We start from the raw sequence: 57671 nt of genomic DNA, 5'->3' as shown, positions 1-57671 counted from the left end.
TGGTTTTCGACCCGTCTCGAATCCGGCGATCTTCGCCAGCGCGGGTGAGGCCAGACATATCAACCCGAGTACAATCAACTCATAGTACATCGTTTTTCACCTCCCCTCTCCCACCGGTCCGAACATGGAACCAGCAAAAGAAAAGGAATCACTATTGTTACCTGAATAAAACCTACGCCTGCCCAGGTCGATTTGCAACTGGACCGTAGAAGTCCTTTACCCGCAATGGAATAGGCTTATCGAGTTGTAGCTCACCGCCTGACCGCTGTCAGCTCTTTCCAAGGGCCAAACCAGCCACGATCATGCCGGCGCGGCGAATCGCCGCTGAGACAGTAAAGACCATTCTCCGGCGGGCCCGTCCCGACAAACACCTCCGGCGCGCCTTTCGCGTTTGCGCCACGAACCAGCGCTGGCACGCAGTAACGAATCTGCGAGCCAACCTCGTAACTCCAAAGTTGCCGATCTCCCTTGCCTGAGATGCAGTGCACCCGCCGCCCCATCGTACCAACCAGAACATCAGGTACACCATCACCGTTCATGTCGGCAATCGCCGGCGCCGACATGACCAGCTCACCCAGGATGCCATTCCACTTCGGCTTACCCGTTTTCAAATCGAGACAGACAATGTCTCCTTTCGGGTTCACCACAACTCCCTCAGGAAATCCATCGCCGTCCACGTCTGCCAGCGCAATCCCATTGTGTGTGCGCGAGCGCGTCGCGGAAAATTGGTAGTCCCACAACTCCTTGCCTGTCTTCCCGTCGATGGCATACACGAAGCCGTTGTCAGACACCGCCACAACATCGTTCCGCCCGTCACCGTTGATGTCCACCAATGCGGGTGCTGACGGAAACGGATCGGAAACGGGAAACTGCCAAAGTTCCTTGCCGTCGGCGAGGGACAGGCAATGCAGCGCTCCCTTCCCATCCCCGACAAAAGCAAAGTCCTTATCCACCGCGGCTGGTGCCACCACCTCCGCCACAGCCGTGGCCCACCGCTGGGTGCCGGTTGCCAATGAAAAGGCATGGAATCCCGTCGCACCGTCGCCGACCACTACCACGCCTTGTCCTATTATCGGCGCGCCAATCGCTGCGTCCGCGTCCCCCGGTAATCGCGCCTGCCACAATACGCCGCCATCACTTGCGCGGTACGCCGAAAGCCATCGCGTCTTCGCATCGGCATCGACCACCACCCCCTGTCCCGCGGTAACGCCGACATAAGGCGACGGTTGGGCCGATGTCTGGACCTTCCAAATCGGGTCGTTGCGCTCGGGATCGTACGCCGCAATCTCGCCTCCGATCGACTTCGTGAAGACCCGCCCATTCTCAACCGCAAAGGGCGCGTCAAAATATGTGGCCGCGTTGTTGGCCCAGCGCTTCCGCCCTCCAACCCAGGAGAAACAGTTGATCTTTCGTCCCGCGCCTACAACCAGATCGGGCGTGCCGTCGCGGTCGATGTCATCCAGTGCGTAGCCGCGACCCGTCGCCGCGTCGAGTTTGATGCGACCGATCTCCGAGCCGTCGTGTCCCGAGAGACAAACGAGCTGGTCCGGTCCGTAATTGAAAATCAGGTCCAGCACACCGTCGCCGTTTACATCGGCCATGTGTGGCGTAACGACAAGGTAGTCTGTCTTCCACAATTGCGTCACGCCATCATGCGCAAAACAAGTTGTCGATTTCTCACCCACCACGATTTTTTCGGGCTTCCCGTCGCCGCTGAGATCGACCCAGAGCGGGAACTCGGCGCTCGTCCCGACAACCTTGCGGTCCGCCAGGGAGACCGCCGTATACGTGCGCACGTCGCCGACGGCCTGTGGAGTCGGCAGCAAGGCGGCCATTTTGCCGTTCTGTTCGAGGTCTTCGATGCGGGCCGGGTAATACAACGGTGCCCCGACATCGACTTTCCAGAGCAACTCTCCCGTCTTCGGCTGGAGGCAGTACAAGTTATGGTCGAGGCTGCCAACCAACAGTACATCCTCACCTGCGTCACGCGCCCACGCCACCGAACTATTGATCCGTCCAACCGCGCGAAACTTCCAGAGCAACGCGCCATCCGCCCCGCTGATGGCATATAGATTCCCGTCATCCGAGCCAACAAACGCGTCCGGCACGCCGTCCCCATTCACGTCATTTAGTAGCGCGGGGCCGTAAATAGCCCCATGCGTTTCGAACGTCCACAAGGCGCGACCGGTTTTGCCGTCGATGCAATAGACGTTGTGATCGGTCGAACCGACGATGATGTCGGGGGTGCCGTCATGATTCACGTCAGCCATCGACAAAGGAGCCTGCACCGCATCGTGCGCCCGAAACACCCACAGAGGAATGCCGTTGCGACCCGAAAGACAGTAGATGCGGCCATCATCATCACCCGCGATAACATCACCGATACCGTCTCCATCAAGATCGGCGACCACCGGCACGGACATGACATTGCCGCTGGTCTGCGCCGCCCACAAGGTGATCGACGGCAACGAGAACAGCAGCGTCTGTGTCTGATGCGCGGCGACGTTTACCTCCAGTTCCTGCGCCAGGAAGTTGTCCTTGTGGGCAAACAGAGTGTATCGCCCCGTCGGCAGTTCTTGCTGGATCGTCGGGCCTTGGAACGTCGCGTGGAATCCGTCTCCACCCGCTACGGTCACACCAATATCTGGCGGGTCCGTGGTGATTGCCAACGAACCCTTGCGCCGCGGCAAAGCAACGCTCATCGTGCGACTCTCGCCCGGTTTGGTACTAATGCTGATTTGCTTCGGGTCGTACAACGGCTCGTTCTCGATGAGGATTTCGTGCGCACCAGCCTTCAGGCTCAGTCCCGATTGGATTTCGGAATCGGACAACGCGGAATGATCGACCGCCACCAGCGCGCCCGGTGTCTCCACGCTCAAGTGTAGCGCGCTGGGGCGACTGTTCAGGTACAGAATGACCCCGTGAATCGTCGCGTAGAGCACGACCGCATACAGTGCGAGGGCTTTCCAGTGTTTCCGCAGTCGCCGACCGGCATAGTAAAGAAGGCTTGCGGGCTTCGCTTCAATCGGTTCGCCGCCCAGGAATCGATCGATGTCGTCGGTCATTTCCAGCGCCGTTTGATAACGACGATCCGGCACCTTCTCCATGGCCTTCAGGCAGATCGTCTCAATGTCCCGGTGGACTTTGCGATTGAGCTTGTGCGGGCGCGGCGGGTCCTCCGCGATGACTTGCTGCAACATCTGTATGACGTTGTCACTACCGAACGCCGGCCGCCCCGTGAGCATTTCATACAGCGTAACGCCCATCGAAAAGATGTCCGAACGCGCATCAGCCTGCGACGTTCTCCCGGTCGCCTGCTCCGGTGACATGTACCGCGGCGTACCCATCACCTGGCCTTCCATCGTCAGGTGCATGTCCTCACGCGAAATCTCTTTCGCGAGGCCAAAGTCAGTAATCTTGACGCGGCCTTCCTTGTCGAGAAGGATGTTGCCCGGCTTGATGTCACGATGGACGATGCCCTGCTCGTGCGCGTAGTGCAGCGCCGCGGTTGTCTGCTTCACGATCTCCAGCGCCTCACGCGGCTGCAACGGCCCACTGGCCATCAAGTCGGCCAGCGATTGGCCTTCGATGAAGTCCATCGTGAAGTAGTGCAGGCCCTCATGGGTGCCAAACTCGTGGATGGGGACGATATTGGGGTGCTGCAGCTTTGCCGCGGACTGCGCCTCATAGAAGAAACGCTGGACCTGATCCGCGCGCGCCGAGGTTCCCCCTTGCAGCACTTTCAACGCGACGATGCGGTTGAGACCCTTCTGTCGTGCCCGGTAAACAATCCCCACACCGCCACGCGACAGCTCATCAATGATTTCGTAATTGCCGAACCGCGCCATCATCTGGTCGTCAGGCAGCGACGCCCCATCGCCGTCGGAAATCGTTCCGTCCTGCTTGGATTTGCTGGTGGGTCGGTCGGTATGGGTCGGGTCAGAACGAGCGCTTACGTCAGCGATGGTCTGATTCGAGCAGTCAGGACAAACGTAACGAGCGGCCGAGGGTGGATTCTCGACCGCCTTGCTCTTCCCACAGATAGTGCACTGTACCTGGCTCGCCACGCAACCGCGCTCCTCACCGCCCGACAGCGCGGATTATAGCGACGCAAGAAGGCGGCGCAATAGGATTCAACCCCGCAGCCGCCAGTTTTTGACTTGATGCCATCTGCGCGCTGGCGCACAATAAGTATAGGAGTCAACGCGATGCCTTATCTTGTTCGGAAAAAATTCGATGGTTCAGCGGCGGATCGCTGGGAGCTTACGGACAAGGCCCTCACCTTTGGCCGGGGCGAAGACGCGGACGTGCTGATCAAGGATGAGCGGATGTCCCGCCAGCATTTCGCAGTCACTCCCCGCGACGGCAAGTATTACGTGCGAGACCTTGATTCCACCAACGGTACGTACGTGAACAACGAGCGCATCACTGAGAAAGAATTGCAGCCCAACGACAAAATCCGTGGTGGCCAGACCGTGATGGTCTTCGAGTTGGAAAAGCCGAAGGGCGTCGCCACGGTGATCGGCGAGATGTCTGCCGGAGGCAAAGGCTACAAGACGTTGCTCGGAGAAATTACGAAGGAAGCGAAGTAATTCGTTCCCGCAGCTCCCGAAGGCCTCCTCCAATCAGTTGTCCAACCTTCTATTTCACACGCTTCGCGTCGCCCCAGAGGTCTTCGAGGCTGTACCGCTGGCGAAGCTCGGGATGGAAGATGTGCACGAGAACGTCGTTGTAATCCATGACGATCCAACGGCTGGGCGGGTACCCGTCACGATGCCGCGGGCGCATCCCCTCATCGCGGAGACGGCGCGCAATTTCGTCGGCAATGGCTTTGAGATGGGGTTCGGAAGTACCGGTGCAAATTAGAAAGAAGTCGGCAACACTGGAAACATTGCGGACATCCAGAATCATCGCGTCTTCCGCCTTCTTCCCCAAGGCGATTTCGCGGCAGAGCTTGACCAATTTTTCGGAGGTTAGCCGGCTATTGCCCTTCACTGATAAAGCCGTCGCCTCCGAATATATGCATGTACCGCATCAGGCACAAGATAGCGTATGGATCGCCCGCTGGCAACTCTCGCGCGAATTTCGCTCGAAGCGATGTCGCAGGCGTGGCCGCGTAAGACGTGCTGGCGCAACCGTCGCCGCGTGGCCGCATCCAGCCGCCGATCGATGACTGGTTTCGGGTCGAACCCCGGTCGCGGCACCGTGACAAACGTGCAGAGTGTAACCAGGCGCTGTGCCTCCCGCCAGAGGTGCAACTCACGCAGCGAGTCCCCGCCGATGATAAAATAAAAATCTGCGCGAGGTTCGCGCCGTCGCAATTCCGTCAACGTGTCCACCGAATACGATTTGCCGCCGCGCTCGATTTCGATATCGTCAACTTCAAAGTGAGGGTTGTTTCGGATCGCGAGGGTGATCATGCGCAACCGGTCCCGTTCGCTGACCAACTTGTCGACCGTCTTGTGCGGCGGCGCGGCCGACGGGATGAACCTCACCCGGTCGAGTCCCACCTGTTCCATGGCGTCCTGGGCGATGAGGAGATGTCCGAGGTGAATCGGGTTGAACGTCCCCCCCAGAATACCGATACGTTGGCGCCGCTTCACAAGCGGTCCTCATAGCATCCCTGGCATGTGGAAGTCTGCATCCGCAGGAATCATATATTCCGCACCCCGCGAAACGCAACGCATTTGAGTTTTGGTTGGACAAACTCGCAGTCGCCACGGAATACTTTCATCCAGTGGATGCACGAACCTGAATACATCTCCCTTGATGACGGCAAACTGACTGTCGCCTCCGAATTTCTGCCAGCATTACAGGCTGCAGGACTTGACTCGTTCGACAAAATCATGGCGTTGCCGGCGAAAGCCGTCGTCCGCGCCGTACCGGGCCGCGCGACAGTGCGCGTCGAGTTGCCGTTACCAAGCGGAGGTACGCTCGTCGGCTACCTCAAGCGATATGGAGAGGAATATTTATCACCGCTCGACAAATTGCTTCGCCTTATCCATTGGCCGGGCCGTGACGACGAGGCCAGCCGCGAATGGCGCAAGTTGCACCTGCTCCGCACCCATAAGTTCCTTACCGCCCTCCCCATCGCCACCGGACAGTCGCGCCGGGCTGGCATCGTGACCAGTAGTTTTTTGTTGCAGCAAGAAATCCTCAATGGTTCACCCGCCGATGACTACATCGTCCAGCAACTGGCGACTGCTTCGCCGCAACGCAAATGGAAATTGTTTAAAAAATTGGGCAAATTGGCCCGCACGTTTCAGGATGCCGGATTCATTCACAAGGATTTCAACTTGAAACACATTTTTGTGGTCGAGCGCGGCGACGATTGGGACCTGTACCTGATCGACTTGCAACGTGTCCTCGGGCCGCGACCGCACCGTCAGCGCTGGTACCTAAAAGATTTGTCAGCACTGGCCCATTCCGCACGACGACGAGCATACCTTTCTCTGCCAAACTTGCTACGAATTTACCTGGCCTATGCGCGGACCATGAAGTTGCAAACCACCGACAAACAGTTCATCGCAAAAATTTGGCGGCGGGTCCGTAGGTTGCGCGGTCGTCAACCAAAATACGGCCGGATCTGGAATGCGACAGAATCCTAAAACGCCAACGGTTTGCCCTGCATGTCAGGCGGAATCGGCTGGCCGTACAACCGGAGGAGTGTCGGTGCAACATCCAGAATGTCCACAGGCGCGATTTGCCCCGCTTTCATGCCGGGCGCGGAGAGCACAAACATGGCGTCCTGCGCGTGATTGGCGTCGTCTGGCCCGGTGTCGTTTTCGAAAACATGGATGGCGTTATACCCAATGCTGCCAATCGAGCGCCAGTATAGGTCGCCGAAAATCACCACCAGATCGGGCCAGATTCCATTGCAGCGGTGGTACAGCCGTTCGGGCCGGTAAACGCGAGTGCCAATCGGCTTGCCGTTCTCGTCACCAAGCTTTTCGAGCTTTTGCATTAGCTCGTCGCGCAATGCCTCGTACTCATGCGGGGCAACGATGCCCTGAGGTTCGCGACCTTTCACATTGATGAACACGCGCGCATAATAGCCGCCCTCACTCCAGACTTTCGTCGCGCTCCAATCCACTTTGCCTTCCGCGATGAGTTTCCCGAGGGGTTTGGGTTGCTTCGGGTGCTCGCCCACGGTGAGGTACTTTTCCCGGATGAGCCACTCGTTGACGGCGATTCCACCGTCGATGCGCTTGGCGCCGTGGTCCGAGACGACCACAATCGCGGTCTTATCGGGCTCGGGCAGAGCCGCCAGCAAATTCCCGATTAGTTTATCGACATGGATGTAGTAATCACGGATGGCATCGGCGAACGGCGAGCCCGGTTCAAACTTGCGATGCTCTGGATCAAAGAACTTCCAGAAAGCGTGATGGATGCGATCGATACCCATTTCGACCAGCATGAAAAACTCCCACGGCTTCGTGCGCATGAGATGGTTCGCCAGTGCAAAGCGGCGGTCCGTCATCTCATAAATCTCACGCAGCACCGGGGCCTTGTTCTCCGTGCGGTAGTCGGAGACGTCCACCATGTACTGGTCTTTGCCCAGCACCTGATCGATCTCGTCGCGCAGTTCCGGTGGATAGGTGTACTGGTTCGTCGCCGGATCCGGCGTCAGAAAGCAACTGACCATCGACCCGTTAACGGCCGACGGAGGATACGTCCCGGGAACACCGAGGACCACGACGCGCTTGCCGGCCTTCGAGAGAATATCCCAAAGGCGAGGCTCCCGCACGGCAGTCGAAGTCGCAAACGTCAGTCCGCTATAGCTGTGGTCCTTGCGGTTGCGGAACCCGTAAATGCCCAAGGTACCCGGATCCTTGCTGGACATCATGCACGACCAGGCCGGCACCGTGATTGGCGGCGTAGTGCTGTTCATCGTCGTCCACGCTCCCCGCTCCATTAACCCGCGTAAATTCGGCAACTGGTCGCGCCACTTCCCGAACACCAGCGACGGCTCGGCGCAGTCCAGGCCAATCACCAGGATTTTTTCAACCGTGCCCATGCGCGTCCTTTTTCTTGTGCCTGTCTCATAAGACTGTTATACCACCCGCCCGTGGCTCCCGCAGCACAAACCATCACGCCCGCCGCGCGCGTCCTTGTCATCGGACTCGACGGCGCGACGTGGACGAACCTCGCCCCACTCGCCGAGCGGGGCGACATGCCGACATTGCGCCGCCTGATGCAGGGAGGCGCGTGGGGGAACCTCGATTCGACCATTCCCGCGTTGACGCCGCCGGCCTGGACAAGCCTCGTCACCGGCACCAATCCCGGCAAACACGGCATCCATCATTTTCGTCATACACCGCCCGGCGATTACTACCAACGTAGGCTCAACACGTCACGTGATATCCAAAGCGCGACTCTCTGGCAGCGGCTCGGCGCCCACGGCAAACAGGTCGGCGTGATCAACGTGCCGCTGTGTCATCCGGTGTATCCGGTGAACGGCTTCATGACCAGCGACGCCTTCGCCCCCGAGCCCGGCGTGACGACGTACCCTCCCGAATTGGCCGCCGAACTGAAGGACTACATTGTCGATGTGGTGAACTATCCCAGCGCACTGCCCGGCACGGCCCGCTATGAGCAGCAGATGCTCGCGTTCATCGATGAAAATGAACGCGTCCTGCTCAGCCAGGTCGATGCCGCGGTGCGGCTCATGCGCTCCAAGCCGTGGCAGTTTTTTATGATCGCGTTGATGGCGACCGACCGACTGGGACATTACTGTTGGAAGTTCTCCGACCCGGCTTCGGAAAGCTCGTTGACCACCGAGGAACAGAAACGGATCGGCACCCGCTGCCGCGCGATGTACCGACAAATCGATGCTCAGCTCGCGCGACTCCTCGACGCAATCGGCCCCGATTGCGCACTCGTCGTCGCGTCTGACCACGGCTTCGGCCCGGCGCCGGCGGCGTTTTTCCACACGAATCGCTGGCTTCTTGAGCGCGGTTACCTTCAGCTTTTGCCTGTCTGGCACTGGAAGCGCCTGCTGCACGGCTATCTGCCCCGCTCGTGGAAAGCAAAGTTGCGCACCCCTGTCGATAGCAAGTACGGGCTGGTAAATTGGCGAGACACAAAGATCTGGGCCGACCCGCTGGAGTCGCGGGCCGTCGCAATTCATATCAACCGTATCGACCGCTATCCGGAAGGAATCGTCGCCGAACCCGAGTGCGAGGCCCTTCTTGCCACCGTGGTTCGTGAATTGACGGCGCTCAAAACTCCTGGTGGGGACAAGGTCTTCGCCGAAATTCACCGCGGCGCGACACTATTCGACGGACCACACCAGGAGACTGCGCCGGATCTTGTCGGGATTCTCAGCAAGTCGTTCGACGTGCCCGCCAGTTTTCGCCGGGATGTGCGCGCAACTGAGTTGATTGTCCCGAACCGCCACATCCTGCGCGATGGCGGTCATGAACCCGAAGGGATTTTTCTTTTACGCGGCCCCAACCTGCGTGCGGCTGGCCGCCTTCCGTCGCAGCCGATCGTGGCGATCGCACCGACGATCCTGGAAATTCTCGGCCTGCCCATCGCGGACGATATCGACGGTGAACCGATTACCGCGGCTTTCACAGAGGACTTCCTGCGCGCGCACCCGCCACGGAGAGAATCTGAACCGGTGGCAACCGGGGCCGCAACATCCAACCAGCCGGAGTATTCCGAGGAAGACTCGGTGAAGATTGAAGAACGCCTCCGTAAGCTCGGGTACCTGGACTGACTTTGCGTAGATGACGACCACCAACCAGACGCCGTCTGCTTCCTCTCGCTTCACGAATGGCCTTGAGGCATTGTTTTATTTCTACGTCTTCAATGTTCTGCAGTTGCTGGTTATCGGCCATGGCTACCTCTCCCATGTCCCCACCGGCACCTCGACGTGGGGCTGGCTCGCGACGCTGTTGGCGTTCGTGGCAAACTTTGCGCTGCTGGCGCTGGTGCCCGCGTTATTGTCGCTCATCGCCCTGATATCGCGGCGGTTGTGGGTGATGTTGACGGCGGCCATCATTCTGTTCGGTCTGTTTAACGTGTTCATTTACGCCGATTTCGTGATCTACCAACTCTGGCTATTTCACTTTAACAGCTTCGTGTGGAACCTGATCACGACGCCTGGCTCCGGCGATGTCACTGTCGCTGGCAAGAGCACGGTTCTCTACACGGTCGGAACTGTCACACTGATCTTCTCCACGGAGATTATTTTCGCCGCGTTCTTGCTGCCCTGGCTCCGACGCCTGCCACTGGCCTCCCGGCTGCGAAGTCGCAGGGGGTTCGTCATCGCGTGTTCCACCGTGCTCGCGCTGATCTTCCTCAATATCGCCGTGTACGATATCGCAGATCTTCGCGACGATGTTGAGATCCTGCGGGTGAAGCAACTCTTTCCCCTGTACCAAGCCGTCACCATGAAGCGATTCGCCATCAAGGTCCTGGGGATCAAGCTCTCCCAGGACATGCGCCTTAAATTACCGCCCAGCCAGGGCTCGTTTAATTGTCCAAAGGCGCCGTTGCGCTTTCGCGCTGGCGGGCCGCGTCCCAATATTCTCATCGTCCCCATTGAAGGCGGGCGCTTTGACATGCTCACACCCGATGTGATGCCTTTCCTTTCCCATTGGAGTGAAAGCAATCTCGTGTTTCGAGCGAATTTCAGCACCGGCAACACGACTCGCTACGGCATTTTCGGCCTGTTGTACGGTATTTACGGCACCTACTGGCAACGCGCGCTGGCCGAGCACACCGGGCCCGCGTTATTCAAGTCACTGAAAGGACTGGGATACAAGTTTCGCATCCTCTGCTCGGCCAACATGAACTATCCGGAACTCCACAGCACCTGTTTCGCCGATGTGCTGCCAGACACCACCGACCAGTGGCAATGCGAGCGCGTGGACCGCGACCGTCTCATGACCGATGCGTTCATCAAGTTTCTTGACCAAAAGCCGGCCGGTCCATTCCTGGGTTTTGTGTTCTACGACGCTTCGCACCAGCCGTACAGTTACCCGCCGGAGCACGCGATTTTCCCCACAGGAAACATGACTGAAGACATCAACTACATAAAACTCGCGCGGGGCGAAGGCGACATGGCGTTGATCAAGAACCGCTACAAGAACAGCCTCCACTACGTCGACTCACAGATTCAGCGTCTCCTGCAGACACTCGAGCAACGCGGGCTCTTGGAAAACACACTGGTATTCGTGATGGGCGACCACGGCGAAGAGTTCCGCGAGTTTGGGCTGTTCGGTCACGACAGCGCCTTCCATAAGTATCAAACGCAGACCTTAATGGTCGGCCACATCCCCGGCGAATCGCCAGGCGCCATCAACCGTCTCACCAGCCACATCGATGTTCCCGCGACCATTTTGACCTACATGGGCGTCGAGAATCCGCTCTCGGACTACACGTTGGGCCATTCGCTGCTTGACGAACATGAACCGCCATTCCTGTTCATCGCGAATTGGAGCAATGCCGCGCTCATCGATCGCCAGACCATTATCACGTTCGGACTCGAGGCCTATAATACCGATACCACGATTCTGGACACGAACAACGTGCCACTGCCAAACCAGCGCGAGGCGTTGGCCTCCCATCGCGGCGAAGTGCTGTCAGCGCTGCAGGGTATGCGTCAGTTCACCAAGTAACTGGCACTTGCGGTTACCGGGTAGCGCCTGACTTTTCAAAGCAGGCAAACCAATTCACCGAAATGTATTTGCGGAAGCCCTTTGTCTCGACCAGGCGTAATCCAGAAGCCTCTGCCTCCTTCTGCAGTTGCCAGTGCGAGACAGCATGGCCCCTGGGCCCACCACCGAGAACCGCCTGTTGCAGCAGCTTGCGCCAGTGGGTGAAACTGATCGGGTGATGAAACGAGACAAGCACCTTCCGTCGGGTGACGCGCGCGGCTTCGCGAAGTATGGCCTGCCGCGTCGCAGCATTGCCAATATGATGCAAGAAACGCCACATGATCACGCAGTCGAACGCCCGGTCCCGAAACGGCAGGAATTCGACATCGGCATTGGTGAATCCGACCGTTGGTTTTTCTCCGGCCGTCTGCTTCGCTTCCTGGATCATGGCCCGTGAAAAATCGGCTCCTGCATAACGGTATCCCTTTGACGTCAGCAAGGGGATGAATCGGCCGGTTCCGCACGGCACATCCAACACCAGTGCCTGAGCTGGCAAATCAGCCAGCCAACTCTTGACGATTTTCTCCTCGAGATCATACCGCGTAAACCGCGATGGATCGCGAGAGAAGCGATACGCGGCAGCCATTTCCGGCGATTGCCAGCTCTGCTTGGCCTTGTATTGGCCCGGTGGAGTGGAAGTACTCACGGGTATTTGAAGCGTAACCTCAGAGCTGCAATCATCTTGTTTGACTGTGCCAGAAAAATCGCCGTTGCGTCCACAAAAAAGGGTGATTAGACTCTCGCGCACAGAGAAGATGATGACGATGGGAGACAACAGACGATGATCGTGCTCGGACTGGGTGGCGCGGTGGGACATGATCCCGCGGCGGCGCTTGTTATCGACGGTAACGTCATTGCCGCAGCGGAAGAGGAACGCTTCCTACGCGACAAACACGCCAAGGGTCAACAAGCGGAACAGGCGGCATTGTATTGCCTGAAACAAGCGCAGATCAAACCGACGGATGTTCAGGTTGTCGCCTATCCATTTGCGCCGATCAGTATCTTCGGCCCCGAACGCTGGCATTACGCGCGGCGGCACCTGTACGCGCCCGATCGCGCCTTCACGGTTCTCCTGAATGGTAATCGTCGTTTTTACCGCAATAAGCGCGATGTGTTCGCCATGCTCCAGAAAATTGGTATCGACCCGCAAAAAATCAAGTTCGTCCCCATCGAACACCATCTGGCGCACGCGTCAAGCGCCTACCATCTCTCAGGTTACCGGGATGCCGCCATTATGAGCATCGACGGTGTCGGCGAATACTGCACCACATGGTTTGGTTATGGCGAAGGCGGCGAGATAAAATGCACCCAGGAATTTTATGCGCCCGATTCGCTGGGCGGTTTCTACGGCGCGGTGACGGAGTTCCTCGGCTTCGAGATGCTGGATGGCGAGTTCAAGGTGATGGGCATGGCGCCGTACGGTGACGCGAGCCGCTTCGATATCGGGCCGCTGATCCACGCCACTGCGGAAGGGTTCAAGATCAACACGAAGTTGGTCAACTGTATCGGTTGGCGCCGCTACAAGCGCAACGGCAAGGGCACCTTCTTCGCGCAACGCCTGGTCGACCTCTGGGGTCCCGCGCGCCAAGGTGACGAAATCGACGAACCGTATGTTCACATCGCGGCGGCGGTGCAGAAAACCCTTGAAGAACTCGTGCTCGGTCTCACGAAATATCACCTCGGCGATTATATTAAGAAGTCGCAGCGCCTCTGCTACGCCGGTGGTGTGGCCCTGAACGTGAAATGCAACAAACGGCTCATCGAATACCTCGGAAAAAATGGCGAACTGTTCGTCCAACCGGCGGCCAGCGATGCCGGCACCGCGCTGGGCGCGGCTACGTACGTGGCGCATCAAGAAGGCGACACGATCAAGCCCATGCAGCACGCTTATCTCGGTCCCGAATACTCGAACGACGAAATCGAGGCGACTCTCCAGAAGCGCAGCATTCGCTACGACCGGGTTGCCATCATCGATGTCGTCAGCGATCTCCTTGCTCAGGGTGAAGTCGTGGCCTGGTTCCAGGGCCGCATGGAATTCGGGCCGCGCTCGCTCGGCAACCGCAGCATCCTCGGCAACCCGTCGCTCAAGGGTGTTAGCGACCTGATCAATTCGCAGATCAAATACCGCGAACGTTGGCGGCCCTTCTGTCCGTCCATTCTTGATCGCGCGGCGCCTGATATTCTGCAGTCGGCGCACCCGTCCCCCTACATGACGTTTACCTTTGATGTCGCCGAAAAATGGAAATCGCGCCTGAAAGAAATTGTGCACGTTGACGGCACGGCGCGTCCGCAAATTGTGACGCCGCAGAGCAACCGTCGTTACTACGAGTTGCTCGCGAGGTTTCACTCCAAAACGCAAATCCCCTGTCTGCTCAACACTTCCCTCAACCGCCGCGGTGAGCCCATGGTCTGCTCTCCCGACGACGCGTTGAACATGTTTTACGGCAGCGACCTCCAGAACCTCGCGATTGGCGATTTCCTGGTTCAGAAGTCACCCTAAGGCGTCGAAACGACCTTCAGTTTGCAGGCACGGTAGGAAAGCGTGGAGTTTCAAGAGTAGAAGCCCTGTTGTTCCAGCGATAGCTCAACTTCCTTCTCCGGACTCGAATAGGTTGCAAATGTGCAACGTGAAAAGGCAGATGGGCCAATTCAAACTCCGCTTGCAACCAATCGTCCAATTCATGACCGGGGAGTCCGCCGCGTTCCAGGTAGATCTCGAAGGCGCGCGCTCGAATTTGCTGCTCTGACAGGTGACTAATCCTCATGATCCCCTCACGTCCAAAGATAATCCGCCAACCGCAAAAATCAAATCGGCGCAACATCTGACAGAGGTCCCCAATGGGATGATACGCTTGGGGAAAATGGTGCCAGGGGGGAGAGTTGAACTCCCGACCAAGGGCTTATGAGTCCCCTGCTCTACCACTGAGCTACCCTGGCACAATTCAAATCGTCGGTCATGCCGCCCGACCCCTTTGGGCCGGCACAATCTGCGAAGCGCCGCATGATTAGCCAGCCGCCCAGAAATTTCAACTGCCTTTTTCCGAACACTGAAATCGTGGACGCCCACCCACCTCGGAGTAGAAGCAAATGGGGAACCCTTGCTGAGGGTGTGGGCTGTCGGGGCCCACAATTCTCAAGTGGAGATGGGTCACCAAAGACGATTTCTCGAGGCGTTGCAGAAGGCTTTGGCCTGGCAGGTGTGAACGCACCTCAGCAGGAGCGTGACTTACGCGTGGCGGCGCGCAGTTCTGCGCGCGAGCAACGCCAGCCCGGCGAAGCCGACCATCGCCAGTGCGATCGTGGTCGGCTCGGGGACCGTCACCGTGACCCCATGCTGAATGTTCACGGAATCCGCCCAGATCTGCCCGGTGTAGCTGGTGACACCGCTGCCCGCACCGATGGTGGCTGTTCCGTTGGGGACGAAGAGTGTGCCGTCCCATGAACTCCCACCGCCCTGCGACCAGTCACCGTGTACCTCCCAAGAGAGAGCGTTGGAGCCGGTGACGATGGCTGTCCGGTTGTTCATGGTGACATTGCCGACGATAAAAACATTGATCGGGCCCCCGGTGGTATCGAGATGGACCTGGGTGTTCCCACTAAGGGTGAGTGACGCCATGAAATACGTCCCCGCCGTCAGCTTCAGGTCGCCGCCGTTGCCGTACGAGACACCGCCGTAACTGCCCGGTGTCAGCGTGCTGGTCTGGGTCGTGACATTACTGGTTCCCGCGGAGAACGACGTCGCCGTCGGGAAGACGGGCAACATCGGGTCGCCGACTACAACACTCCCGATGACGTCACCGCTGTTGGTAGTCAGAACGCCCCCGGGGGCAATATACAAGGTCCCCACGATCGTAGCGTTATTCTGCAGGTCGACATTCGTTCCACTGCGGGCATCGCCGTTAACGATGGTCGCCCCATTCATGAAGATCGCGTTATGATTGGCCGTATCAGCGTTCTTAGCGCCGACCAGTCCATTTACGGTCGAGCCGACGCCGATTTGAACGCCGTCCAAGCCGTAGACTGTGTAGTCGGTTATGCTCGTGGTGGCGAAGAGCTGCGAGGGCACGGCCGATAACGCTACGGCGGCGAACAAGCAGAGAATAACCGACGCGCGTTTGGAATTTGTTCTAATAGAAACCCTCGCCGTCATCATTTCATCTCGCAAAATACTTGCGTTACATCTTCACTATCAGCACGACGTGGGCTGGGTGCCTCTCCAAGCACCCCGACTATACCAAACACATGAATCGATTCAAGCATTTATTTCAAGAATTTACGCGCCAAAGCGAACAACAATATGCGGTTCTCTTGGAAGCGCAAGCTTCGCAAGTCGTCTCGAGCGGGAGGTCACTCCTAACGGTCCGAACTGGAGTTATTGGTCTTGGTCGTATGCGCACTTGGTGAGAATGGGCGAAATGCATCGGGCGGAGTGCGGGTTTAGTGGGAGAAGCTGAGAACAGCGCGTGTGGCCCAAGAGCCGTTGGGACGGATGTCAGGATCCGGAAAGTTCCCGCGATCGCTGCTTGGCTACCTCGATTGCCTCGACAAAAATCTCCGTCAACTTGCGCCCGTTCATCACCTTGAGCGCGGCCTCGGTCGTGCCGCCGGGCGAGGTCACTTTGCGGCGGAGCGACTCCGGCCCCTCCCCGCCCTCCGCCAACAACCTTGCGGCACCGTAAACGGTCTGGATCGCCAGCTTCCTCGCCAAGGCTTCATCCAATCCGGCGGCAACGCCACCCTTAATCATCGCCTCAGTCACGTAGAACACGTAGGCGGGACCGCTGCCACTGAGGGCGGTCACGGCGTCGATAAGCCTCTCTTCGATGCGCACGGTGATGCCCACGGCCCCAAGAATCGATTCAGCGGTCGCCAGGTCATCGTCAGTCGCATAAGCACCTTTCGCCAACGCAGCGGCACCGGCTCCGACCAGTGCTGGCGTGTTCGGCATCACCCGAACCACCCGGACTTTGTCACCCAACTCACTTTCGATGCGAGTCGTCGTCACTCCTGCGGCGATCGAGATGAACAGCTTGCGAACTGCGGCTGCCGATTTCAAAGGAGCCAGGACCGCAGACATCTGTTGCGGTTTGACAGCGAGCAGGACAATGTCGGCGTCCGCAACCGCCTTGATGTTATCGTCTGTAGTGCGGATGCCAAAAGTCTTCTCCAATTCGCCCAATCGTTCGGGACGCACATCCGTGGCGATAATCTGCGACGGCATAACCGTCTTTGCCGCCAGCAATCCACGAATCAGCGCTTCCCCCATGTTCCCCGCGCCAAGGAACGCGATTGTCTTATTCTTCAGGCTCATGTCGTTTTCGTTCTCCAAAAATGGCAGCGCCGATGCGCACCATGGTCGCACCCTCTTCGATGGCGACCTCAAAATCGTGGGTCATGCCCATCGATAGCTCTCGCAGGCTGAGCGCATCGCGAAGCTCCCGCAACCGGCGGAAGTGAGGCCGCGCTTTCTCCACTTCGTCCGCGACAGGTGCAATGGTCATCAATCCCTGGACCTCGAGGCGTGGCAATCTGTTGATCTCGCTGAGGGTGGACTCCAAATCCTCGGGCTTCAACCCAAATTTGCTCGCTTCGCCCGAGACATTTACCTCGAGAAAAATAACTTGTGTTTTGCCCGTGTGTTCGGCCCATTTGCTCAATTCGGCAGCCAATTTAAGGCTATCGACGGAGTGAATGACTTCGAACAAGCCCACGGCATCGCGCGCTTTGTTCGTTTGCAGGTGGCCGATCATGTGCCAGTGCGCCCGGCTCGACACCAGCGGTATCTTTGCCTTTGCCTCCTGCACTCGGCTCTCGCCGAAAAGGGCCTGCCCGGCCGCCAGCGCAGCTTCCACGCGCTCCGGCTCGATTGTCTTACTCACGGCCACAAGTGTAACGTCCTCCGGCCGACGCCCCGCGCGCTCGGCAGCGGAGCGGATGCGCTGGCGAATCTGATTTATGTTGTGTGCAACCTCACTCACGTCTAGATTGTATTCGCAAAGTGGCGCGCATCGCAAGCGGGGGTTGCGAGCGGACGAGCGGCCTGACGTACGTCCCGTTTATTACATAGCAGGAACCAATTATTGCGTAGCAATAACCAAAGCTTGCACACAGCGCAGGAATCAATAGAATCCACACGTCAATGGCGCTCTCATCAAAGCTGGGCCATTTTAACTTAATCGAGGAGATCGCGCATGGCGGTATGGGCACGGTCTTCCGTGCCTTCGACCCCACCTTGAACCGTGAGGTCGCAATCAAGGTTTTGCGCGAGGACCTGGCGCATGACCCGAAGTTCCTTAACGATTTCCTCGAGGAAGCCCGTTCCGCCGCCGCCATCAGCCATCCACACATCGTCCAGATCTATTTCGTCGGTGAAGAAGCTTCCCAATACTACATCGTGATGGAATTACTCAAGGGCCGCACCCTTCGCGAGATCGTCGAGAAAGACGGTCCGATGAACGAAGAGGAAGCGCTCGACATGACCGTGGACGTGATCGAAGGACTGCGCGCGGCCTACAGGAACCAGATGATCCATGGCGACATCAAGCCCGCCAATATTTTCATCGCCGATGACGTAGGCGCGAAGATTTTGGATTTCGGCCTCTCCAAGCTGGCCAATGTCGATGTCGCGCCTGACCAGGGCATCTGGGGCTCGCCCTACTACATCTCTCCCGAGCGGGTTGGGCAAAAGGCCGAGGATTTCCGCAGCGACGTGTATAGTTTGGGCGCAACCTTGTTCCAGATGCTCACCGGACATCCGCCGTTTGAGGCCGACACACCCGAGGAACTTGCCGCGAAACGTCTCAACGAGAAGCCACCGCTGTTACGGGAACTGAATCCGGATCTTACACGCAAGACCGAGGAAGTCGTCAACAAGATGCTCAATAAGAGCATTCTTCTCCGCTACCGTGATTACGATGCATTGCTGGTCGATCTCAAGGAAGCCAAGACCGAAGCCACGGCCAAGCGCCTCGGGGTTGATCTCCATCCCGAATTCCAGCCGCCCCCACCGCCGCCACGAGCGCCGAAGCAGACTTCTCCCCTTCCACTGGTGATCACAACGGTGATCGTCGTGTTGCTGATTGTCGGGGTGGTCGCCTACATTTTCTGGCCGCGCACTCCTGTGCCCACCCCTTCTCCTTCGCCTTCACCCAGTCCCACGACGCAGCCACAAACGCCACAAACACCAGCGCCGATACCGCCAAAACCCAAACCGGCACGTCCCTACAACGTCGAGTTCTCGCTTAACGCGTCCAGCGCGCCCGGCGCGCATACAATCACCATCGCGGGCGATTTCAATGGGTGGAAACCGGAAACGGCTATCCCCATGCGCAAGCTGCCCAATGGCGAGTGGGCCGCCACCATCCAACTCCCGGCGGGACGACACTTGTACAAATTGATCGTCGACGGAAAGTGGATCCCCGACCCGGAGAACCCGGCGCAAGAGGATGACAATTATGGAGGCAAGAACTCGGTGGTTGTGGTGGGTAAGTAGCGGTGGCGACGGATCCGCATTTGGCCGGCTTCATTGAGTCTTTCAACCGCCAGGCGTACTACGAGGCCCATGATGTCCTGGAAGAGTTGTGGTTGAAAACCACCGACGAGCGCCGCGACTTCTACAAAGGCCTGATCCAAACGGCCGCAGTCTTTCTGAAACTGCAACAAGGCAAACCCGAGCCGGCTGCGCGTTTGGCGCTGCGCGCGACATCGCATCTGGAAAAGTATCCGGGAGTTTGCGAACGTCTCAGTGTGGAAGAGGTACTGGGCTGGCTCCATGACGTGAGCCGCGGTCGCAATCTCGTGGCGGAAGGCAATCCGCCGCGGATGGAGTTGCTCGACACATGAAACTGATCCAGGTTCTATGCATGGTGCTCACGGAGCTGAGCATTGGCAGTTTGCTGTTGCTTTGCCTGCTGCCGCCGCGTGAGATCCGCACGAGTTTCTTCACATTCAACAGCCTTCTGTGCGCCCTGACGGCCGCCATTGCCGTCGTGCTATCAAAGGCGGTGCTGCAGTCGGCCTGGACAGATGTGCGGTTCCTCGGTCTTACTGTCATCGGCGCCACCGCGGCCTATGGCGCGTTCCGATTGGAGAAACCTAATCTGGGGAGACTCTTGTTACTGGCATCGGGTCTGGCCGGTTCGGCGTTTGGCCTCATGCCCCTGGCGCAACATGCGCTTGCCATCCGCGGGTTGGAAACGACAGCACCCTGGTTTTTCGACGCGGGAGTGTTGAGTGCTACGTTGCTGCTGGGAGCCACGACCGTCGGGATGATCCTGGGTCATTGGTACCTGCTGATGCGACGCCTGAGCTTCGAACATCTGCTCCGCTTCGCGCAGATCGTGCTCGGGGCGGTGGTTCTGCGCGCCGTCATCGTCATCGCCACGGTCTCGTCGCTGGAAAGATTCGATCCGAACCTCGGCGGCATCCTTATTCCGTCGCTCTGGTCGCTTCACGGGAACTTGTTTTTCTTTCTCATGCGCCTGCTGTGGGGACTGGCGCTGCCACTGGCATTGGCCATCATGGTCCTGCGCTGCGCGCAGGAAAAGGCCAACCAGGCGGCAACGGGCATGCTGTACGTCATGGAAGTCAGCGTGCTGTTCGGTGAATTATTTGCCGCGTACCTCCTCATCTGATAGGATCGCGCCCGGGACGCGGGACGCTTGCGTCGCCAACCGCCCGTGTGTTAGAGTTCACCTCGTTGATTTTTGCGTCGGGACGTAGCGCAGCCTGGTAGCGCACTTGCATGGGGTGCAAGGGGTCGCGAGTTCGAATCTCGCCGTCCCGACCATTTTTCGCTCGCGCTCTGCGCGAGCGAAAAATGCCCTTCGTAGCCTCTGGCGAAGAAGGGCAATTACCTCTGCTCATTGCTTTGACATGCACTACGTCTACCTCCTCCGCAGCCTAAAGAATTCATCGAGAACCTACATCGGCATCACCGACGATCTCAAAGCGCGGCTCAAGAATCATAACGAAGGCGGGACCAATAACACTTCGAAATACCGGCCTTGGTAACTCGTCGGCTACGTGGCCCTTGCCGACCGCCGCCGCGCCGCCGAACTTGAGCGCTATCTGAAGAGTGGCTCGGGACACGCCTTCGCGAAGCGACATCTCTGGCCGAACAACTCGACTTCCGACTGAACTGATAAGCTTGCGGCAAATTCCCCACTGCGATAGGATGTGTTGCGCCATGGATCCACTGCTAAAACTCCTCGAAGAACACGCGTTGCGAACGCCAGCCGACCTGTCCAAGATGCTCAACCTTCCCGCCGACGAAGTGCAGCGCCGCATCAAACAGTACGAGGACGACAAGGTCATCCTCGGCTACAAGGCTGTTATCAACGACGACAAGGTTGACACCGACCTCGTCAAAGCCGTCATCGAGGTCAAGATCCAGCCCGAACGCGAAGGCGGCTTCGACCGCATTGCCAAACGCATCGCCAAGTTCGACGAAGTCACTTCCCTCTTCCTGATGTCCGGCGGCTACGACCTCCTCATTTTCGTCGAAGGCCGCAATCTCCGCGAAGTCGCCCAGTTCGTCGCCGAAAAGCTCGCCACCCTCGCCGGCGTCACGAGCACCGGCACCCACTTCATGCTCAAGACCTACAAAGAGCAGGCGGTGATGATGGAAGGCGCCGAAGAATTCGAGCGCCTCAAGATCAGCCCCTAACAGTGCAGCAGACCGGACCTACGACGGATTGGGGTTGAACTTCTCGCGGATGCGCTTGAACGTTCTTTTGATTGTGGCGTCCTCCGTACCGAGGCTGTCGCCATACTGTCCCGCCTTGAGGATCAGCTTGCCGGTCTTGGCGTCGAAGAATTCCAAATAGAAAATTTGGAAGCGCCAGTACATGTCCCAAAAATAATGATAGTTGATACGGCACCACAATTCATCCGACAACTCCTCACCCGGCAAAATCCTGCCGGAACGCACGAGCACCACGGAATCCTTGACGCGATCAAATGAAAGTTTTGTCTTTTCAGCGTTCCCACGATCCCCGGATATCCCCGCCTGTTTCACAAAGTCGCTCAAGGCATCCGGCTTGATCGCAAAATTGACGTTTTGTGGCAAGGTGCCGTGGGTCACCGCCATCACGTTCATGGGACTCAGTGTCGAGTTAATCATGCCGACGACGTCGCCGTTCTCGTTGAGCAACGGGCTGCCGCTGTTGCCCGCCTGCACTTCAACCGAAACCTGGATCTGCTTCGGGTCGTCATGCATTCCCACATTGGAACTGACCAGGCCCTTCGCGAGCCGCGGCGAAGTCCCCAGGATCTCGCTGAGCGGAAACCCAATCGTATACACCTCCTGCCCCATGGTGGGAGGCGCCGTGGAATCGATGACCAAACGCAGCACTTGATTCGTAACGGGTGTTTCCAACTTCAGCAGCGCAATGTCCGTGTTCGTATCCGCCTGCACGACGTCCGCGTACATCCGCTCCCCCGCCAGCCAGATCGTCGCGGTTTTCTCGTCACCAACAACGTGCGCGCACGTCAGCACGTGCCCTTGGTCGCTAATGACGAACCCGCTGCCTTGGCTCTCCCGTCCCGGCTTATCGGGATCCATCAGCTCCACCTCAAAGCCCATACCCTGCAGGCGCGCCACGACCTTCGGCTGCACCTCGCGAGGATCGTTATCCATCCTCACCATGTAGATCTTCCGATAATGTTTCTCGGGCGAGTAGTTGGCGGTCAACGTGGCTTGCGGGGTGGCACAACCGGACACCAGCACCGTGATACCACCAAGGATCGCTGCCAGAAATCGCCGCAATGGTTGGCAACGGTTCATCTCGATCTCCTCGGGGTGCCTCACAGGAAGAGTCTACTCAGCCGTAACTGCCGGTTCAATGAGAATTCCTCCCTCCCCAGTATCCTTCGTCAATGAGAAGAACCGTTGCGAAACGGATCAATATCCGCGATCTGTATCAGGTGTGCACACCAAACTACCGCAGGCTTCAAACCGCAACCGACGGCTCCGCCGTCGCCCCCGTCGCACGACGGGCGCGCGGGGTTTCCACGGCCACTCCCTGGTAATCCGCCAGACGACGGAACGTCGCGGATTCGCGGTACAGGTCCTCGAAGGAACTGGCGATGGCCTCGACTTGTGATTCATCATTCTGGACCTCGTTGGCGGCTTTCAAGACCACAAACTTGGTGCAGAGGTGCCGCACTGTGCTCAGGCGATGCGCGACGATGAGCGCGCTGGTCGCCGAACCGGAAAGCACTGTCGCCAGCCCTGCCTGCACCTCATGCTCGGTCACCGAGTCGAGGCTGGATGTCGCCTCATCAACCACGAGCAGCCACGGGCGACGGATCACCGCCGCGCCAATCATCAGGCGCTGGGCTTGGCCACCGGACAGCTTTATACCGTTCTTGCCGACAATCGTATCGAGTCCCTGCGTGAGCCGGTCCTTGAAGTCGATCTGCAGAAGCTGCATCAGTTTCCACAACTCGGCGTCGGTGATCCGGGCGCGTTCCTCTGTGCTGAGCCGATAGGTCAGGTTGTACCGGATGGAACCGTCAAACACCTGCGATTGTTGCGGGATGTAACCGATGCCCTTCCGCCAAGATGCCTGGCGAATGGTCCGCAGATCGATGCCGCCAACCAGAACGCAGCCGGATGTCGGGTCGTCGAATCGCAACAGTTTTCTCATGACGGTCGTCTTGCCCGCGCCGCTCGCGCCAAGCAGCGCCACCTTTTCCCCGGGTTCAATCGTGAAGTTGACCCGGATCAACGCGGCCGGCGCTTCCGCTGTTTTCTTCACCTCCGCCGGATATGTATGGGAGACGCCCGCGAATTCAATCTTGTGCGGCACGGTATGGTCCAGCGTCACCGCCTCCATCGAATCGGTAATGGCTGGCGGAATCCGCAGCGCTTCGATCATGGATTTGACCGAGGGCAGGTTCCAGTTGATCTGGTGCTCGATCGCGCCAATCCGCCAGATGTTCTCGCTGACCCTCGCCGACCACGCATAGAGCGGATAGAGCAGGCCGAGTTGCCATTTGTGGTTCCAGACCAGCCAGGCCCCCCACCCCATGATCACGATCAGGCCGGTCGCGTTGACCATCCCGCGAATATGCGCCTGTTTGATGAACCACAACCAGAACCTCCGGTCGCGCGTGATCACGCCATCGAAAATCCCGGACATCTCCCGGGTTTCCTCATCTTCTTTGCCGGAAATCTTGACGCGCTCCACCCGTTCCCAGCGTTCCACTCGCCGCCGGTTCAACGCGCGAAACTCTTTGTCGATCGGCGTGCAAACCTGGTTCACGCGAAAGTTCAGATAGATCGACCAGCAGAGGTACGTGAAAATCACGATTCCCATCACCACTCCCGCGATCCAACTGAGGAACCAGAGGAAGACATACGCCACGAGAAGCTGCATGATCGACGGTATCCCCTCAAAGAGGAGCATCCCCTGCATCTCCAGCAGCCGCCAGCGGCCTTTATCGATATTGCTCACCGCAAGCGTCGTGCCCTCATGGATATGCTGGCCCACGGACTTCTCAAAGAAGAGTTCCGTAATCCGATCATCCAGACGGCCCCAGTGAAGTCCGAGGACCCACTCGCGGGCCGATTCCTGGTAGCGATCGGCGAGCTTCTGCACGAGGAGACACCCCAGGAATATCCCGAGTCCCCAGCAAATCAATGTGCCGTTCCGGCTCGTGAGCCCGTTGAAAATGAGGGCCACCGCTCCGGGTTGAACTGTCTGCAGGATGATGACGACCAACAGGCCGCCAAACATCCGGTACAGCTTCCGCCGGCTCTGCGCCGTGGTCACTTCCCGCCAAATCCAGCGGAAAATGCCGCCCGCCTCCCGGGCGCTCTCCAGGTATTCCCCTACTGATGCTGCTGCCTTACGCTCTGGTTCTTCCATAAATTCCTTACGTTGACCAACCTCACTGCGCTACCTCTCCCGAACACGACAACAAAAAACCCTGCCTTCCTTTTCGGAAGCAGGGTTGGCGAAAACTATGGACGTGACACCTACCCGCTTCCAAACCCTCCTTCATTCGCGATGACAAAGTGGGCTGGGGAGACGCAGGAAGAAACCAGACCACTACCGCGCACCGAGGACATGGTAGTCCCCGCGAACGGGCTCATCAGTTGTGGTTTCATAATTCGCATCAAGTACTCTCCTCGAGCTTTGTAGCGGTTCAAGCGCCGCTCGTCAATAGTTTTCTCTTCGTGGCACTTGTTCTTCTCCTCGGAAGGGTCAAAGGAGTTGGTGCACCTTGTCCGCTGTAGCTTTAGCGAAGGAGGAAGCACGATGTGCGACGGCGGAAGCTTGCCGAGACCGCCCCGGGCCGTCTGTCGTTATCGTAATTGGGCGGCTGGGGCGCGAGCTTCATGGTTGCGATTGGGCTCCGTCACGCTTATAGTATGCGGTCATGAGATTCCGAGTTATCATCGAGCCAGACGAGGATGGGGTATTTGTGGCGGAATGCCCGGCGCTGCCGGGTTGCGTTTCCGAAGGCAAAACCCGTGAAGAAGCCATGGCCAATATTCGGGACGCCATCCAAGGCTATCTCCAGAGTCTGGAGAAGCATGGCGAGCCGATCCCCGGTGGAATCACAGAAGAGATTGTCGAAGTCTCAGTATGAGCCGCCTGCCAGTCTGTTCGGGCGCGGACGCCGTGCGCGCCTTTCGCAAGATCGGCTACGAGGTGGATCATCAAACCGGCAGTCACATCATCCTTCGCCATGCGTCCGGTCGTCGGTTGACAGTCCCCAACCATCGTGAACTCGCCAAAGGCACGCTCCGCGCTTTGATCCGCGATGCCGGCCTGACCAAGGAACAGTTCATGGCGCTTCTCTAACGCACTCACGTCACTAGCAATCCGCGTGTGAATCAAGCTCAGCAGGCAGAATCACATGTGGTTCGTAAAGCATTGCTTTTCGCAGCAAAAGGCGAGAAAACTTCCGCGTGAGTTTGGACGTCGTTTTGGATAAGGATGGCAACATAACGCGCTATAACACCGTCTTGGAGCTTCCCCCTGTCGAATCACCGCAGACGGCGGTGCGGGCTACTATTGCGAGCAAGGCTCAGAAGTGATGACACTTACAAGCTTGAAACTACGAATATTCGCACATCGGCTTATTGTTAAGCGGTTTATCCGAAAACTAGCTGGTTTTTATATCATAGCTTCTCTCATTTTTCTCATCGTGGGAACCTTTCTGATCTTTCATCCAGAAGCGGGTAAGGACATGGCGGGCAAGCTACCCCCTATTCCGATAATCATTCAATTAGTGATCGCGCTGATAGTGTATCGCCTTGCTGGTAAAATCCGCGCCTAATTCAAATTAGGACACCACCCCCTCCCTGCGTCGCTTGCATTTCCGTTCCCACGCACGTAAAATACAAGTTCATGCCCCTCGAACGTCAAACGAAGCGCGATTTTGTTGCCGAGCATGTGCGGAGTATCCCGCGCTCGGGGATTCGCGATTTCTTCGACATCGTCCAGTCGATGGACAATGTCGTGTCGCTCGGCATTGGCGAGCCGGGGTTCGTCACGCCGTGGCACATTCGCGAAGCGGCCATCTTCGCGCTCGAACGCGGGCGCACCAGTTACACTTCCAATTTCGGCTTGATCAAACTTCGCAAGGCGATCAGCACGTATTTGAAGGACGTCTTCCACATCGAGTACGACCCGAATTCGGAAATCCTCGTCACGGTCGGCGTCAGCGAGGGTCTGGACATTGCGTTGCGGGCCATTATCAATCCCGGCGACGAAGTTCTCTATCACGAACCCTGCTACGTCTCGTATCACCCGAGCGTGCAGTTGGTGCACGGCGTCGGCAAGGCAATCCGCACCCGCGCCGAAAATAAATTTTCACTGACTGCTGAAGACGTTGCGGCCTCCATCACACCGCGAACCAAAGCGATCATGCTGAATTTCCCGACCAACCCGACGGGTGCTACACTGTCCGCTGAAGAGGTCGAGAAAATCGCGCGGGTGTGCATCGATAACGATCTATTGGTATTGACCGACGAGATCTACAGCGAACTCACCTACTCCGGCAAGCACAGCACCGTTGCCGCGCTGCCGGGCATGAAGGAGCGTACGATTTTCCTCCACGGATTCTCGAAGGCGTTCGCGATGACCGGGTTCCGCATCGGCTACGTCTGCGCTCCCGTCGCGCTCACCGAAGCCATGTTGCGGGTCCACCAATACTCGATGCTCTGCGCCCCGATCCTCAGCCAGGAAGCCGCCATCGAGGCGCTGGAACATGGGCTGGACGACATCGCTGTCATGCGCGAGCAGTACCGGCTCCGCCGCAATTTCATCGTAAAGTCTTTCAACGAGATCGGCCTGCCCTGCCACATGCCGAACGGGGCCTTCTACTCGTTCCCGTCGATTCGTGAAACCGGGCTGACCTCGCGCGAGTTCGCCGTGCAGTTGCTCGAGCAGCAACGCGTCGCGGTCGTCCCCGGCGACGCCTTCGGTCCCAGCGGCGAAGGCCACGTGCGCGCCAGTTATTGCGGCGCCATGACCGAACTCGAAAAAGCCATCGACGGCATCGGCAAGTTCGTCCGCAGCCTTAAAAAATAGACGGAGGCTGGGTTCCTGGAACCGCATATCGAATCTTCCCGCCTCTCGCTTGTGTCGATGGGTGTGCCGGTGTTGGAGGCATTGCTTGCGAATGACCGGATCACCGCCGCCCGCCTGCTCGGGTGCCATATTCCGTCGGACCTGTCGTTTGAGCGAATCCCAGCGGCGAGACGACTACTCCAGTTGCGCGCCGATCCCAACGTTCAGCCGTGGCTTCTTCGGGCCATGGTCGATCGAACGTCCGGAACTATGGTTGGGAACATCGGGTTCCACGCACCCCCACCCATGGAACACCTCGCCGAGGTCGCGCCCGATGGCGTCGAACTGGGCTACGGGATCCACCTACCCTGGCGGCGGCAGAAGTACGCCACGGAGGCAAGCATCGCGTTGATGCACTGGGCATACACGCAACACAATCAGCGTTGCTTCGTCCTTACCATCTCTCCAGAGAACTTGCCGTCAACGGCCATGGCCGGGTCTCTCGGCTTCACCCGATGCGGTTCGCAAATGGATGAAGAAGATGGCTTGGAAATAATTTTTGTACGGCGATTCGACAAATGGCCGGCGGATTGGCGTATGGATGTCGCCAGATAGCCGGCCGCGCAAAAGCCTCAGCCGCTACCTGCCCTCTTCAATCTTCCTCTGATACGCCCTGTTCGAGTAGCCGGACGCGCGTGCCAACTGCTCCCACTCGTGCTGCACGCGGGCATACGCCTCTTGCGTGAACTTGTCGCTGTGCAGGTTCGGGAATGTCTGTTTCAACTTCACATACGTCTCGATCAAGCGCTCGTACTCGGAATTGATCTTCTCGTCCGAGCGCCCCGAACTCACCGTACCCGCGAAGTTTTCCGCCTGCGCGTGGAAATCAACAACGGCCTGCACCGCTCCCTCTTCCGGGCCTTCGGCGAGATGCTGGCGCACAATGTGATCGAGGTCGCGCGCTGCGATGGCCAACACCTTCGACTGCGCCGCCATGTTCTCGCGATGTGTGGGCGTCACCGTCACCTGCGTGGCGCAGCCGATCACCGCCGCTAAAGCCACAGCTACCGCCAACATGCTGAATCTCTTCATCTTGCCTCCTGTGGGTTGTGTCGCTATTGGTACACAAGTCGCGGCATCGAGTCTAGACAAACCGCCCCACTGTCGCTACACTTTGCGCCCTGATTCTCCCATGAGCGACGCGAAACAACTCAATGTCGGTCTGGTCGGCGCCGGTGTCGTTGGCGGCGGCGTGGTGAAGCATCTCACCCGCAACGCCGACCTCATCACCGAGCGGCTCGGCATGCGCATTAACCTCAAGTGGGTTTGCGACAAGGACGAGTCCCGCCTGAAAGACCTGCCTATCGCCAAGGAACATCTCACCGGCGATGTGCAAAAGGTGCTGCAGGATCCCGACATCCATGTCGTCATCGAGCTCGTTGGCGGTACCGGCTTCGCCAAGACCCTGATTCTCGACGCGCTCAATCGCGGCAAAGTGGTCGTCACCGCCAACAAGGCGCTACTCGCCCACGATGGTGAAGAGCTTTTCAGCGCCGCCGCAAAGAATTCGACCAACATTTTCTACGAAGCCAGCGTCTGCGGGGGCATCCCAATCATCAAGGCCCTCCGCGAAGGATTCGTCGCCAACCAATTCCCCATCCTCTACGGTATCGTCAACGGCACCTGCAATTACATCCTGTCGCGCATGACCGCGGACGATTTGCATTTTGAGGAGGCCCTCGAGGAGGCCCAGTCCCGCGGCTACGCCGAGGCGAATCCGGCGCTCGACATCGACGGTGTGGATTCGGCGCACAAGGCGACGATCCTCGCCTCCCTTGCGCACGGGTTTTGGACCGGCTTCGAGAACACCTACGTCGAAGGCATCCGCCAGGTTTCGCGCCTCGACATCCAGATTGCCCGCGAACTTGGTTACACCATCAAACTGCTGGCGGTCGTCAAGAGCACCGGGGAAAGCCACTCGCCTGCCGTGGAAGTCCGCGTGCATCCGACGCTCATCCCGCACAGCCATGTCCTCTCCAGCGTCAACGGAGTCTTCAACGGGGTCGTCGTCCACGGTGACGTGGTCGGCGACACGATGTTTTATGGTCGCGGCGCGGGCGCGGACGCGACGGCGAGCGCCGTCATCTCGGATTTGGCCGATGCCGCGTTGAATCTCAAGTTTGGCAGCAAACAACGGGTGCCCGCGTTTGTGTCGCATTGCCTCCATGCGCGCGTGCGCACCATCGATGATGTCGAGTCGCGCTACTACCTGCGGTTGACGGTCGAGGATCGGTCCGGCGTAATCGCCAAGGTTTCCCATATTCTCGGCGAAGCCGACATCAGCATCGCTTCCGTGCTCCAGCGCGAGGCTCCCGAGCCGAAAGCCGGGCACGCGGCAGACAGCAGCGGGACCGTTCCCTTGATCATGATGTTGCACACCGCGAAGGACCGGGCTGTTCGGGAAGCGGTGGCCAGAATTGACGGACTCAGCGTCGTCAAGTACAAGACCGTCGTCATTCGCGTCGAGAACTTCGACGCGACCACGAAGTGAGAGCGTAACGAACCGGATGTTTCAATGTCCAGGCACTCAATAGCAATTATCCTCATCACGTTTCTAGCCAGCGCCACGCTGTCGCGGGCGGACGAGCCTGCCATCCGTGTTTTGGTGAATGGCCACGCGATCCCCGTGAACGTCATCGAGTCCAATGGAACGGTTTATGTTCCAATCGACGCCATTTCCAAGGCGCTCGGAGCTGACGTGCGAATTGAACGCGGCGAAGTGCGTGTCGAGCGGCCCGAGCCACTCGCTCCCGTCGTGCTGGCAGCGACACCCATGGCCCCGTCGATCAAAGGCCGACTCACCTGGTACAACAATGTTTGGGAGCCGCGGAAGCCCGATGTCGGTGCGCAGGCCTGGCTTCTGAATGATTCACAAGTGCGCGATCTGGCTCGCGCGGCCGGCGGAACCATTGCGGAACCCATCCCGAAAAACCAACCTGGTTGGGACGTAAAATTGACGGAACCGTTCCAGTTCCCCCATACTGTCGCGGACGAGGACGGACGGTTCTCTTTCATAAACGTGGCCGCCGGCCCGTACCTGCTGGTCGCGAAAAGCGTGCGCGCAAACGGCCTAGCCGCGCGCGACCGTAACGGCAAGATTCGCTTTTATCGAATTCAGGTCGCCACCGGTGGCACGGTGGATGCATCCATCGACTTTGGCCCAACAGCCTATAGGGACTAAAACATGAGCGCGTGGCGCGGAGTCATCGAACAATATCGCAAGTATTTGCCCGTTACGGACAAGACGCCCGTCGTGTCGCTGTGCGAAGGCAATACCCCGCTCATTCGCGCATATAACCTCGAGAAGATCATCGGCGGTGGGCTGGAGATTTGGCTCAAGTATGAGGGCCTGAATCCGACCGCGTCGTTCAAAGACCGCGGCATGACCATGGCGGTTTCGCTTGCCGTGGAACGCGGCGCCAAGGCCGTGATTTGCGCGAGCACCGGCAACACCTCCGCCTCGGCTGCGGCCTACGCCGCGCGCGCGGGCATCAAATGCGTCGTGCTACTTCCCAAGGGCGCCATCGCCATGGGCAAGTTGACCCAGGCGATGATGGAAGGCGCGACCGTGGTTGCGTTGCGCGGAAATTTCGACGATGCCTTGCGCATCGTCCGCGAGATCGGGGAACGGTCCAAAATTCAAATCGTCAACTCGATCAATCCAGATCGCATTGAGGGACAGAAAACCGCTGCCTTCGAGATTTGCGATGCGCTCGGTCGCGCCCCGGATTTTCATCTGCTGCCCGTCGGCAACGCCGGCAATATTACGGCTTACTGGAAGGGTTATCAGGAATATCGGGCGCACAAGATCATCTCTTCTGCGCCGAAAATGATCGGCTTTCAAGCCGAAGGCGCCGCGCCCATAGTTCGCGGGCATGCGATTGAGAACCCCGAGACCATTGCCACGGCGATCCGCATCGGTAATCCGGCAAGTTGGAAGCTCGCCGAAACCGCCCGCGACGAATCCGGCGGCTTGATTGACATGGTGAGCGATGCCGAGATCATCGAAGCCTACAAACTTCTCGCCGCGAAAGAAGGCGTGTTCGTCGAACCCGCCTCCGCCGCCGGCGTCGCTGGCTTGCGCAAACACGTGGCGAAAGGACTCTTCCCGCGCGGCTCGGTATTAGCGATCACCCTGACCGGTCACGGCCTGAAAGATCCCGATACCGCCATGGCGAATGCTTCCTCGCCTATCACCTGTGATGCGAACGCGGACGAAGTTTTGAAAATAATCAGTATTTAACATGGCTCTCATTGTACAAAAATACGGCGGGACATCGGTCGGCAATCCCGAGCGAATCAAGAATGTCGCACGCCGCGTGTTGGCGACGCAACAAGCCGGCAACAAGGTCGTCGCCGTCGTCTCGGCAATGAGCGGCGTGACCGACAACCTCATCAAACTCGCCAAGGAAGTCCATCCCGAGCCGAACGAGCGCGAGATGGACATGTTGCTGTCGACGGGAGAACAGACAACGATAGCACTGCTCGCCATGGCGCTACATTCGCTTGGCGCAAAAGCCGTGTCCTTAACCGGCGCGCAGGCTGGCATCGTCACCGACGGCCTCCATACCAAGGCCAAGATCGCCAACATCACGCCGAAACGCGTCCACGAATTTCTCGATAACGGCAACATCGTGACCATCGCCGGCTTTCAAGGCGAAACGGCTGACGGCCAGATCACCACGCTCGGACGCGGTGGCAGCGACCTGACCGCCATCGCCATTGCCGCCGCCGTGAAGGCCGATCTCTGCCAGATTTACACCGATGTGGACGGCGTCTATACTTCCGATCCGCGCATCGTGCCCAACGCGCATAAGCTCGCGGAAATCAGCTACGACGAGATGCTGGAACTGGCCGCGCTCGGTTCAAAAGTCATGCAGGCCCGTTCCGTGGAATTCGCCAAAAAGTTTGGCGTGATATTTGAAGTGCGCAGCAGTTTCAACGACAACCCGGGGACTATTGTGAAAGAAGAAACCGCAAAAATGGAAGATGTGGTCATCCGCGGCGTCGCGGTTGACAAAAACCAGGCCAAAGTCACCATCGCCGGCGTGCCAGACAAACCCGGCATCGCCGCGAAAGTCTTCAAGACCATCGCCGACGCCCACATCAACATCGACGTCATCGTCCAAAACGTGAGCGAGAAGGGTTTCACCGACATCTCCTTCACCGTCGCCTCCAACGAAGCGGCCAAGGCCACGAAAGCCCTACAGCCCATCGTCAAGGAAATTGGCGCGCGCGAAGTCACATCCACAACGGAAATCGCCAAGCTCTCCGTTGTCGGCATCGGCATGCGTTCGCACCCGGGCGTGGCTGCCAAGATGTTCGAGACCCTCGCGTCCACCGGCGTCAACATCGACATGATCTCCACCAGCGAGATCAAGATCTCCGTCATCATCGGCCTCAAGGACGCCGACAAAGCCGCTCGCGCCGTTCACGACGCGTTCGAGTTGGGCAAGTAGTCGCGCAGGCAACTGGGAACGACACGGTCCGGCGAGATACCTCGCCCCCGGAGTTTCCTGCCCCGCCGCAAGATGCCAAAAACTTCAATTTTCTTCGGAACATTTCTGCTTCCGAGCGCATCAAACTGGATGGTCCTGGCCGTGGCGTGGCTGGGCGGGCAAAGGCCGAAAGGGAGCATGACTTGTGAGGCGTTTGACGAAAATTGCTGCGGCAATGGGGGTGATCGTTGGATTGACGATCGCGGCGCAGGTGGCCCTGGCAAATCCATCCGGTGCGGACACCGCATCGGCGTCCCAGCGAGTGCAAAAATATTGCGGCCCCGTTTGTGAACTGCAGGCACAGGACTCGGCGTTCTCACTGCTGATCGAGGCGTATCGTCAGTTCCAAAGCCGACAGATCGAACTCGATTACGAGTCGCGCCTGAAAGCGGCCGCCCATCTCAACGAGGAACCCGACTCGCTGGTCATCGGCACCACGCTCACCAGTGCTCGCACAATGCGGGCGTGGGTTGAAGCTCTTGCCGAAAAAGAACGCGACTTGAGGTTGGAACAACTCCAGACCCGCGTTGCGAACTTCACCACGGTTTATCATTGCGCGCGCAAAGCCGACGAAGCTTCCGCCGGGCAACCCGTCACCAGCAAAGTGGACGTCAAGGCAGCCGCTCAGCAATTGAAAACCCTGCGCCTGCTGTCGCTCGGTTCACCCTCCCGCGCTAACTTCCAGATTGTTACATCGACGCCTGCCGCCGACATTTTCATGGATGCCGAGCCCGCCGATGTCTGGCCGGAACAGTTGGTCGGCCCTTGTGAAGACACACCCGCCTCTGCCACGTCACCCGAGCAGACACATTAGACATCGATGGTTGTAGCCACAACTCGCCAGTCGTTGACAGACCTTTGGACCTTCCAATAGGATTGGCGGCATTCCGATGCGTTTCCATCAACATTCCACCAGGAGGCAGGTAATGCGCCGCTGCTCTCGTATTTTGCTCGTTCTAACCTTCCTCAGCGTTGGACTCGCGGCTTGTCCCGCCATTGCACGCGATCTGAAGTTCGGGTTCACGCCCGTCTTGGGCGAGGCGGAAATGAGAGCCGAGTTCGATCCCCTCGCGGCCTACCTTTCCGATGCCATCGGTCAGAAGGTCGTCCTCTATGTCGCCAAAGACTATGGCGATCTTCGCACGCAAATGGAAGCTGGGGCGGTGGACATCGGAAGCTTCTCCCCCTTCGCCTACGTAGATGCGACCCGGGGCGGAAAGATCCGGATTATCGCGCAGTCGATCATCGATGGCACCGCTACTTATCGCGGCATCATTGTCGCCCGCAAAGATAGCGGGCCAAAGACAGTGGACGACCTGAAGGGAAAACGGTTTGCGTTTGTGGATCCCAAATCGGCGTCGGGATATGTTTACCCGCGCGCCATGCTGATTGAAAAGGGGCTCGACCCGAAAAGTTACTTCGGCGAAACCACTTTCGCGGGCGATCACAACAAAGTGATCGCTGCCGTTCTGGAAGGACGGGTGGATGCAGGAGCCATTTACGAAGGCGCCCTTGCCGTCGCCAAGGCCAACGGTGTGCCGACGGAAAACCTGATGACCCTGGCCAGCACCGACCCCATCCCGCACGACGCTATCGCGGTCCGGACTGGACTGGATGAGGCCCTCGCGAAGAAGATCCAAACGGCGTTGGTGGACATGGACAAGACCGAAGCCGGCCGTCGGGTTATCGCCAACAGCAAGAAGAAGTTGACTGGCCATGTGATTGCCGAAGACAGCCTATTCGACGTGGTGCGGCGGACGGCGAAGACGGCGGGGATGTAGGCACTCAGCGCGAGGGGCACGAATCAGACAGGAAGACGTCTTACGCTGTCGATGGAACGCGCGGCAGGTAATGATGACGTTCGCTAAGCGCTTAGGCCCTGATAACGAAAAGCGAACTGACCCTTTTTCTCATGCCTTTCCTTTAGGAATCGCCCTGTGGATTTGCCACCCCGTCTTTGGCAGGTCGAAGGAAATGAGTGTATTTAATGCCAAGCAACAAGCATGGTAGTGAACGCCAGATCGGATGGACACCGCAATCAAGCGAAGTAGTCGTACCGGATTCGCATACCACACGTAGGCCAAGGTTGCTCCAAAGTCCGCCATCTAACTCGACCAGATGCTCTCCCGCCGGGACCTCAAATTCGACACCGGTCATCCATCCGACTTTCCCTACGGGTACCCCGTCCAATAGAATCTTCTGCTTGATAAGGCAGCCCAGCTGGCCACCGCCCCGAAAGACTCGTAGGATTGTCTTCATTGCTTTCTCTTCGCGGCTCCAAGTTCCCAGGTAGTACCCCTACAGCAAGGCGCAGGTTGTTATTGTGGCTTCACCTGTCAGTGCCTGGCACAATACATCGAAATAAGAAAACAAATTATTACAAACACCACCCCTCCTAATAATGTGCACAAAACCCGTTTATGTGGGGGCGATATCGTCTTACGGTTCGCAAACCAGTTTCCAATTACAAAAAGAGCCACCAATGCCATCGACGCAATAGTGATCCAATCAGAAAACGAAATGCCTGCAAAGTCTCTCATGCCGTCCTCAGAATAAACAGGCTGTCGATCGCCGGGCCACAAGTGCCCCGCATCCCCCGGCGCGGTACCGCGCGGCGTCGGCGCGACTTGGAGCGTGAACGGGCTGTTCCAGGATCAGATTCATGGTCAGTTCACTGATCCAATCAAACGCGTCCCTTCTCTGGCTCGCAGTATGACCGCGCTGGTGGTGTTTTGCACTCGGAACGTTTTCGGGGTGAATTCTCGCGCGGTGTAGCCGCGCCTCTGCGAGGCGCGGTTCCGCACGGCTTACAGAGCCGTGGCTACACCAATCGGATAGCGACAGTATTTCGCCACTTGTAATCGTTATACGATAATGTTATACTGCGTGATTATCGATAACAGATGCATGCCGACACATGTAACAGGGACCGGCGCACAATGTGACGGCTCCCCCACCACACCACCCCTCCGCCGTCGCCAAGGGCTATGGCGGACACGCATGAAAGGACAGAGCCATGATTCCCTATGATGTAGTTCCCACAACAGCGGCAACGACAAACGGGCGGGACGCCCGTTCTACGCAGGAAACATCCGACGCGGGCAACAGGCGGGACGCCTGTTCAGCGCCGGAAACCCTGGTCACCTCCCCTGCTCCGCTTGCGCGGACGCGAGCGTCGAGGAATCGGAAAATGGCGCGGAGGCGGCCGGGGCCGCGGACTGAGGAAGGCAAGGCGGCTTCGCGGATGAACGCGGTGAGGCATGGGATCCTGTCGACGGAAGTGGTGGTGCGGGGGTTGCGGATCCAGGAGCGGGAGGACGAGTTCAGGGCGTTGCGTGCCCGGTTCCTAGAGAGCCTGGCGCCGGAGGGGCCGGTGGAGGAAATGTTGGTCGAGCGGATCGTGACGATGCAGTGGCGCTTGCGACGGGTGTTGGTGGCGGAGACGGGAGAGATCGCGCTTAGCGTGGATGGCGGGCGGCGGCGGCGGGCGGACCGTGAACCGCTTTCGCTGGGACTATTCCTGAGTCAACTGAGTGACGCGGCAGTGCAGATGGAGAAATCGACACAGGGGTTGAACTACCTGAAGGTGGTATTGAAGTCAGTGCGCGAAAACGTGGAGCGTGAGGGCGAATTGACGCAGGCGACTTACGATCGGCTGCTGCAGCAATTCGTCAATAAACCGAATTCCCTGACTCGCGAGCTTCTGGGATACCGCGAGAGGTTTCAGGCAAATGTCGATGGGTTGGCTCCTGAAGAACAGAAGGACAACCATCAGCGTGCCGTGCTGCAGTACATCGACCAGAAATTGGGCGAGTACGAAGAGTTGACAGAACAGGGGCACGAATGGGAGGACAAAGAGGAATCGGCACGGCAGGCGGCGAATATATTGCCGGCGGCGCCCGTACTGGAGAAGATCCTGCGGTATGAGGTCGCGCTGGACCGGCAGATGTATCGCGCGATGAACCAACTGGAGAGATTGCAGCGTCGGCGCGCCGGGGAGAATGTGCCACCGCCATTGACCATGGAGGTCCTGAGGAAATGATTCTGCCCAGAAAACACGCAAATTACGAAACGAACCCCCCTGCTAAGTTCGGATTTTGGAATGGGTTAGGCGTTCGACCTCTAAAAACCGGCGGGTTGAGTGACGCTCGACAAACGTCTTAAAGAGGACAGAGATTTGCCATCAAACGACGGACGGCCCGGGGCGGTTTCGACAGGCTCAGGGCGACAAATCCGGAATACGAATATGGCCTGCACAAGAAGGCCGCCAACAGCGCAGTTGACGGGCGGGGCGGTTGGTTTTAGTCTCTTTGCTTGCCAATGAGCAGGAAAATCTACATCTACGATACGACGCTCCGTGACGGGGCGCAGGGCGAAGGAATCAATTTTTCCAGCGCTGACAAGATTCGTATTGCCGAGCGCCTCGACACCTTTGGCATCAACTATATTGAAGGCGGCTGGCCGGGCTCCAACCCAAAGGACATGGATTTCTTCGCCGAGGCGGCCAAACGGAAATTCAAGCAGGCGAAAGTCGCGGCTTTCGGCAGCACCCGCCGCGCAAACACCAAGTGCAAGGACGATCCGCAGATCGACATGCTGGTCAAAGCCAATACGCCCGTCGTCACGCTTGTGGGCAAGACGTGGTCGTTGCATGTGCGCGAGGTGATCCGCACCACGCCCGAGGAAAACGTGGCGATGATCGGCGATTCCGTGCGCTTCTTCAAGGAGCACGGCAAGGAAGTCGTCTATGACGCCGAGCATTTTTTTGATGGTTACAAGGACGACCCGCGGTATGCGCTGGCCACGCTGCAGGCCGCCCAGGACTCGGGTGTCGATATCGTCGTACTCTGCGACACCAACGGCGGCACGATGCCGAGTGAAGTTGGTCGCATCACGGCCGAAGTCATCGGACAAATGAAGTGCGCGGTCGGCATCCATACGCACAACGATTCCGGCGTCGGCGTCGCCAACGCCTTGGCCGCCATCGAAGCCGGCGCCGTGCAGGTCCAAGGCACCATCAATGGTTACGGCGAACGCACGGGCAACTGCAACATGACCACGGTCATCCCCTGTCTCGTTTTGAAAATGGGTTACGACTGCATCTCGAAGGAGAATGTTGGCCGCCTGCGCGATCTGTCGATGTTCGTCGATGACCTCGCGAACGTCCGCCACGACATCCGCCAGCCGTTCGTCGGCGCGACGGCGTTCGCGCACAAGGGCGGCATCCACGTCAACGCCATTGAAAAAGTCGCGCGCAGCTACGAACATATCGAGCCGGAGACGGTCGGCAATCACCGCCGCGTGCTGGTAAGCGAGTTGAGCGGCCGCAGCAATATCTTGATGAAGGCGCACGAGCTGGGCATGGACCTGAGCAAGGATACGCCAGAAGTGCGCGACATTCTCCAGCAGCTCAAGCAACTGGAGCACGCGGGGTACGAGTACGAAGCGGCCGATGCCAGCTTTCATATCCTTGTGCAAAAGCTGTTGAAGAAGCACAAGCCGTTCTTCAAACCGATTACCTATTATGTCACAGCGGCTGGCCTCTGGCATGGGACGCCTCTGGGCCTCGGGTCTTCATCAAGTTCGTCGTCGAGCAGCGATGAGAACCGCATCGAAGCAACGGTGGATATCGAGGTCGGCGGCCAGAATGTGCATACCAAGGAAGCCGGCGACGGTCCCGTCAACGCGCTGGACAAGGCCCTGCGCGCGGCGCTCCTGAATTTCTATCCTGCGATCGCCAATGTGCGGCTCATCGACTACAAAGTGCGCATTCTCGACGGAGCGAGCGGCACCGCCGCCAAGACGCGTGTCATCATCGAGAGTACCGATGGCACCGACACCTGGGGCACGGTCGGTGTCGACGCCAACATCATTGAGGCCAGCTGGGAGGCCCTCGTGGATTCTGTCGAGTACAAACTCTTTCAGGACGAGAAGCGGAAGTGAGCGAAGCGAAAGATCTCCCGCCAAATGGATTCCCAGGCTCTACTTGATTTGGTTCGCGCCAGCCCAAAAGACGCTGGCACGCTGAAGCTGATTGTGTTGCGGTTACCGCACGATCAACGTCAGACGCCACCGCAAGCGACTCTCAGTATAGAGCACGGCGTTGCTGGTGATCGTTGGAGCCTAAAGGCCAACGCTGATCCGCTCGTGCAGATTTCGGTGATGAATTCCCGGTTTCTCGAAGCCATTGCCGGTGAATCCGAACGTATGAACCTCGCCGGCGACAATTTGATCGTGGATCTCGACCTGCATGAGGACAACGTCCCCCCCGGCACGCGTTTGCGCATTGGCGAGGTCGTATTGGAAGTCACGGATGTTCCACACACGGGTTGCAGCAAGTTTGAACGCCGCTACGGAAAGGCCGTGCTGGATCTCACCAATACGCCAGAAGGTTCGGCGTTGCATCTGCGGGGCGTTCTCGCACGGGTGATTCACGGAGGGGAGGTCCGGCTTGGCGACACCATCCGCAAAGAAGCGCCCCACGCTTGAGACCCAGCGGCTTGTCCTCCGCCCGTTTGGATTGAGCGACGCGCCGCGCGTGCAACTCCTGGCCGGTGACCGTGATGTTGCCGCGATGACAAAGAACATTCCTCATCCCTACGAAGACGACCTGGCCGAGGCGTGGATTGGTTCGCACCAGGAACGGTTCGATAGGAGCGAAGAAACTGTCTTTGCCATCATCCTCGAAGAAAGCGGCGAACTCATCGGCGCCATCGGACTGGTTCTCAAGCTCAACCAGGAGATTGGGGAGTTGGGTTACTGGGTGGGAAAGCCGTATTGGGGCCGCGGGTACTGCACTGAAGCCGCGCGCGCAGTTTTACACTTCGCGTTCACCGAACTCCACCTGAACCGGGTGCATGCCCACCACTTCAGCCATAACCCGGCCTCGGGGCGTGTCATGCAGAAAGTCGGCATGCGCCACGAAGGCCGTCTCCGCCAGCATGTGAAGAAATGGGGAGAGTTCTTCGATGTGGAAGCCTACGGGATTCTGCGTTCGGAGTTTGTGGACCCAACGCGAGGCTAACTACATCCCGCCCGTTTGCTGCAACATACGGCGCAATTCTGCGCTGAACTCCTGCATGTCCTTCTCCGTCGGCTTGCCGGAGCCGAGCTCGGGATCGAGTCCCAACCGTCCCATCTCATCGAGGACCCAATGTGCCTTCGCCCCCGAGGAGAACCGCGCGTACCCGCTCAGCATCGAGCCCGGTGCGGGAACTTGATCAACACTGATCGAAAGCTTGCTGCTGGTCCCCGACTCCGCCGTTCCCATGTCATTCGGAGCAAGCTTCCCGCCCGCACCGGCTGCAGGGGCGGCTGGCGGCAACACGGTCTTCAGCAGTTCTTTCTCTGGCAACTTGGCGTCCGGCATCTCGGACAACAACAACCGCAAATCCATATACTTGATCGGGTCGTTCTTCTCCTTGTGGAGGTAATCCTGGATTTGGGAAAGCGTCAGCCCCTTGGCCAGCAGTTCCTTGACGATTGGCTTGCGTTCCTCGTTGGTCATGAGGGAAGACTACACGCAACCGGCTTCGCACTCAAGACCGGCATATGAGCCTCGCGTGACTGGCGAGATGATTTGGATTGTCTGACCAGCGCTCCAAATAATAGACTCCTCCAACCAGGGAAATGAGATTCCCTGTTTTCCGAGACAACCAGATTCGTGAATTCCCGCAACCAACTCCCCGCCGATCCCAAGACGAAAGGTTACACCCGCTCCCGGCGCTTCCCAGACTTCCTCGCCGTCGGCGTGATGCTAATGGCGGTTGCGGCCCTCTACCGCCCATGGCTTGTCTTGGGCGGCACCCACACTCTTTTTGGGTTCGATTACCTTCAGCTTCATACGCACCGCCTGAGCTATGCCCGTGAAGCCCTCCTCGGCCCACACCCGTTCCTGCCGGCGTGGTATTCGCGCGAATTACTGGGCACGCCCTTTTGGTCGAACATGCAGAGCTTCCCTTTTATCCCCACACGTCTATTGCTCCTGCTTGTCGACCCACTGCAGGCGTACGCGCTGGGTGTGAACCTGGCCGCCGGGTTGGCCGCGTTGTTCACGTATTTGTACTGCCGCCGTGTCGGTTTGGCGCCCCTACCTGCGGCAACCAGCGGCTGGACGTTCGCCGCGTCGGGGTTCTTCGCTGCCCGCACCATGGCGGGGCACCTGCCTCTCCTGGAAGCTTACCCCGCGCTACCCTTGTTACTTTGGTTGATTGAGATAAATCTTCGAGAACCATCATCGAGTCGCGGGTGTAATCTTCCCCTTCTGGCTTTAAGCGTCGCCACCGGTTGCGTTGTGATGGCCGGTCATCCACAACTCCCCATCTACGCCCTGGCCACTGCGATCCTTTATCTGCTCTACCAAGCACGCGACACCCGCGCCCTCAAGCCGCTGGGCGCAATGGTTCTGGGCGTCGGATTGGCCGGCTTCGTCCTTTGGCCTATGTTTCAACTCGTCCGCCGTAGCACCCGCTTGCTCTCATTGGACGCGCCACAGAACGACATCTCATTTCCTTACGCACGGCTGGCCAGCTATCTCTTCCCCTGGAAGGATGGATTTCCTGACCCTTTTAGTGGGAACCCACTGTTTGCTCATTATCCCAACACGGCGTATTTCTGGGACACAGTCTGTTACGTCGGTTGGTTGCCGCTCCTCGCGCTGATCTTCCTGATATTGCGGGGTAAAGGACGTCAGCGTCCTTGGCCATTTTTCATCGTGCTGGGGAGTTTGGCCCTAATTCTAGCCTTACCTCTTACGCAATCCCTCCGTTCGTCGATTCCCGGTACCATCCTGCGCAGTCCATCGCGCCAGATCTACCTGACAACCTTCACATTGGCTCTGGCCTTGGGCGGAGCCCTGGATTCTTGGTTACGCAATCCGCCGCCAAAGGCGCGCACGTGGGTTGTGGGAGCGGCCTTCCTGGCGCTGGTCGTGCATGCCTGGGATCTCGGGGGACATGATCTGCGTTTCATTCGCGCGCTCCCAGCGGCCAGCTTTCGCGTTCACAGTGTCAATGAGACTTGGCTCACCCAAATCAGTAATGGGCGGATCGCCATGGACTCCGCCATTGCCTCGCCGCTGAATCGCGAGATTGACGATATCGGCTTCTTTGACTCCGTCATCCTCGCCCGGCCCTACCGGGCACTGATCGACCTGACCGACAAGCCTCCCACCTTGAATATCCAAAAACTTGATGGCTCGCAGATGAGCGCCCGCGCACTCGCTGCCACCGCAACGAAATTGGTCGTCACATCCCAAGAACTGGACGATTTGCCCCGCCTTGACGCCAAGGGTACCGTGCACGTTTACGCAGTTCCCCTCGCGGTGTCCCGCGCGTCGTTTCTCCGATCTTCGCAGGCCGTTTTCCTGAATGAGGCGAAGATTCACGAACGACTGCGAGATCCAAGTGTCAACCTGACCGAATTGATAATGCTTCCCCCAAACGCGGACAAGCCCACGCCGCCGCCTCCTGCTACTCCTGATTTCGACGGGGCGGTCACCTACGACCGTCCTTCAAGTGATGTCATCGTGTTGAAAGTTCGAACCAACCAGGCTGGTTTCCTTCGCGTGCTCGAGTCTTTCGATCCCGGCTGGACTGCCAACGTGGACGGAGCGCCGGTTCCGATCCTTCCCGCCGACGATTTTGCCCTCGCCGTCCGCTTGGATCCCGGTATCCACCAGGTACGCCTGCGATACGCCACCCCTGGCGCAAGGACTGGAGCCGCTATCTCCCTAGTCAGCCTGCTCTTGCTGGTTCCGCTGCTTGTCTCCCGCCGTTCCCAACCTCTCTGTGGTTGAATTGTCCGCGACTCTCCGCTACAACCCCTGTGCGATGGGCACTGCACCGACAGAAATCTCGAAGGCCTACGAGCCGAACCTGGTTGAGGACAAGTGGTACGCCGACTGGCTGGCGAAGGGTTGCTTCACCCCCAACCCGGCGTCCACGAAGCCGGCCTATTCGATTGTCATGCCGCCGCCCAACGTGACGGGCGTATTGACGATGGGACACGTGCTTAACAACACGCTGCAGGACATCCTCGCCCGCCGCAAACGCATGCAAGGCTTTGAAGTGCTCTGGTTGCCGGGCATTGACCACGCGGGCATTGCAACGCAAACGGTCGTCGAGAAGACGCTGAAGAAACAGGGCGTCATGAAGCACCGCGACGACCTTGGCCGCGAAAAGTTCGTCGAAAAAGTCTGGGAATGGAAAGAGAAGCACGGCGGCATCATCATCCAGCAACTCAAGAAGCTCGGTTGCTCATGCGATTGGACCCGCGAACGCTTCACGATGGACGAAGCCTACTCGCGCTGCGTCCTGCAGGTTTTCGTCGATCTCTACAAGAAGGGCCTGATCTATCGAGGCAAGCGGATGGTCAACTGGGATCCGTCGGCGCGTACCGCCCTTTCCGACGAAGAAGTGATCATGACCGAGACGCAAGGGCACCTCTGGCACATCAAATACCCGATCGTTGGCTCGGATGAATTCATAGTTGTCGCCACCACGCGTCCCGAAACGATGCTTGGCGACGAAGCGGTGGCGGTGAATCCGGCCGATGCACGCTATCAAAAGCTCATCGGCAAGAAGTTGTTGCTGCCGTTAAAGAATAAACAGATTCCCGTCATCGCCGATGAAGCAGTCGATCCGAAATTCGGCACGGGCTGCGTCAAGGTCACGCCCGCGCACGATGTTGCTGATTACGAGATGGCGCTGCGCCACAAATTACCTTTCACCGTCGTTATCGGCCCCGGCGGGAGGATGACCGCGGAAGCGGGCGACGACTACGAAGACCTCGACCGTCTGGAGGCGCGCGAGGCTGTCGTCGAAGCCTTGAAGCGCGAGAGTTTGTTGCTCAAAGTCGAAGACTACACGCACAACGTTGGCTACAGCGAACGCAGCAATGTGCCCATCGAGCCGTACCTGAGCGAACAGTGGTTTCTCAGGTATCCGCAAGTCTCCCGCTCCATCGAGGCACTCGAAAGGAACACTGTACAATTCTGCCCCGAGCGTTGGACTAAGACCTACATGCATTGGATGCGCAACATCAGAGACTGGTGTCTCAGCCGCCAACTTTGGTGGGGCCATCGCATTCCCGTCTGGTATCGCGGCGACGAGATCTACTGCGGCATTGACGTGCCAACGGGCGATGGCTGGACGCAGGACCCCGACGTGCTGGACACATGGTTCAGTTCCTGGCTTTGGCCGTTCGCCACGATGGGGTGGCCCGACAAAACCAAGACATTGGAGAAATTTTACCCCACGACTGATCTCGTCACCGGCCCGGACATTATCTTCCTCTGGGTCGCGCGCATGATCATGGCCGGGTACGAGTACACGGACGCCAAGCCGTTCTCTAACGTCTATTTCACCGGCATCATTCGCGACACGCAGGGCCGCAAGATGTCAAAGTCGCTGGGCAATTCGCCTGACCCACTTGACCTCATCGCGAAGTACGGCGCCGACGGCCTGCGCTTCGGCTTGATGCTTATCGCGCCGCAGGGACAGGATATCTTGTTCGATGAAAAACGCAGCGAAGTTGGCCGCAACTTCATGAACAAACTCTGGAACGCCGCACGCTTCATCCAAATGCAGCGCGCCGCCAATCCATCTGCGCGTCCGCCGAATGCGCACGACCAGAATATCCTGGGAGCGCTCGCGAACACCGTCTCGCGCGTGGCTGCGTCGCTCGATGCATACAAGTTCAACGAGGCAGCGAAGCAGCTCTATGATTTCGTGTGGGGTGATTTCTGCGATTGGTACATCGAGGCCAGCAAAGTCTCCCCCAACATCGCCATGCTCGACACCGTTTTTGGGACAACATTGCGCCTGTTGCATCCCTTCGCACCGTTCATCACCGAAGAGCTTTGGCATGGCATGGGTTACGGCTCGGAAACCATCCAGGTTGCGTCATGGCCGAAGGCCGACTTGGTTGATGGTGAAATCGCCGACGTCATGCCGAAAGTGCAGGATTTATACGGCATCGTGACGGCCGGCCGACAACTGCGCAGTGACTACGGGATTGAGCCTCGCCAGAAGGTTACATTCGTCATCAAACCGAGCCGCCGTGCAGATTTCATTGCGACAGAGATTCCATTTCTGACGCAAATTCTCTTGGCCGAGAGTTTGACCATCGAATCGGATTACCAGACGACGGGTCTGACGCCCAGCCTGGTGACGCAGGCGGCAACGATTTTCATGGTCGGCGCTGTCGATCCCAAAGCCGAGCTTGCGCGTCTCACCAAGCAACTGGCGGACACCGAAAAGCAACTCGCCACAACGGAAGCGAAGTTGGCCAATGAAAATTTTACCAGCCGCGCTGCGCCCATCGCCGTGCAGCGCGAACGCGAGCGACAGCAACAGCTGCGTGAGCAACGGGAAAAAGTCCAGGCGCTGCTGCGCGCTCTTCAGTGATCGAATTTGTCGAGGTAATCGCTGATGGGACTGCGCCGCTCCCCTTCCAGCTTTTGCGCCTGATCAAAGGCTTGAAAGTAGCCGTTGAACACCTGGGAAAGTTCCTCCGGCGCGTACGCCCGCTCGGCTTGATCCATGTAGACGGCAATTGCCCGCGACTGCTTGTCGACCGCGGCTTGCCCCACCGCCGCATGCTTTACCGCGCGTCGAAAGCGGACGGTATTGCTCTGAAAGAGCCACGTCATCGCTTCGATGTATTCATCCAGCACGGGTTGGTAGGAGGGGTGCGCTTGGGCACGCAAAGCGCCGAACTGGCTAATCTTCAGTTTCAAAACATCCGTCAGCCAGGCCTCATCGGTGTACTGCCAGAGTTTGTCGATGGTCGTCTCCGTTTCCTCGGGCATCCCTTTCTGCCACTTGGTCGGACCGATCTTCGCGACGAGGATCGCGTTCAGTTGGTGTGCCGTTTCCACGGCGGAGAGGTTCTCCGCCACGGTCACGGACGTTCGCCGGGCTTCCTCCAGGTTCCACCATTTCTCAAGCGCTGCCCTCTCTGGAAAATCCTGGTGGTAGACCGTCCAGAACGCGTTGCTCGCAACCTTTTCCGTGCCGAGTCCCGACAGGAAACTTCGTAACTTCCGTGAACCATCCGGCAACGCAAGGAGACTTTCCGTGAACAACCACGCGTTGGCCCGAAAGAGCTGTCGGTCGGCCGGATCGATGGGCAGAACCTTGACGTCCAGTACCTCCGTCGCCTGCTGCGGCCGGCCGGCCGCCACCGATCGTCGCGCGATCGCCAACAGGAAATCGAAGCGACCCTGGATCGACGCCGCGAGCCCCTGAACAAGCCAGGGTGGCATGACCGGCGCCGCATACAACCGTCCGCGAGCCACCGGTTGATCACGGTTCGCCCACTCCGAGCATAAACTGTCGACCATTGTCACCAGTAGTTCGGCTTCGTCGAGCGGTGGCGGCAACAGGCAATTGATCTGGTATTTGAGATGGTTCTCCGTCTGGAATACCGCCATCGAAATCGCGGGCGCATTGGCCCGCGCGGGTTCGCGCGGACTGACCACGAGCAGAATCGGATCCCGCCAGGTATCGGCCACGTCCATCCGCTGCAACCACTCATGTTTGACGCGCTCTGCGTACACGCACAGCGCCGACGGCAGAAGCTGATTGTTGGCGTAGGCCGTGAACTGACGCGATGCGCTGATGGTGCTCGTGAGGGCGTTCGTGCCGTTGGACGCAGCGCGAGCGACGCGGGATTGCGCGAGGGCAACGGCAACCACTGCGAGAAACCGGCTCCAGTGTCGCGCGTTCATAATCCCGCAAACGAACTAGTGTGGCGAGTACTTCAGCGTAACTTGCTTCGACGTCACCGAAACCGAAGCGAGGGAATCGAGCATTTGCTTTTCCTGACCCAGGTCCTTAAAGAGCTTCGAATAATAGCGATTAAAGATACCCGTCTTTTCCAGAATCCACGGATGGATCCACAGGGAACCCACTAACCCGCCGGTGGGTTTGAATACGAAATGGCCGCCCTCCACGGTCGGCACCCCCGAGTAGCTGAGGTAAAGCTGCTTCTCAAATGAGCCCGCCAGATGGATCTTGCTGAGATAAATTGCCGTGACGAAACCATCGCCAAGCTCGATCTGCACTTTGCTTGGGACTATGTACGCGCCCTTCGCTTCGCCCTTTTGCAGGCCCAAGGTGTCGACGAACGCGTTCAACTCCGTCTCGCTGATCGTGATTGTAAGGGGGGTTTTCTGCAGGTTGAGCCCATCCAACGCGAACCGCTTCTTGTCAACGGAGGTCAAATCCTCGTTCGACGTGCTGATGGGCCGCAACGCCGGAACCTGTAGCGCGAGAACGAGCGTCCCAACGACCACCAGTAGGACCACAATGTTGACCACGCGTCGGAGCGCCTTCACCGCCCCGCCCTTCTTCTTCTTGGTCAAATCTTTGCCGCCCTGGCTCGGAGACTTGATCTCACTGAGATTGAGTTTGGCCCCGCAGGAGTGGCAAAAGATGCGGCCCAATTCGTTGTCGTACCCGCATTTTTGGCAAATGACCATGAATTAATCCTTCTTCTTCGTCGCCTTTGTCTCGCCTGACTTCGTGGGTGCGCTGGCCGGTTTCGCCGGGCTCGTCTTCGCGCTGGTTGTCGAACCGGCTGCGGGGGTGACAGGTGTGGTCGGCGCGGGGTTGTCCTTTTTTGCGCTCTCCGCGTAACTCGGCTTTCGATAATCCGTAATGTAAAAGCCGGACCCTTTGAAAATCAGCCCGGCTCCCGTCCCAAGCAACCGTTTCACGCGACCGTGACACTTCGGGCAGGTTCTCTTCGGACCATCCTTGATCGACTGGTACAACTCATAATGATGCCCGCATTTCTGGCATTCGTATTCGTAGGTCGGCATATGCAAAAAAGGCACTTTCTTATCGAACAACTCCTTGGTTCAAGTCAACCGCGATTTCGCTAGTATACCATTCCCGCACTCAATTCTCCAGCACGAGCGACATATGGTGGTAGCCTAACCAGGGCGTGGTGCCCAAATGACTTTGCCGGTTGCAGCCGTGCTTCTCCCATCGTTGAGATTCGAAAAGTCGACGCTAAACCGCCATATTTTTCTTCAATACACCTGAATACCGCACCAAAAGCGCCCTCCGGTGGGTTCGTTTTCCAAAACGAACCCACCTGCAAAAACCTTCTGCAAGCCTCGGAAGTCTCTGATAGAACAGACGTTCCACCAAATCTAGCCCACCAAAACGGTGGGTTCGTTTCGCAAAAACGTATATGCGCCCCCTCTTCACTCTTTCGCCGTCTGCTTGCTCCCCTCCTGTTCCTCTTGGAAGTTGGACAATTGCACCCCGAAGTTGACGTTCATTCATTTCCCCGACTATACCCACCCCACCGCACCGTGTCCAGCAGAATTATCGATTTACGATAGGCGCGCCTTCGCGGTTGACATCGTCACTCCACCGTGGCTGAGTTCCTTTTGCGCTCTAAACAAACTGAAGCGAGAGCCCTGATGCAAAATATCGAAATCGAATTACCACCGAGCGCGAATCTCTCCAAAGCAGAGAAGACGATTGAAGCCACGCTCGCCGCAGTTGGTTTGCAGGCTTCTCCGCGTGAAACGCTCAAGAAATTCCCCGGTTGCATACACTGGCACGCAAAGATCCCGGGTCAGTCAGGCACGTTGGAACTGACTCTCTGGCCACAACAACACCGCGCCTGGATCAGCATCCAGGATGGCCGGGCCGCCGATTGGATTAACAAGAAGCTGCCCGAACTCCAGAAGGTGCTTGATCGACGCCTGGCAAGGTAATGATAACCCCCAAAGGCGTTGGAAACGTTCTTCGCGAGTTGTCATTCTGAGCGAAGCGAAGGATCTCTCGATACGCGTAGACGTCAGCACCCCAGCCAAACCATTCACTTCGCTTAGGTAACGGCGAATTTCTGGAGTCGTCGAAAACATGCCAGCACCTTGGGTTCACACCCGTTTTCACGATTGACATCACCAGCCAGTCGTGGCTCAGTTCACGTCGTTACGTTCAAATGGACACTTCAGTTCCAAATCGTGTTTCGGTAACAGTCAACCCAGCCTTTTGGGAGATCTTTATCGCATCGCTCGTACTGATTCGCTATCAGGGTGTACGCGTCATCTATTACATCATTTTCCCGTTGGCTGGCGTGTTCGTGCTTGTGTTGCCACTTTGCGTCCGACGTTACCCCAGCGTGTTAGAAGTGCTAGTGGCTCTGTGGGCCTTTTCATTCATCCCACTCATTACGGCTCGGGTGGTATGGAGGAACCGTCGTAACAAACTAGCACAAGGACCGTTTACATACACTTTCGATTCCGAAGGCATGCACACCAGCGGAGCCGCATTTGCCCAAACAATTAAGTGGTCAGCAATACCACGCGGGCGTCAGTCAAAACATTTCCTTTTTGTCTTCATTTCCCCGAGCGTCGCGCAAGTCATTCCGCTGAAAGCACTGAGTGACCAGGGCGTTCTCGACGGAGCGCGTAGTATCGTTGGTCAGCATACGGATTTACGGTAATGGACATTGCTGGCGCGCGAAACTTTCTCTTGAAAAAAACGCCCCGCCCCGTACGATACCTCGCCAAGTGAGGAGGCGTGTTGAAATTCCCTGCTGCGTTTAATCTAAATCAGTACTTGGATCGCGTGTGTGGGCGCGTGGATGCGGCACTCGACAAACTTTTGCCGCCCGAAACCGCCGCGCCGCCCACGATCCACAAGGCGATGCGCTACTCGATTTTTGCGGGTGGGAAACGCATTCGGCCCGTCCTCTGTCTCGCCGCGTGTGAGGCGGTTGGCGGCAAGCCCGCGATCGCCATGCCGCTGGCCTGCGCTGTGGAATGCATCCATACCTACTCGCTCATCCACGACGATCTGCCGAGCATGGACGACGACGATTTGCGTCGCGGCAAACCCACGAACCATAAAGTTTTCGGCGAAGGCATCGCCGTGCTGGCGGGTGACGCTTTGCTGACCGAGGCGTTCGCCTTGGTCGCGAAAAGCAATCCGCCAAAACGCTATCCGGTGCGCGCCTTGGTAAGCGACCTCGCCATGGCTGCCGGCAGCCTGCGACTCATCGCGGGACAGGTCCAAGATCTCGAGAACGAAGAGCGCCGCGCCAGCCTTGAGGAAGTCAAAACCACCCATCGCAATAAAACGGCCGCCCTCATCACCACGTCGATCCGCCTCGGCGCGATGGCCGGCAACGCCACGCCATCCGGGCTCAAACGCCTGACCCGCTACGGCCAAGACCTCGGTGTCGCGTTTCAGGTCATCGACGACATTCTCGACGCGACGAGCACCAAGGAAATCATGGGCAAGAGTGTCCGCGCCGACGAGAAAAACAACAAGTCCACCTTCCCCACCGTCCTCGGCCTCGACAAGTCACGCCAATACGCCGCTGACCTCGTCGCCGACGCCCACAAACAACTTTCCGTCTTCGGCAAGCAAGCCGACCCCCTCCGCGCCATCGCTGATTTCTTCCTAACGCGGAAGAACTGATCGCTTTCGGAGCATCTCCGGAAGAACTTTTTTTGACGGACTATGCTTTCTGCTGCAAATTACAATCGGGAGGACAGTATGAACGAGCAACAAGACAAGGTTGTAGTGCTGGAGCAGTTCGTTGGAAAAATCAGGGACGTTCACAACAGCTACGCGGCGTTGATCGAGAAACTGGCCAAAGTGCAGGCGGATGCGGCGCAAGCCGGGCTCGACTCCGTGGCCAGCGGCCTGGGCAAACCGTTTTCGGATGCCTCCGCCGATGCCGAGTCAATCCAGGGTCTCCTGCACGAAACGGAGATGGAAAGAAACAAACTGAAAGCGGCTGCGTAACGGTCGCCGCTCAGCCACACGCGGCCGGAATGCGGATGGACGTTAGACACCGGCTGCGGACGAAAGCAAGTTCGTGATGGTGGTTGCCGCGTGTTTGCTTGCACCGATTCCGCCAAGGCTGGTCACAACGCTAGCGAGATCGCGCTGCATGGCGTCTCGCTTCGCATCGGTCTCCAACAGTTCACGCGCCACGGCGGCGATGCGCTCTGGTTGCGCGGCGTGCTGGATAAACTCCGGCACAATTTCGCGACCGGCGATCACGTTCGGCATGCCGAGCCAGTTGACCTTCACGACCAGGCGCCCGATGAGATAGGTCAGCCAGTTCACTTTGTAGACCACGATCATTGGACAGCCGTAGAACGCGCATTCCATCGTAGCCGTTCCGCTGGCGGTAATCGCCAGCGTCGCGCGCCGCATCCCTTCGTGCGCTTTGCCAACATCCACGGTTATACGCGGATGTTTCATCATCGCCGCCGATTGCTCGTTCACCGCCACTGCGACAAACTTCACATCCGTCGGCATCCGGTCCACGACCTCCATCATGATCGGCCAAATCTTCGCCACCTCTCGCTCGCGACTGCCGGGCAAGAGCAAGACCAGCTTCTTTTCCCGCTCGATCCCCCTGCCTTCCGCCTTGATCTTCTCCGCAAACGGATGCCCGACGAACTCCACGCGTAACCTGGGCGCATGTTTGGCGTACCAGTCCTTCTCGAATGGAAAAATGCAGAGCATCAAGTCCACGTCCCGCTCGATCTGTTTGGCCCGGCTTGCATGCCACGCCCATAACTGCGGCGAGATATAGTAGATGACCTTGATTCCGCGCCGGTTCATCTGCGCGGCGAACCGCAGGTTAAACCCCGGGAAATCCACCAACACCACCGCGTCCGGCCGCCGCTTCTCTGCCTCGTGCACCAGGTCCCAGAAGATCCGGCGAAACTTGCCGTAATTCTTCAGCACCTCGACCAGCCCAACCACCGCATGCTCAGTAAGGTCCAGCAGCAACTCCATCCCCGCCGCCTGCATCTTCGGCCCGCCCGCACCGAAAACCACAACATCCGGAGCCTTCGACCGCAGCGCCTTGATCAGTTCCGCCGCATGCGCGTCCCCCGAGGCTTCGCCTGCGATGAACATCAATGTCACTGCCGCCGCACCTGCTCGGTGATCTCCATCGCCACTTCCAGCGCCTGTTTGGCGGCTTCGCCGGTGACGAGCGGGTCGCGGTGGAAGCGGATCGCATCGAGGAAATGTTGCAATTCCAGTTTGAGCGGCTCGTCGCGTTCGATGGGGACCGGTTCGCGCACGATCTTTCTTCCGCCGAATTCGCTGACAATGCTCGCGTGCTTGCCCGCGAGCAGTTTCTTCAGCAAACCGGATTCCTGCGCGTCCTCCGCGGCAACACGATAACTCTCGCCCTCCTGCTTCATGTAATCGAGCGACACGTACGCAGCGCCATGTGAAGTCTGTCCAAACACCCGAATCTTCCGCATCTTTTCCGCCGACACCCGGCTGGCCGTGATGTTGGCCACGCAGCCGTTGGCAAACTTCAATCGCACATTGGCAATATCTTCGCTCTCGCTGAGCACGGGGATGCCGACCGCATCGACGGCAACCAGCGGCGATTTCACCAGCGACAACACCACGTCGAGGTCGTGAATCATTAAATCGAGCACGACACCGATGTCCGTCGAGCGGCCCGGGTACGGCGAGAGGCGGTGCACTTCGATGAAGCGCGCTTCTTCCAGCACTTCGTTCAGGTAGCGCATGACCGGGTTGAAGCGCTCGACATGGCCGACCTGGAACACGCATTTGTTTTTCCGCGCGAGCGCGACCAATTCCTCAGCTTCATTGAGGCTGTCGGTAATCGGCTTCTCCACGAGCACATGCTTCCCGCGCTCCAGGAACACTTTCGCGACCTTGTAATGCGTCTCCGTCGGCGTCGCCACGCTGACCGCGTCCGCAAAGTTCGCCAGTTCCACCGCGCTCTCGAACGCGCCGCCGCCAACTTTTTCCGTCAGCGCGCGCACGCGAATGTTGTCGGTGTCAAATACACCGACGAACGAATATACGCCGTTGGATCGCTTGGCCAACTCGGAATAGATGCGCGCGTGCTGCGAGCCGAGATGCCCGACACCGACCACGCCGACTTTGAGAATATCGCTCATGCGGATTGCACCGCCACGAGGCTCAGTCCAATTTCATTCGCCGCCTTCAGCAACTTGTCCTTATCAAGCAGCAGGCTTCGTCCCGCTTCCATCGCAAACACGGAGATCTTTCCAGTCCGGCACGACTCGATGGTCTTTTCCCCAATGCACGGAATATCGAACCGAAAATCGTGTTGTGGCTTGCTGACCTTGACGACCACCGCGCCGCCCTTCTCCCCTGCCAGCGCGCCGCCGCGGCGAATACATTCGTCCGTGCCTTCAAACCCTTCCACCGCCAGCACCGTGCCTTTTTTGACGACAACGGTCTGGCCAATATCGAGCGCGCTGACTGCTTTGCCGATCTTCAGCCCAAATTCGATGTCCTCCTGCTGTTCCTTGCCGGGCTTGTGACGGGTGAGCACGCCGGACTTTGGGACCGAGTCGCCGAGGAATGGGCGTGGGTCAATGAGTTCGACGCCGTCCTTCGCCATCTCCGCGGCAATCGCGCCGAAGATGGTCTCGGCATTACGTTCCTTGAGCCTCAAAGCGACACCCGTCATGCGCAGATCAAGGCGCAGGTTCCTGAAAAGGTTGGAAGGCGTGATGCCACCCGCCATGACGGCGCGCTTCACGCCACGGGAGGTGAACACTTCGATCAGCTTGTTCAGTTGGCCGAGCTTGACCCACTCCACCTCATCAACCGCCCCGTCGATCTCCGGCTTCGTTTCCCCCTCAAACGCCGCCGCGATAGTCCGCCCGCCGCCAAGCTGCCGCGTCGAGCGGGCCAGGATCAGGGGGAAATCGCCGTTTCCTGCAATGATGCCAAGTGGCTCCATCCGTGTGCGCAGATTCTTGCCGCTTCGCCAGCCGATGGCAAGGAAACATTCTGGCCTGCGTCGAGAGTTAAATCTCGCGCAAATATCGTGCGCTCGCGGCAACTGCTTCAACGGCATTGTCCGCTTCGTATTCGACGACGATCGGACAGCCACGAGAACGAACCAGTGGAATGATCGTTTTCCAATCGATGTCACCCTGCCCGGCCGGCACGTCGCGGCCGTCATGGGAGAATTCCTTGGCATGAAGTAGACCGATGCGCGACAGGTGTCGTTGGATGTATTCGAGGCTGTTGTGTCCACCCCGCTCGACCCAATACGTGTCAACTTCCAAGCCGAGGAGTTGCGGGTCGGTTTCCGCCAGCAGAATATCCATGCCGCAACGTTCGCCTGCGAGCGGCAAGAATTCATAGGCGTGATTGTGGTAAAGCAATGCGAAGCCCTCCGATTTGGCGCGCTCACCGAGAGTGTTCAATCGTCGGGCCGCGTCCGAGAAGCCTTCCGCCGTCTGCAAGGTCTTGGGAATCGATGGGATCACGAGGCGGTTATTGCCGATGACGCGCTGAAACTTCGTTTGTGTGTCCCATTCCTTTTCGAGCGTCTCCAGGCCCACATGGGCGCCAACGACCTGCAGCTTCGTCTCCTCGAGAATTCTCTTCCACTGCTCTACCGACCATCCGTAGTTGCCGGCCATCTCAACGCCGTTGAACCCGAGCGCCGGCACTTTGCGCACGACGGCTTCGGGGTTCGTGGCGGTCTCGTGGCGCAGGCTGTAGAGTTGCAGCGCCAGTGAGTTTGGCATAAAGGCTATCCGAGTAAGAGGTGGTTATGCACCGGCAGCGGCCAGTTCCGGCCCTTCCACTTGCCACATGGCCCGCACGGTGGTTTGCAGGAGCGACATGAGGCCGACGTAGAGAAATCCCGCTTGAAAGACCACCACGAAAGGAAGAAACATCCATTGATTGGCATCAATCGCCTGCACGACCAGCCAGGTGAAGTACACACCAAGGCCCAGCTCGATGTACGGGAACAAACCACGCAAAGCCCGATACTTGCTGCGGGACCGGCCCCCTGCCGCGCGTGAGCTGCCGTACTTCGGCGTGCGAATGAACTCGCTGCTATGGTTGAACATCGCTTCGAGCACCGCGCGCGCGTTGTTGACGGAGAGGCCCACGCCCACGGCCATCAAGATGGGCAGATACACCAGCCGTTTCCACCACTGCGCGTGCAGATCGCGTTGCGCGCAAAAATAAAACGCGCTGATCGACAATGACCCGGCAATGAACAACGGCACGTCCACAAGCAACAGCTTCGTCCACGGATTCCCGCCCGTCGCGTGGTTTGTTCCGGCGGCCGCAGAAGAATGAAAGCAGAGGCAAAGCACCAGCAACGCGAGGTAGCCGTAATTGCTCGTCAGATGGACGGTGCCTTCGAACTTGATCTTGAACGGCAGATCGCTGTTCCAGAGCAGCGGCAGCACTTTCTTGCTCGTTTGGATGGAGCCTTTAGCCCAACGATGCTGTTGCGACTTGAACGCGTTCATTTCAATGGGCAGTTCCGCGGGCGTCACGATTTCCGGCAAAAACAAAAATCGCCAACCCTTGATCTGCGCGCGGTAGCTGAGATCGAGGTCCTCGGCGAGGGTATCGTGCTGCCAGCCTCCCGAGGTTTGGATGCAGGTCCGTCGCCAGATGCCCGCCGTGCCATTGAAGTTGAAGAACCGGCCCGAGCGGGCGCGCGCCGTTTGCTCGATGAGGAAATGACCGTCCAGCAGCATCGACTGGATTTTCGTCAGCAACGAGTACTGCTCGTTGAGGTGGCCCCAACGCGTCTGGACCATGCCGATCTTGTGGTCCGAAAAGTAATGGATCGTTTTTTGAAACAGGTCGGGCTGCGGGACGAAGTCGGCGTCGAAAATCGCGACGAATTCGCCCGTGGCCTGATGCAAGCCGTTTTCGAGCGCACCGGCCTTGTAGCCAAGGCGATTCGTGCGATGGATGTGGTAAACCTCGAAGCCGCGTTCGCGCAGTTGCGCGACCTTGCGGCCGACGATGCCGGTCGTTTCGTCGGTCGAATCGTCGAGCACCTGGACTTCAATCTTGTCCTGTGGGTAATCCAGTGCCGCGACCGCGTCAAGCAGCCGCTCGGCAACGTACATTTCATTGTACAGCGGCAGCTGCACGGTCACTTTCGGCAATTCGGTCAACCGGCTGGCGGGTTGTGGCACTTCCCGTCGATGGCGGAGGTAAAGGAAAATCATCCAATAGCGGTGTATTCCGTAACACGAAAGACACACGAGCATGCCAAAATAGATTATCGTTCCAACCAAATGCAGTGCTTCCATAACCTCCTAGTTGACCCTGGAGCAAAAGCCGCTGCTCTCGGGATCCACAGCGGCCCGCCAAAAAATCACCCTTGACCGACCTTCCTCGGGTGAGCGATTCTCACATAGGTTCATCATGGTTCGAGTACGACATGGAATCAAGCCCAAAAACCAATGCCTAAAGCCCATCCTCTCAAAGTCTTAACCTTGCCCCAAGCGGCCCGTTGGGCCGCCCGGGCGCGCCGTCGCGGCAAGAAGGTCGTGGCTACGAATGGGTGTTTCGATCTCGTGCACTATGGCCATGTCAACTATCTCCAGCGCGCCAAGGAGCTTGGTGAACTCCTCATCGTCGGCCTCAACGGGGACCGATCGGTCCGCCAACTCAAAGGCCGCGGCCGCCCGCTTGTCCCGCAACAGCAACGCGCCAAGGTCCTCGCCGCCCTGGCCTGCGTCGATGCCGTGGTCATCTTCCCCGAAAGGCGCGCCCATCGCTTCCTGGGAACCGTCCAGCCCGACGTTTATGTCAAGGGTGGCGACTACCGGCCCGAGACGCTCGATGCGCGCGAGCGCGCCGTGCTCACCGCAATCGGTTCCAAGGTCCGCATCCTGCCGTTCGTGAAGGGTTTTTCGACCACACGACTGATCGCGAAGATTCGTAAAGTCGGATGCTAACGTGCGCACGAGGTTCGTACTCGTCGGTCTGCTGACTTTGAACCTTGTCGCCTGCGCTTCGCCCCGCGAAAAGGCGTACCAATCCGCCCTTAACGAATACAAGCACAAGAATGCGGCCGTCGTTGATTTCGCCCGCGCCAAAGTCAAACAACTCGTCACCGCCACCAGGGCGTTCCAGATATCGGTTAGCCACTGGCCACGGACGTTCAAGGAGTTGGCAGAATTTGCGTTTGCCAACAGTGTTTCGTTGGATCCCGCCGACTTCAACGACGTTACTTTCGCTTTATTGGATGACGGGAGCGTCCAGGTCCACTACGACATTAACTGCTCCCGCTTCAACACTTCGCAATATTCCTTCACCCAAACCGGGACGGTGAATGTGAAGGCCAAGTAGCTGCCAAGATCTGTCCGCATCCACGCTTGTGTTTTCCGGGGGGTTCGATTAGAAACTTTGTGTGAGCGGTGGCGATTTCCGCATCGGAGTACTCGGCTCGGGCAATGGCTCCAACGGCGAGGCGATTTTCGAGGCGTGCGCGCGCGGGAAGATTTCCGGACGAGTCGTGTTGGTGCTGACGGATGTCGCCGATGCGTTCATCCAGGAGCGGGCGCGGAAGCGCGGGATCGAAGCGCGTTTTATCGGCCCGAGCCGGTTCAAGACGAAGTTGGAACCGGAGTTGGAAGAACACGCGGCGCGGATGCTGCGCGATGCCGGTGTGCAACTCGTCGCGCTGGCGGGTTACATGCGCGTGGTGAAGTCGCCGCTATTGCGGGCGTTTGCGGGGCGGATGCTCAATGTGCATCCGTCGTTGTTGCCCAAGTTCCCTGGGTTGCGCGCGTGGGAGCAGGCGTTGAAGGCTGGAGCGAAGGTCACGGGTTGCACGGTACATTTTGTGGAGGAAGGCGTGGATTCGGGGCCAATCATCCTCCAGCGGGAGGTGAAGGTGCTCGACAACGACACGCCCGAATCGTTGCACGAGCGGATCCAAGTGGCGGAGCACGAGATTTATCCCGAGGCGATACGCCTGTTCGCGCTGGGGAAATTGAAGATCGACGGGCGAATGGTCAGGACACTTGAAACATGAGTGAGAAAACGACGAAACGAGTATTGCGATTCGGGTTGCCGAAAGGCAGCTTGCAGGAATCGACCCTCGCCTTGATGGCG

General features: G+C 58.4%; 54 protein-coding genes and 2 tRNA genes (2 of these 56 cut by a window edge). 34 read left to right on the top strand and 22 right to left on the bottom strand.

The genetic code is table 11. The features are described from left to right. Positions 1-90 carry the 5' end (the start) of a hypothetical protein gene (locus VNL17_13665; GenBank protein HXI85127.1) on the bottom strand. It extends 213 nt beyond the left edge of the window, so only the first 90 of its 303 coding nucleotides appear in the window; its start codon is at positions 88-90; its stop codon lies beyond the left edge, outside the window. 161 nt (positions 91-251) lie between these two features. Further along, the gene (locus VNL17_13660; GenBank protein HXI85126.1) at positions 252-4067 is read right to left on the bottom strand and encodes a PQQ-binding-like beta-propeller repeat protein; all 3816 of its coding nucleotides are present in this window, start codon (positions 4065-4067) and stop codon (positions 252-254) included. 141 nt (positions 4068-4208) lie between these two features. Between VNL17_13660 and VNL17_13655 the strand changes: the two genes are divergently transcribed. Beyond that, positions 4209-4592 carry an FHA domain-containing protein gene (locus tag VNL17_13655; GenBank protein ID HXI85125.1) on the top strand — a complete coding sequence of 128 codons (384 nt, stop codon included), beginning with the start codon at positions 4209-4211 and terminating at the stop codon, positions 4590-4592. A gap of 49 nt (positions 4593-4641) precedes the next feature. Here VNL17_13655 and rsfS read toward each other — a convergent pair whose 3' ends face one another. Next, a complete protein-coding gene (gene rsfS, locus VNL17_13650) occupies positions 4642-4995 on the bottom strand; it encodes a ribosome silencing factor (protein HXI85124.1) in 354 nt (117 codons plus the stop codon). Continuing rightward, positions 4992-5603, bottom strand: a complete 612-nt coding sequence (gene nadD, locus VNL17_13645) for a nicotinate-nucleotide adenylyltransferase (GenBank protein ID HXI85123.1) — start codon at positions 5601-5603, stop codon at positions 4992-4994. The genes rsfS and nadD overlap by 4 nt, the downstream gene beginning before the upstream one ends. A 138-nt stretch (positions 5604-5741) precedes the next feature. Between nadD and VNL17_13640 the strand changes: the two genes are divergently transcribed. Then, positions 5742-6608: a lipopolysaccharide kinase InaA family protein gene (locus VNL17_13640; protein ID HXI85122.1), complete on the top strand. Its 867-nt coding sequence runs from the start codon at positions 5742-5744 to the stop codon at positions 6606-6608. Here the strand turns inward: VNL17_13640 and VNL17_13635 are convergent. Continuing rightward, a complete protein-coding gene (locus tag VNL17_13635) occupies positions 6605-8017 on the bottom strand; it encodes an alkaline phosphatase family protein (protein ID HXI85121.1) in 1413 nt (470 codons plus the stop codon). The two genes, VNL17_13640 and VNL17_13635, sit on opposite strands and share 4 nt — an antisense overlap. A 51-nt stretch (positions 8018-8068) precedes the next feature. On the opposite strand from VNL17_13635, the gene VNL17_13630 reads away from it, so the two are divergent. Both VNL17_13630 and VNL17_13625 read left to right on the top strand, forming a co-directional pair. Further along, entirely contained in the window at positions 8069-9724 is a 1656-nt protein-coding gene (locus VNL17_13630) for an alkaline phosphatase family protein (protein ID HXI85120.1), read from the top strand. A 10-nt stretch (positions 9725-9734) separates the two neighbouring features. Beyond that, entirely contained in the window at positions 9735-11630 is a 1896-nt protein-coding gene (locus tag VNL17_13625) for a sulfatase-like hydrolase/transferase (protein HXI85119.1), read from the top strand. Positions 11631-11643: 13 nt separating this feature from the next. On the opposite strand, the gene VNL17_13620 is transcribed toward VNL17_13625, so the two are convergent. Further along, a complete protein-coding gene (locus tag VNL17_13620; protein ID HXI85118.1) occupies positions 11644-12315 on the bottom strand; it encodes a class I SAM-dependent methyltransferase in 672 nt (223 codons plus the stop codon). Positions 12316-12450: 135 nt separating this feature from the next. Here VNL17_13620 and VNL17_13615 point away from each other — a divergent pair, with 135 nt between their 5' ends. Further along, the gene (locus VNL17_13615) at positions 12451-14169 is read left to right on the top strand and encodes a carbamoyltransferase C-terminal domain-containing protein (protein HXI85117.1); all 1719 of its coding nucleotides are present in this window, start codon (positions 12451-12453) and stop codon (positions 14167-14169) included. A 362-nt stretch (positions 14170-14531) separates the two neighbouring features. Here the strand turns inward: VNL17_13615 and VNL17_13610 are convergent. From VNL17_13610 to VNL17_13595, 4 genes are all read right to left on the bottom strand, one after another. Continuing rightward, positions 14532-14606, bottom strand: a tRNA-Met gene (locus VNL17_13610). Positions 14607-14895: 289 nt separating this feature from the next. Next, positions 14896-15735 (bottom strand): PEP-CTERM sorting domain-containing protein, encoded by an 840-nt coding sequence (locus VNL17_13605; protein ID HXI85116.1) that lies wholly within the window; start codon positions 15733-15735, stop codon positions 14896-14898. 426 nt (positions 15736-16161) lie between these two features. Next, complete coding sequence (gene proC / locus VNL17_13600; GenBank protein ID HXI85115.1) at positions 16162-16980, bottom strand: pyrroline-5-carboxylate reductase; 819 nt, start codon at positions 16978-16980, stop codon at positions 16162-16164. Beyond that, a complete protein-coding gene (locus VNL17_13595) occupies positions 16964-17647 on the bottom strand; it encodes a YggS family pyridoxal phosphate-dependent enzyme (protein HXI85114.1) in 684 nt (227 codons plus the stop codon). The genes proC and VNL17_13595 overlap by 17 nt, the downstream gene beginning before the upstream one ends. Positions 17648-17808: 161 nt before the next feature. Between VNL17_13595 and VNL17_13590 the strand changes: the two genes are divergently transcribed. The 6 genes from VNL17_13590 (at position 17809) to VNL17_13565 (ending at position 21336) form a co-directional block, all read left to right on the top strand. Further along, positions 17809-19161 carry a protein kinase gene (locus tag VNL17_13590; protein HXI85113.1) on the top strand — a complete coding sequence of 451 codons (1353 nt, stop codon included), beginning with the start codon at positions 17809-17811 and terminating at the stop codon, positions 19159-19161. A gap of 2 nt (positions 19162-19163) precedes the next feature. Further along, positions 19164-19511, top strand: a complete 348-nt coding sequence (locus tag VNL17_13585) for a DUF309 domain-containing protein (GenBank protein ID HXI85112.1) — start codon at positions 19164-19166, stop codon at positions 19509-19511. Beyond that, entirely contained in the window at positions 19508-20302 is a 795-nt protein-coding gene (locus tag VNL17_13580) for a hypothetical protein (protein ID HXI85111.1), read from the top strand. Before VNL17_13585 ends, VNL17_13580 begins: the two co-directional genes overlap by 4 nt. 78 nt (positions 20303-20380) lie before the next feature. Further along, positions 20381-20457, top strand: a tRNA-Pro gene (locus tag VNL17_13575). 86 nt (positions 20458-20543) lie between these two features. Next, positions 20544-20681, top strand: a complete 138-nt coding sequence (locus VNL17_13570; protein HXI85110.1) for a GIY-YIG nuclease family protein — start codon at positions 20544-20546, stop codon at positions 20679-20681. Between the two features lie 175 nt (positions 20682-20856). Beyond that, positions 20857-21336 carry an Lrp/AsnC family transcriptional regulator gene (locus VNL17_13565; protein HXI85109.1) on the top strand — a complete coding sequence of 160 codons (480 nt, stop codon included), beginning with the start codon at positions 20857-20859 and terminating at the stop codon, positions 21334-21336. An 18-nt stretch (positions 21337-21354) separates the two neighbouring features. Here the strand turns inward: VNL17_13565 and VNL17_13560 are convergent, their stop codons facing one another. Next, entirely contained in the window at positions 21355-22455 is a 1101-nt protein-coding gene (locus tag VNL17_13560; GenBank protein ID HXI85108.1) for a serine protease, read from the bottom strand. A gap of 166 nt (positions 22456-22621) precedes the next feature. Continuing rightward, positions 22622-24544: an ABC transporter ATP-binding protein gene (locus VNL17_13555; protein HXI85107.1), complete on the bottom strand. Its 1923-nt coding sequence runs from the start codon at positions 24542-24544 to the stop codon at positions 22622-22624. Positions 24545-25058: 514 nt separating this feature from the next. Here VNL17_13555 and VNL17_13550 point away from each other — a divergent pair. The 4 genes from VNL17_13550 to VNL17_13535 all read left to right on the top strand — a co-directional run bounded on the left by VNL17_13550 (position 25059) and on the right by VNL17_13535 (position 27814). Continuing rightward, positions 25059-25271, top strand: a complete 213-nt coding sequence (locus VNL17_13550; protein ID HXI85106.1) for a type II toxin-antitoxin system HicB family antitoxin — start codon at positions 25059-25061, stop codon at positions 25269-25271. Then, positions 25268-25486 carry a type II toxin-antitoxin system HicA family toxin gene (locus tag VNL17_13545; protein ID HXI85105.1) on the top strand — a complete coding sequence of 73 codons (219 nt, stop codon included), beginning with the start codon at positions 25268-25270 and terminating at the stop codon, positions 25484-25486. The genes VNL17_13550 and VNL17_13545 overlap by 4 nt, the downstream gene beginning before the upstream one ends. Before the next feature lie 549 nt (positions 25487-26035). Further along, positions 26036-27220, top strand: coding sequence for an aminotransferase class I/II-fold pyridoxal phosphate-dependent enzyme (locus tag VNL17_13540; GenBank protein ID HXI85104.1), 1185 nt, complete (start codon positions 26036-26038; stop codon positions 27218-27220). Between the two features lie 57 nt (positions 27221-27277). Next, a complete protein-coding gene (locus tag VNL17_13535) occupies positions 27278-27814 on the top strand; it encodes a GNAT family N-acetyltransferase (GenBank protein HXI85103.1) in 537 nt (178 codons plus the stop codon). Between the two features lie 24 nt (positions 27815-27838). Here VNL17_13535 and VNL17_13530 read toward each other — a convergent pair whose 3' ends face one another. Next, positions 27839-28291, bottom strand: coding sequence for a hypothetical protein (locus tag VNL17_13530; GenBank protein ID HXI85102.1), 453 nt, complete (start codon positions 28289-28291; stop codon positions 27839-27841). 100 nt (positions 28292-28391) lie between these two features. Here VNL17_13530 and VNL17_13525 point away from each other — a divergent pair, with 100 nt between their 5' ends. From VNL17_13525 to VNL17_13480, 10 genes are all read left to right on the top strand, one after another. Then, positions 28392-29750 (top strand): homoserine dehydrogenase, encoded by a 1359-nt coding sequence (locus VNL17_13525; protein ID HXI85101.1) that lies wholly within the window; start codon positions 28392-28394, stop codon positions 29748-29750. Between the two features lie 24 nt (positions 29751-29774). Continuing rightward, positions 29775-30440, top strand: coding sequence for a hypothetical protein (locus VNL17_13520; protein ID HXI85100.1), 666 nt, complete (start codon positions 29775-29777; stop codon positions 30438-30440). A gap of 3 nt (positions 30441-30443) precedes the next feature. After that, positions 30444-31502, top strand: a complete 1059-nt coding sequence (gene thrC / locus VNL17_13515) for a threonine synthase (protein ID HXI85099.1) — start codon at positions 30444-30446, stop codon at positions 31500-31502. A gap of 1 nt (position 31503) precedes the next feature. Next, complete coding sequence (locus VNL17_13510; GenBank protein ID HXI85098.1) at positions 31504-32718, top strand: aspartate kinase; 1215 nt, start codon at positions 31504-31506, stop codon at positions 32716-32718. 184 nt (positions 32719-32902) lie between these two features. Beyond that, a complete protein-coding gene (locus VNL17_13505; GenBank protein HXI85097.1) occupies positions 32903-33571 on the top strand; it encodes a hypothetical protein in 669 nt (222 codons plus the stop codon). Between the two features lie 112 nt (positions 33572-33683). Then, positions 33684-34538 (top strand): phosphate/phosphite/phosphonate ABC transporter substrate-binding protein, encoded by an 855-nt coding sequence (locus tag VNL17_13500; GenBank protein ID HXI85096.1) that lies wholly within the window; start codon positions 33684-33686, stop codon positions 34536-34538. A 1409-nt stretch (positions 34539-35947) separates the two neighbouring features. Next, the gene (locus VNL17_13495; protein ID HXI85095.1) at positions 35948-36799 is read left to right on the top strand and encodes a hypothetical protein; all 852 of its coding nucleotides are present in this window, start codon (positions 35948-35950) and stop codon (positions 36797-36799) included. A gap of 278 nt (positions 36800-37077) precedes the next feature. Then, positions 37078-38700 carry a citramalate synthase gene (gene cimA / locus VNL17_13490; protein HXI85094.1) on the top strand — a complete coding sequence of 541 codons (1623 nt, stop codon included), beginning with the start codon at positions 37078-37080 and terminating at the stop codon, positions 38698-38700. A gap of 24 nt (positions 38701-38724) precedes the next feature. Beyond that, a complete protein-coding gene (locus VNL17_13485; protein HXI85093.1) occupies positions 38725-39246 on the top strand; it encodes an MOSC domain-containing protein in 522 nt (173 codons plus the stop codon). Beyond that, positions 39209-39781 carry a GNAT family N-acetyltransferase gene (locus VNL17_13480; GenBank protein ID HXI85092.1) on the top strand — a complete coding sequence of 191 codons (573 nt, stop codon included), beginning with the start codon at positions 39209-39211 and terminating at the stop codon, positions 39779-39781. Before VNL17_13485 ends, VNL17_13480 begins: the two co-directional genes overlap by 38 nt. On the opposite strand, the gene VNL17_13475 is transcribed toward VNL17_13480, so the two are convergent. Beyond that, entirely contained in the window at positions 39782-40264 is a 483-nt protein-coding gene (locus VNL17_13475) for a hypothetical protein (GenBank protein HXI85091.1), read from the bottom strand. A gap of 156 nt (positions 40265-40420) precedes the next feature. On the opposite strand from VNL17_13475, the gene VNL17_13470 reads away from it, so the two are divergent. Together VNL17_13470 and VNL17_13465 are read left to right on the top strand one after the other, a co-directional pair. After that, complete coding sequence (locus tag VNL17_13470) at positions 40421-42553, top strand: YfhO family protein (protein HXI85090.1); 2133 nt, start codon at positions 40421-40423, stop codon at positions 42551-42553. A gap of 34 nt (positions 42554-42587) precedes the next feature. Then, the gene (locus VNL17_13465; protein ID HXI85089.1) at positions 42588-45164 is read left to right on the top strand and encodes a valine--tRNA ligase; all 2577 of its coding nucleotides are present in this window, start codon (positions 42588-42590) and stop codon (positions 45162-45164) included. On the opposite strand, the gene VNL17_13460 is transcribed toward VNL17_13465, so the two are convergent. From VNL17_13460 to VNL17_13450, 3 genes are read right to left on the bottom strand one after another with little or no spacing between them, the layout of a single operon-like run. Next, positions 45158-46489 (bottom strand): hypothetical protein, encoded by a 1332-nt coding sequence (locus VNL17_13460; protein HXI85088.1) that lies wholly within the window; start codon positions 46487-46489, stop codon positions 45158-45160. The genes VNL17_13465 and VNL17_13460 overlap by 7 nt on opposite strands. 15 nt (positions 46490-46504) lie before the next feature. After that, positions 46505-47242 carry a zinc ribbon domain-containing protein gene (locus VNL17_13455; protein HXI85087.1) on the bottom strand — a complete coding sequence of 246 codons (738 nt, stop codon included), beginning with the start codon at positions 47240-47242 and terminating at the stop codon, positions 46505-46507. Between the two features lie 3 nt (positions 47243-47245). Next, a complete protein-coding gene (locus VNL17_13450) occupies positions 47246-47584 on the bottom strand; it encodes an FmdB family zinc ribbon protein (protein ID HXI85086.1) in 339 nt (112 codons plus the stop codon). A 612-nt stretch (positions 47585-48196) separates the two neighbouring features. Between VNL17_13450 and VNL17_13445 the strand changes: the two genes are divergently transcribed. The 3 genes from VNL17_13445 (at position 48197) to VNL17_13435 (ending at position 50540) form a co-directional block, all read left to right on the top strand. Continuing rightward, entirely contained in the window at positions 48197-48496 is a 300-nt protein-coding gene (locus VNL17_13445; protein ID HXI85085.1) for a hypothetical protein, read from the top strand. A gap of 871 nt (positions 48497-49367) precedes the next feature. Further along, a complete protein-coding gene (locus tag VNL17_13440) occupies positions 49368-50210 on the top strand; it encodes a farnesyl diphosphate synthase (GenBank protein ID HXI85084.1) in 843 nt (280 codons plus the stop codon). A gap of 78 nt (positions 50211-50288) precedes the next feature. Next, on the top strand, positions 50289-50540 hold the full coding sequence (locus tag VNL17_13435; GenBank protein HXI85083.1) for a hypothetical protein: 252 nt from the start codon (positions 50289-50291) through the stop codon (positions 50538-50540). 42 nt (positions 50541-50582) lie between these two features. On the opposite strand, the gene lpxB is transcribed toward VNL17_13435, so the two are convergent. The 5 genes from lpxB to VNL17_13410 all read right to left on the bottom strand — a co-directional run bounded on the left by lpxB (position 50583) and on the right by VNL17_13410 (position 55774). Continuing rightward, on the bottom strand, positions 50583-51671 hold the full coding sequence (gene lpxB, locus VNL17_13430; GenBank protein ID HXI85082.1) for a lipid-A-disaccharide synthase: 1089 nt from the start codon (positions 51669-51671) through the stop codon (positions 50583-50585). A 5-nt stretch (positions 51672-51676) separates the two neighbouring features. Further along, positions 51677-52702 carry a Gfo/Idh/MocA family oxidoreductase gene (locus VNL17_13425; GenBank protein ID HXI85081.1) on the bottom strand — a complete coding sequence of 342 codons (1026 nt, stop codon included), beginning with the start codon at positions 52700-52702 and terminating at the stop codon, positions 51677-51679. Further along, positions 52699-53517, bottom strand: coding sequence for a UDP-2,3-diacylglucosamine diphosphatase LpxI (lpxI, locus tag VNL17_13420; GenBank protein ID HXI85080.1), 819 nt, complete (start codon positions 53515-53517; stop codon positions 52699-52701). Before lpxI ends, VNL17_13425 begins: the two co-directional genes overlap by 4 nt. Before the next feature lie 67 nt (positions 53518-53584). Beyond that, on the bottom strand, positions 53585-54316 hold the full coding sequence (locus VNL17_13415; protein HXI85079.1) for a sugar phosphate isomerase/epimerase: 732 nt from the start codon (positions 54314-54316) through the stop codon (positions 53585-53587). Between the two features lie 24 nt (positions 54317-54340). Beyond that, positions 54341-55774 (bottom strand): cellulose synthase family protein, encoded by a 1434-nt coding sequence (locus VNL17_13410; GenBank protein ID HXI85078.1) that lies wholly within the window; start codon positions 55772-55774, stop codon positions 54341-54343. A gap of 237 nt (positions 55775-56011) precedes the next feature. On the opposite strand from VNL17_13410, the gene rfaE2 reads away from it, so the two are divergent. The 4 genes from rfaE2 to hisG form a co-directional block, all read left to right on the top strand. Beyond that, entirely contained in the window at positions 56012-56509 is a 498-nt protein-coding gene (rfaE2, locus tag VNL17_13405; GenBank protein HXI85077.1) for a D-glycero-beta-D-manno-heptose 1-phosphate adenylyltransferase, read from the top strand. A 1-nt stretch (position 56510) separates the two neighbouring features. Beyond that, positions 56511-56903: a hypothetical protein gene (locus VNL17_13400; GenBank protein HXI85076.1), complete on the top strand. Its 393-nt coding sequence runs from the start codon at positions 56511-56513 to the stop codon at positions 56901-56903. Positions 56904-56964: 61 nt separating this feature from the next. Then, on the top strand, positions 56965-57591 hold the full coding sequence (purN, locus tag VNL17_13395; protein ID HXI85075.1) for a phosphoribosylglycinamide formyltransferase: 627 nt from the start codon (positions 56965-56967) through the stop codon (positions 57589-57591). Beyond that, a protein-coding gene (gene hisG, locus VNL17_13390; protein HXI85074.1) for an ATP phosphoribosyltransferase crosses the window boundary here: on the top strand, positions 57588-57671 show its beginning. The gene runs 807 nt beyond the window's last position; 84 of the gene's 891 nt are visible here — the first part of the coding sequence; its start codon is at positions 57588-57590; its stop codon lies off the right edge, out of view. Before purN ends, hisG begins: the two co-directional genes overlap by 4 nt.

The sequence above is a fragment of the Verrucomicrobiia bacterium genome, from assembly GCA_035577545.1.
In the GTDB taxonomy this organism is placed as follows: domain Bacteria; phylum Verrucomicrobiota; class Verrucomicrobiia; order Palsa-1439; family Palsa-1439; genus Palsa-1439.
This window is presented reverse-complemented; position numbering and strand designations above follow the sequence as displayed.

Bases quoted from the DNA above. Each gene is read 5' to 3' on its own strand.
- VNL17_13655 (HXI85125.1), top strand. From the start codon at position 4,209: ATGCCTTATCTTGTTCGGAAAAAATTCGATGGTTCAGCGGCGGATCGC.
- VNL17_13640 (HXI85122.1), top strand. From the start codon at position 5,742: ATGCACGAACCTGAATACATCTCCCTTGATGACGGCAAACTGACTGTC.
- VNL17_13635 (HXI85121.1), bottom strand. From the start codon at position 8,017: ATGGGCACGGTTGAAAAAATCCTGGTGATTGGCCTGGACTGCGCCGAG.
- VNL17_13625 (HXI85119.1), top strand. From the start codon at position 9,735: ATGACGACCACCAACCAGACGCCGTCTGCTTCCTCTCGCTTCACGAAT.
- VNL17_13615 (HXI85117.1), top strand. From the start codon at position 12,451: ATGATCGTGCTCGGACTGGGTGGCGCGGTGGGACATGATCCCGCGGCG.
- proC (HXI85115.1), bottom strand. From the start codon at position 16,980: ATGAGCCTGAAGAATAAGACAATCGCGTTCCTTGGCGCGGGGAACATG.
- VNL17_13590 (HXI85113.1), top strand. From the start codon at position 17,809: ATGGCGCTCTCATCAAAGCTGGGCCATTTTAACTTAATCGAGGAGATC.
- VNL17_13580 (HXI85111.1), top strand. From the start codon at position 19,508: ATGAAACTGATCCAGGTTCTATGCATGGTGCTCACGGAGCTGAGCATT.
- VNL17_13570 (HXI85110.1), top strand. From the start codon at position 20,544: ATGCACTACGTCTACCTCCTCCGCAGCCTAAAGAATTCATCGAGAACC.
- VNL17_13565 (HXI85109.1), top strand. From the start codon at position 20,857: ATGGATCCACTGCTAAAACTCCTCGAAGAACACGCGTTGCGAACGCCA.
- VNL17_13560 (HXI85108.1), bottom strand. From the start codon at position 22,455: ATGAACCGTTGCCAACCATTGCGGCGATTTCTGGCAGCGATCCTTGGT.
- VNL17_13555 (HXI85107.1), bottom strand. From the start codon at position 24,544: ATGGAAGAACCAGAGCGTAAGGCAGCAGCATCAGTAGGGGAATACCTG.
- VNL17_13550 (HXI85106.1), top strand. From the start codon at position 25,059: ATGAGATTCCGAGTTATCATCGAGCCAGACGAGGATGGGGTATTTGTG.
- VNL17_13545 (HXI85105.1), top strand. From the start codon at position 25,268: ATGAGCCGCCTGCCAGTCTGTTCGGGCGCGGACGCCGTGCGCGCCTTT.
- VNL17_13540 (HXI85104.1), top strand. From the start codon at position 26,036: ATGCCCCTCGAACGTCAAACGAAGCGCGATTTTGTTGCCGAGCATGTG.
- VNL17_13535 (HXI85103.1), top strand. From the start codon at position 27,278: ATGGGTGTGCCGGTGTTGGAGGCATTGCTTGCGAATGACCGGATCACC.
- VNL17_13530 (HXI85102.1), bottom strand. From the start codon at position 28,291: ATGAAGAGATTCAGCATGTTGGCGGTAGCTGTGGCTTTAGCGGCGGTG.
- VNL17_13525 (HXI85101.1), top strand. From the start codon at position 28,392: ATGAGCGACGCGAAACAACTCAATGTCGGTCTGGTCGGCGCCGGTGTC.
- VNL17_13520 (HXI85100.1), top strand. From the start codon at position 29,775: ATGTCCAGGCACTCAATAGCAATTATCCTCATCACGTTTCTAGCCAGC.
- thrC (HXI85099.1), top strand. From the start codon at position 30,444: ATGAGCGCGTGGCGCGGAGTCATCGAACAATATCGCAAGTATTTGCCC.
- VNL17_13510 (HXI85098.1), top strand. From the start codon at position 31,504: ATGGCTCTCATTGTACAAAAATACGGCGGGACATCGGTCGGCAATCCC.
- VNL17_13500 (HXI85096.1), top strand. From the start codon at position 33,684: ATGCGCCGCTGCTCTCGTATTTTGCTCGTTCTAACCTTCCTCAGCGTT.
- VNL17_13495 (HXI85095.1), top strand. From the start codon at position 35,948: ATGGCGCGGAGGCGGCCGGGGCCGCGGACTGAGGAAGGCAAGGCGGCT.
- cimA (HXI85094.1), top strand. From the start codon at position 37,078: ATGAGCAGGAAAATCTACATCTACGATACGACGCTCCGTGACGGGGCG.
- VNL17_13485 (HXI85093.1), top strand. From the start codon at position 38,725: ATGGATTCCCAGGCTCTACTTGATTTGGTTCGCGCCAGCCCAAAAGAC.
- VNL17_13475 (HXI85091.1), bottom strand. From the start codon at position 40,264: ATGACCAACGAGGAACGCAAGCCAATCGTCAAGGAACTGCTGGCCAAG.
- VNL17_13465 (HXI85089.1), top strand. From the start codon at position 42,588: ATGGGCACTGCACCGACAGAAATCTCGAAGGCCTACGAGCCGAACCTG.
- VNL17_13460 (HXI85088.1), bottom strand. From the start codon at position 46,489: ATGAACGCGCGACACTGGAGCCGGTTTCTCGCAGTGGTTGCCGTTGCC.
- VNL17_13455 (HXI85087.1), bottom strand. From the start codon at position 47,242: ATGGTCATTTGCCAAAAATGCGGGTACGACAACGAATTGGGCCGCATC.
- VNL17_13450 (HXI85086.1), bottom strand. From the start codon at position 47,584: ATGCCGACCTACGAATACGAATGCCAGAAATGCGGGCATCATTATGAG.
- VNL17_13445 (HXI85085.1), top strand. From the start codon at position 48,197: ATGCAAAATATCGAAATCGAATTACCACCGAGCGCGAATCTCTCCAAA.
- VNL17_13435 (HXI85083.1), top strand. From the start codon at position 50,289: ATGAACGAGCAACAAGACAAGGTTGTAGTGCTGGAGCAGTTCGTTGGA.
- lpxB (HXI85082.1), bottom strand. From the start codon at position 51,671: ATGTTCATCGCAGGCGAAGCCTCGGGGGACGCGCATGCGGCGGAACTG.
- VNL17_13425 (HXI85081.1), bottom strand. From the start codon at position 52,702: ATGAGCGATATTCTCAAAGTCGGCGTGGTCGGTGTCGGGCATCTCGGC.
- lpxI (HXI85080.1), bottom strand. From the start codon at position 53,517: ATGGAGCCACTTGGCATCATTGCAGGAAACGGCGATTTCCCCCTGATC.
- VNL17_13415 (HXI85079.1), bottom strand. From the start codon at position 54,316: ATGCCAAACTCACTGGCGCTGCAACTCTACAGCCTGCGCCACGAGACC.
- VNL17_13410 (HXI85078.1), bottom strand. From the start codon at position 55,774: ATGATTTTCCTTTACCTCCGCCATCGACGGGAAGTGCCACAACCCGCC.
- rfaE2 (HXI85077.1), top strand. From the start codon at position 56,012: ATGCCTAAAGCCCATCCTCTCAAAGTCTTAACCTTGCCCCAAGCGGCC.